The sequence below is a fragment of the Streptococcus acidominimus genome, from assembly GCF_001921825.1.
Classification (GTDB): domain Bacteria; phylum Bacillota; class Bacilli; order Lactobacillales; family Streptococcaceae; genus Streptococcus; species Streptococcus acidominimus.
In genome coordinates this window covers 1-57,671 of sequence record NZ_MSJL01000001.1, presented here as the reverse complement: position 1 = coordinate 57,671, position 57,671 = coordinate 1, and the positions used below count along the sequence as shown (strand labels likewise).

Below are 57,671 nucleotides of genomic sequence, written 5' to 3'. Positions count from 1 at the left end.
CATCTGCAAGTAACTAAAGTTACAACAGTTGCGTCTCTTTTTTCCGAGCTTTTAGTCCGAGTTCAGTTACACAAGATACAAGAGCGTTTGACACGAGTTTCACTCGTTCTATTTCCAACCTTCCACAATCTATTCCTAGACTGTTTGACACGAGCACTGCTCGTTCTATCTCCCACCTTCCACAGTCTATTCCTAGACTGTGGAAGCAACTCCTAGACAAAATAGGCGGCCGAACAGAAGCGGTTCGCTTCGTAGTGAGACCCCCACAAAGGCAACTAGATTGGCGTGTTAGCGACAATCAGATGCCTACTGTGTCTTAATCTAGAGTTGCTCAACTTTTCGATTACGCTTTGTCAGTGAGTTGTAGCTCGAGTTCAATTATAAGATGTGAAGCCGTTAAGAAACCGAATGAAAAATAGGAAATCGAAGCAGGTTGCTTTGCAACCAATGAGATTTATCTTTTTTCCGAGGTTTTAGGCTGAACTCAATTAAACAAGATACAAACCTCGTTCAAAACTCAAAGCGCATTCACAAAGGACAAGTCAGATTATAGAAAAACGAACAAAAATTGGCGATAAACTCCAAACTTTTGTTCGTTTTTATAGTCTATGGCTAATATCCAAGGAAAATCAAAAGTAGTCGAAAGAGACGGTAGAACTGGTGTTCAGCGATTTCCTTGCCTCCTTGGGTTTTGATAGTAATAGCTTAGAGCTAGCTTTTACTCTTCGATCGTTTGTCGTAAGGCTTGTGCGGTAGTGACAGGCAGGATACGGACGCGGTTGAGGGTGAGCAGTCCATTAGCAGCAGAAGCAAGTCCCTCGTTAGTGGTTACTCCGAGTTTATAGTGGGCATCTTCGACTGTTTTTATGGTCTGTCCAGAATAGCGACCTGCAGGATAGGCAACAGCAATGGTATCCTGATGAAGATTGTGATCCAGATACTCCTTAGAGTTCTTTAGTTCAGCCTGTTGTGTTTCTGGTGTACTATATTCCAAATCGGGGTGGTTGACTGTATGGCTTTGGAAGGACATGCCATTTTCCTGCATTTCCTTGATTTGATCCAAAGTCAAGTGATCTGGCTGCGTATCAGTAGCGCCTGTGATGACATTATTGGTTGCTTTCATCTTGTATTGTTTGAGTAGCGGATACGCGATACTGTAAAAATCCCAGAGGCTGTCATCAAAAGTGAGCCAGACGACTTTTTTGTCTTTCGGCAGGACATTTTCTGTTAGGATTTTGTAGGCTTCTTCAGGTGTAAGAGTATAGTAGCCTGCTTCTTGGAATGCCTGGAGATGACTTTCAAACGTAGTCGGATCAACGATCAGATTGGCATTGGCGGCTTCTTCAGGAGCCATCACATGGATAGCATGATACATGAGAATCGGAATCTTGACAGGCTCTGCTTGTTTTTCCCAGATGATGTCCTCGCTACTTGTCTGATTAACTTGGCTCGGATCAGGGCTTACTTCTTGTGAAGTTGATGTCGAAGTGGTGGTGACTGTCTTGTCCTGCTGTGGGCTAGGATTGACAAGTTCTAGAATAGCATTACGATTGAGATAGATGATGGTAGCTACTAGGATGACCAGCAAGCTAGCCACCACGCTCCATAGGTGCTTGGTATGTTTCCGGTGTTTTCGATTGATTCGCTTAGAACGACTTCTTTGTTCGGGCATAAGAACCTCCTTTTTCTCTGTATCTATTATAGCAAAATTTTTGCCAACTGCTTCGATTATCTGCTATAATAATAAAAATAGTTTTTTTAAGGAGTAGGTATGACAGTGAAAATTGGTCTATTAGGATTTGGTACAGTAGCGAGTGGTATTCCATTCTTATTGAAAGAAAATGCAGAGAAGATTCAGCAAGCTGCTCAGGAAGAGATTGAAATCGCCAAGGTCTTGGTGCGTGATAATGCGGAAAAAGAGCGCCTAGAAGCAGCAGGACATACTTACCATTTTGTGACAAATGTTGATGAGATTTTAGCAGATGCTGAGATTCAGATTGTTGTCGAGCTAATGGGACGGATTGAGCCAGCAAAGACCTTCATTAGTCGTGCCTTGGAAGCTGGTAAACATGTTGTAACAGCCAACAAAGATTTATTGGCGGTGCATGGTAGTGAGTTGCGGGGGCTTGCGACAAAGCATGGGGTAGCTCTTTATTATGAAGCAGCGGTTGCGGGTGGCATTCCCATCTTACGAACCCTGTCCAACTCATTTGTATCTGACAAGGTAACCCGTGTCCTTGGGGTCTTGAATGGGACTTCTAACTTCATGATGACCAAGATGGTAGATGAGGGCTGGACCTATGAAGAAGCCTTAAAAACAGCTCAAGAATTGGGTTATGCCGAATCTGATCCGACCAACGACGTAGAGGGGATTGATGCGGCTTATAAGGCTGTTATTCTTAGCCAATTTGCGTTCGGTATGACTATTGACTTTGACAATGTTGAACACAAGGGGATTTCCAAGATTTCACCAGACGATGTAGCGGTGGCGCAGGAATTGGGCTATGTCATCAAATTGGTCGGTGATATTCGCGAGACAGCCTCTGGCTTGTCAGCAGAAGTTTCCCCGACTTTCTTACCGAAAGCTCATCCCTTAGCCAGTGTCAATGGTGTGATGAACGCTGTTTTTGTGGAGTCAATCGGTATTGGTCAATCAATGTATTATGGCCCGGGAGCTGGGCAAAAACCGACCGCAGCTAGTGTGACGGCAGATATTATCCGCATTGTCCGCCGTTTGCAAGATCAGACTGTCGGCAAGGCCTTTAACGAATTTTCTCGTCCACTTCAACTGGCGGCGCCGGGTGATGTGCGTAGTGAGTATTATTTCTCTATCGTGGCACCTGATAAAACTGGAACCTTGTTGCAGTTGGCTGAAATGTTCAATGCTGAGGAAATTTCCTTTAAGCAAATCCTTCAGCAGGCTTCTGATGGCAAGCAAGCACGTCTAGTCATTGTGACGCATAGTATGAGCAAGACCCAGCTGGAAAATGTGACGGCTAAGTTAGCAGCAGCTGGAGATTTCACGCTTCAAAACACCTTCAAAGTATTGGGGGAGTAAGATGAAAATAATTGTCCCAGCAACGAGTGCCAATATTGGACCGGGATTTGATTCTCTTGGGGTCGCCCTGTCCAAATACCTAACCATTGAAGTCGTACAGGCGCAGGATAAGTGGTTTGTCGAACATGATTTAGAGTTCGTTCCATCAGACGAGTACAATCTTCTGATTAAGACGGCTCTAAAGGTCTGTCCAGATTTACAACCACATCACGTCCGCATGATCAGTGATATTCCCCTAGCGCGCGGTCTTGGCTCATCAAGTTCTGTTATTGTAGCAGGAATTGAACTGGCTAACCAATTGGCTGATTTGCAGTTAAGTGCTGATGAAAAATTATGTTTGGCAACGGAAATCGAAGGACATCCTGACAATGTTGCGCCAGCGATTTTTGGCAACTTGGTCATCTCAAGTTATGTCAACAAAAAAGTAGCCAAGATTGTGACGGAGTTTCCAGAGGCTAGCTTTATCGCCTTTATTCCCAATTATCCTTTGCGGACCAGTGAGAGCCGCGGGGTATTACCGACGCAATTCTCATCCAAAAAGGCTGTTGCGGCAAGTGCCATTGCCAACGTAGCTATCGCAGCCTTGCTGACGGGAGATCTAGCGGAGGCTGGCAAAGCGATTGAAGCAGACTTGTTCCACGAGCCTTTCCGCCAAAAACTGGTTCAGGAATTTTACCCGATTCGTCACTTAGGGTCTGAATTGGGAGCGTATGCGACCTATTTATCAGGAGCTGGACCAACGGTTATGGTCTTGGCAGAAAAAGCTAAAGAAGAGGCTGTCAAAGAAGCAATTGACGCCTTACAATTAGACGGAGAGTGCTTTATTTTAAACGTTGACAAACAGGGTGTCCGTGTAGAAGCATAAGGGATCTTGAACCTTCCTTGTGGTCTTGACGGAGTCGGTCAACAGTCCATAGATAAAAGAAACAGGGAATCGCTTCTTTTGTTTCTTTTTTATCGTTTTCTATTAGGAATTTTGGTATAATAAACTGAATGTACTTTGGGAGTAAGAAAAGATGAAAGAGAAAATCAAACAAACGTTAGTAGAAATCGATATTCGTTTCGATGAGCCTCTAAAAGACTATACCTATACCAAGGTTGGGGGTAAAGTGGACTATTTAGCCTTTCCCCGCAATCGCTACGAATTGGTACGGATTGTGGAATTTGCAAATCGGGAAAATGTTCCCTGGATGGTGCTTGGTAATTCTAGTAATATTATCGTGCGCGATGGTGGGATCCGCGGTTTTGTCATTCGTATGGACAAGCTAAATAGCATTACCGTATCAGGATATACGATTGAGGCAGAAGCAGGTGCTAATCTGATCCAAACCACTCAGGTTGCTGCCCATCACTCTCTGTCGGGCTTTGAATTTGCCTGCGGTATTCCCGGAAGTATCGGTGGTGCAGTCTTTATGAATGCGGGTGCCTACGGTGGTGAGATTTCCCATATTCTGGTTTCAGCCCAGATTTTAACGCCAAAAGGCTATGTAGAAACGCTGGACGCTCGTGAGTTGACCTTTGGCTATCGTTCATCTATCTTACAAGAGAATGGCGCTATTGTTTTATCAGCAAAGTTTGCTTTAAAACCCGGGAACCATACAATGATTCAGCAAGAAATGCAGCGCTTGACCCATCTGCGTGAACTGAAGCAGCCCTTGGAATATCCCTCTTGTGGATCAGTCTTCAAGCGTCCGCTAGGTCATTTTGCAGGGCAATTGATTATGGAAGCAGGATTAAAAGGGCACCGTATCGGTGGTGTTGAGGTTTCTCAGAAACATGCAGGCTTCATGGTCAATGTCGCAGATGGAACTGCCCAAGATTACGAAGATTTAGTGGCATATGTCATTGAAGCTGTAAAAAAACATTCAGGAGTGACCCTAGAGCGTGAAGTACGGATTTTAGGAGATTCCTTAGACTAATATAGCAAAACAAGATACGAGGACGTCAAAAAAGAGACCGAAAATTAGGAAACATGACGAAGAAGTTAGAGAGGGGGTGCTTTGCAAACTTCTCTTCAAAGGTATCTCATAGCTTTGGGGCATAGTTCGTACTCAATGACATCAAGGCAAGCTAACAACATGTTGTTTTGATTTTGAAAGAGTAGAAACTTATTTCCACTAAGACACAAGTTGACAAAGTCTCTTTTTGATTTTAAAGAAATAGGAAGAGAGTAACCAATGGAAAGTCCATAGTAAGGGAGGTGAAGCCTATCGTAACCGGTAGTATAGAAGGTAGTGATCATACCTTAGAGTCAGAAAAGGCCTAACAGAGCCTTTAATCTGTAATCCATATAAAGAAGGAAATTATGAGAATTGAAGAAACCAATTATCGAATTTAAGAACGTTTCAAAAGTATTTGAAGATAGTGGGACAGTCGTTTTAAAGGATATCAATTTTGAGCTAGAAGAAGGGAAATTTTACACCCTCTTAGGTGCTTCTGGTTCAGGAAAATCCACCATTTTGAATATTATTGCAGGGCTGTTAGATGCTACTTCGGGTGATATTTATCTGGACGGTGAGCGAATCAATGATGTACCGACCAATCGGCGTGATGTCCACACGGTCTTCCAGTCTTATGCACTTTTTCCGCACATGACTGTTTTTGAAAACGTGGCCTTTCCCCTTAAATTACGAAAAATTCCCAAGGAAGAAGTTGAGCGGCGTGTGACAGAAGTTCTGAAAATGGTTCGACTAGCAGGCTATGAAAAACGTGCTATTCAAAAATTGTCAGGTGGTCAACGCCAGCGGGTAGCAATTGCACGTGCTATTATCAACGAGCCGCGAGTGGTCTTGCTTGATGAGCCTCTATCAGCCCTCGACTTGAAGCTACGGACTGATATGCAGTATGAACTGCGTGAATTGCAGCAGCGTTTAGGCATCACCTTCGTCTTTGTGACCCATGACCAAGAAGAGGCGCTTGCCATGAGTGACTGGATCTTTGTTATGAATGACGGTGAGATTGTTCAATCGGGGACACCGGTTGATATTTATGACGAGCCGATTAACCATTTTGTTGCCACCTTTATTGGCGAATCCAATATTATTTCTGGTCGAATGATTGAGGACTATCTGGTTGAGTTTAACGGTAAGCGTTTTGAAGCAGTTGACGGTGGGATGAAACCAAACGAACATGTTCAGGTTGTGATCCGTCCAGAAGATCTGCAAATTACCCTACCAGATGAGGGGAAGCTAAGGGTGAAAGTCGATACCCAGCTCTTTCGTGGTGTCCACTATGAAATTATTGCCTATGATGACTTGGGCAATGAGTGGATGATTCACTCGACCCGTAAGGCGATTGAGGGCGAGGTGATCGGACTAGACTTTGAGCCTGAAGATATTCATATCATGCGTCTCAATGAAACAGAAGAAGAGTTTGATGCTCGTATCGAAGAATATGTGGAGGTTGAAGAAGTCGAAGATGGTTTGATCAATGCCATCGAGGAGGAACGAAATGAAGAAAACCTCTAGATTATTTGCTCTTCCTTATGCTTTATGGATTTTCCTCTTTGTCCTAGCGCCTGTTGCTATGATTGTCTACAAATCCTTTTTTGATATTGATGGCAATCTTACGCTAGCCAACTACCAGACCTATTTTAATTCTCCTAATATGACTTATCTGCGGATGAGTATGAATTCAATTCTCTATGCAGGAATTATTACCCTTGTGACCCTACTGATTAGCTATCCGACTGCCTTTTTTCTCACGCAGTTAAAACATAAGCAGCTCTGGTTGATGTTAATTATCTTGCCGACCTGGGTCAATTTGCTCCTGAAAGCCTATGCCTTTATCGGTATCTTTGGTCAACACGGGTCTATCAATCAATTTTTAGAATTTCTAGGTTTGGGAACCCAGCAGCTTCTCTTTACTGATTTTTCATTCATTACGGTCGCGAGCTATATTGAAATTCCTTTTATGATTTTGCCGATCTTCAATGCCTTGGATGATTTGGATCAACATCTTATCCATGCTAGCCGTGACTTGGGAGCCAATTCTTGGCAAACCTTTACCAAGGTGATTTTTCCTCTTTCCATGAATGGGGTTAGAAGTGGGGTGCAGGCTGTCTTTATTCCAAGTTTGAGCTTGTTCATGCTGACGCGCCTCATTGGCGGTAACCGTGTGATTACGCTTGGTACAGCAATCGAGCAACACTTCCTTACCACGCAAAACTGGGGAATGGGCTCCACTATCGGTGTAGTCTTGATTCTAGCCATGCTCTTGACCATGTGGCTAACGAAAGAGAGGAAGAAATAATGAAAAAAATTGGCAAAGTTTACCTGACGATTACCTTCCTTGTCCTTTATCTTCCGATTTTTTACCTGATTGCCTATGCCTTTAATGAGGGCGGAGACATGAACGGCTTTACAGGCTTTACCACGGAATATTTTTCATCCATGCTGGGTGATAGTCGCTTGATGCTCATCTTGGCGCAAACCTTTCTTTTAGCCTTCCTTAGCTCCTTGATTGCCACGATTATCGGAACCTTTGGAGCCATTTATATCTACCAAGGCAAGCAAAAATGGCAGAATATGCTGCTTTCTATCAACAATATCCTCATGGTAGCGCCAGATGTCATGATTGGAGCGAGTTTTTTGATTCTCTTCACTGTGATCGGCTTCCAACTTGGTTTTGTTTCGGTTCTCTTGAGCCACGTAGCATTTTCAATCCCGATTGTGGTCTTGATGGTTCTGCCACGTCTCAAGGAAATGAATGCTGACATGGTGCTTGCAGCCTATGACTTGGGTGCAAGCCAATTCCAGATGCTCAAGGAAATCATGTTGCCCTACTTGACACCAGCCATCATTGCGGGCTACTTTATGGCCTTTACCTATTCCCTAGATGATTTTGCGGTGACCTTCTTTGTCACAGGAAATGGTTATTCCAATCTTTCGGTTGAGATTTATTCCCGTGCCCGCCAAGGAATTTCCCTTGAAATCAACGCCCTTTCAACCCTTGTCTTTCTCTTTAGTATCTTATTAGTGGTGGGTTATTATTTCATCTCTCGTGAAAAGGAGGTCAACGAATGAAACGTCTATATTCCTTTTTAATCGGGATTACCGTAATTGTCCTTGCCCTCTTTGCTATTAGCCACAAGCTAGAAAGCCAGTCCAATGAGGGGACAAAGGAAAAATTGGTCATCTATAACTGGGGAGACTACATTGACCCTGCTCTCTTAGAGAAGTTTACAGAAGAAACAGGGATCAAGGTGGACTACCAGACCTTTGATTCTAATGAAGCCATGTATACCAAGATCCAGCAGGGTGGAACGACCTATGATTTGACCATTCCGTCTGAATATATGATTTCCAAGATGATGGATGAAGATCTTCTTGTGAAGCTAGATAAGAAAAAAATCAAGGGACTTGAACATATCAATCCTAAGTTTCTCGGCCTAAGTTTTGATGAGAACAATGATTACTCTATTCCTTATTTCTGGGGAACTCTGGGCATTGTTTACAACGAAGCTATGGTGAACAATCCTCCACGTGAATGGGAAGATTTATGGTCAGAAGAATACCGGGATAACATCATGCTGGTAGACGGTGCCCGTGAGGGGATGGGAATCGGTCTTCAAGCCCTCGGTTACAGCTTAAACTCTCGTGATAAGGCAGAACTAGAGGCAGCTGCGGATTATCTCTACGAATTGACGCCCAACATCAAGGCTATCGTCTCTGATGAAATTAAGGGCTACATGATCCAAGATGCCGCTGCGATTGCAGTGAGTTTCTCGGGTGAGGCGAGTGAAATGCTTGATGGGAATGAACAGTTGCGGTATGTCGTACCTTCAAAAGGTTCAAATCTCTGGTTTGACAATATGGTCATTCCAAAGACAGCCAAAAACATTGACGGAGCCTATGCCTTTATCAACTTTATGCTACGTCCGGAAAATGCCTACCAAAATGCCTTATATATCGGCTATGCAACGCCGAATACCAAGGCTAAGGAAATGCTGCCAGATGATGTGAAAAATGATGAGGCTTTTTACCCTTCAGAAGAAACATTGAAAAAACTAGAAGTATACGATAATCTTGGTCGCAAACTCCTAGGCGATTACAACGATTTCTACCTACAATTTAAGATGTATCGTAAATAAAGAAAAACACATTGAGCCTACCATTCAGAACGGCTCAATGTGTTTTTGGTGCATATAGCCATGTAATGTCTCGAAATGATGTAAATATAAGGATATTTTGTTGACTTGTGTCTTAAATTTCATTCGGTTTCTTAACGGCTTCACATCTTAGAGCGGGAGATAGAAGTTTGCGAAGCAAACTCTCGTTTAAATGTTCTGCGTCAAAACTCCTATTTTTGCTTTGCTCGCTTCAATAGTCTAGGAATAGACTGTTGAAGGTTGGAAATAGAACGAGTAGCACTCGTGTCAAACAGTCTAGGAATAGACTGTTGAAGGTTGGAAATAAAACGAGTGCAACTCGTGTCAAATAGTCTAGGAATAGACTGTTGAAGGTTGGAAATAGAACGAGTGCAACTCGTGTCAAATAGTCTAGGAATAGACTGTTGAAGGTTGGAAATAGAACGAGTGCAACTCGTGTCAAACAGTCTAGGAATAGACTGTTGAAGGTTGGAGATAAAACGAGTGCAACTCGTGTCAAACAGTCTAGGAATAGACTGTGGAAGGTCGGAAATAGAACGAGTGCAACTCGTGTCAAATAGTCTAGGAATAGACTGTGGAAGGTCGGAAATAGAACGAGTGCAACTCGTGTCAAACGCTCTTGTATCTTGTTTAATTGAGTTCAGCCTAAAACCTCGGAAAAAAGATAAATCTCATTGGTTGTAAAGCAACCTGCTTCGATTTCCTATTTTTCATTCGGTTTCTTAACGGCTTCACATCTTATAATTGAACTCGGGCTACGAGCTGTGCAAAAAAGAGACGTAGCTGTTCCAGTTTTAACTGGTTACAGATATGGCTCCCTTTAGGGATAGTTTTTCCTAGCTCTAAAGGTATAGTATACCTTTAGAGGCGGGTAATAGAAGTTTGCGAAGCAAACTCTCGTTTAAATGTTCTGCGTCAAAACTCCTATTTTTGCTTTGCTCGCTTCTACAGTCTAGGAATAGACTGTTGAAGGTCGGAAATAAAACGAGTGCAACTCGTGTCAAACGCCCTCGTATCTTAATTTTACAAAAACTTTACAGAAAGAAGGGAAAAGATTTGATAGTCAACCTGTAAAATAGGGGTATAAATATTAAGGAGTTGATGATTATATGTCAAATCGTTTTACAAAAATTGCAGCTATTGGTTTTGCTTGTCTAGGTCTTTTAGCGGCCTGCGGTCAGAAAGAAGCGAATACAGCAGATCAGCCGATTACTGTTGTGTCTCGTGAGGAAGGTTCAGGAACTCGTGGAGCCTTTATTGAGCTATTTGGTATCGAAACCAAGGATGCAGAAGGCAAGAAAGTAGACAATACTACTACGCAGGCTATTGTGACCAACTCAACTGCGGTTATGTTGACGACAGTTGCTGGTGATAGCAGTGCTATCGGTTATGCCTCACTAGGAGCATTGGATGGAACGACTAAAACACTAGAGATTGATGGTGTAACACCTAGCGTGGAAACGATTATATCAGGAGAATATAAAATTGCGCGTCCGTTCAATATTGTCACTCAAAAGTCAGTCAGCGATGCTGCACAAGATTTCATATCCTTTATTCTAAGTCCAGATGGACAGGCTATTGTTGAAAAAACAGGCTACATTCCTGTGGAAGCAGGAGCAGCTTATCAGTCAAAAGTTCAGTCTGGAAAGGTTGTTGTTGCAGGGTCAAGTTCTGTCAATCCTGTTATGGAGAAATTGAAAGAAGCCTATCAAACAGCTAACGCTGGAGTAACAGTAGAAATTCAGCAAAGTGACTCTTCAACAGGGGTAACGAGTGCTATTGAAGGAAGCGCCGATATTGGGATGGCATCACGTGAGTTGAAAGACTCTGAAACATCAAAAGGTGTGTCTGCAACAGCCATTGCAATGGACGGTATTGTGCTGATTGTTCATAAAGATAATCCATTAGCTGGACTAACAGTTCAAGAAGTACAGGATATTTATACTGGTAAAGAAGGGCAATGGTCAGCCTACATTTCAAAATAAGGGGAGTGTCATGCGCCAATTCAGAGAATCCGGAATGCAAGCAGTCTTTTTTATGACTGCCTGCCTCTCCGTTTTATCCGTTATTTTTATTTGTATTTTTCTCTTTTCAGCAGGTTTACCTGCCATTCAGGAAATCGGTTGGAAAAACTTCCTCCTAGGACTGGACTGGAAACCTTCAAATCATCTATTTGGGATTTTGCCAATGATTGTTGGCTCCCTTTATGTGACGCTGGGTGCCTTGCTCATCGGTGTTCCGATCGGGCTTTTGACCTCCCTCTACTTGGCATTTTTTTGCAACGAAAAATGGTACCCTTACTTTAAAAAGGCTGTGAGCCTGATGGCGGGTATTCCGTCTGTCGTGTATGGCTTCTTCGGCTTGGTTGTGCTCGTACCGTTCGTACGGAATAATATCGGCGGTCACGGGATGGGAGTTTTAACCGCTTCTATCTTACTTGGTATTATGATTTTACCGACTATTATTAGTGTGTCAGAAGCGAGCTTGCGTGCAGTTCCAGAGAGCTATTATCAAGGTGGTTTGGCACTAGGGGCTTCTCATGAGCGTAGCATCTTTTTCATCCTCCTGCCAGCAGCAAGACGGGGAATCTTGGCGAGTGTCATTTTAGGATTAGGAAGAGCGATGGGGGAGACGATGGCTGTCATCATGGTCGCTGGTAATCAGGCGTTGATACCTAGCTCATTGACCTCTGGCGTGCGAACTCTTACAACCAATATTGTAATGGAGATGGGGTATTCAACAGATTTGCACCGGGAAGCACTGATAGGAACGGCAGTTGTTCTCTTTATCTTCATACTAATCATCAATACGACTTTCTATATGATGTATAAAAAGGAGTAGTCATCGTGTCATTTTTAAAAAAAGAATCGAATCAGGACCATTTGTCTTTCTTTTTGAGGTGGATCGTCTATCTATCAGCGGGTCTAGCTGGATTAGCAACCAGTTTTATTGTCTTGTACATTTTATTTAAAGGTTTGCCTTATCTCAATTTAGACCTGTTTTCATGGACATATTCTAGTGCCAATGTCTCCATGCTACCGGCTTTATTAAATACCATTTTGATGGCGGTCTTGTCCCTATCAATAGCACTTCCTATTGGAATCGGTGCCTCTATTTATTTAACAGAATATGCCAATGTAGACAATCCATTGATAACCGTTGTACGTCTGGCAACAGAAACCTTGTCGGGCATTCCCTCTATTGTCTACGGCTTATTTGGAGCCTTGTTCTTTGTAAAATTTCTCCACATGGGACTGTCAATGATGGCAGGAGCAGCAACGCTTAGTATCATGATACTCCCCTTGATTATGCGGACGACAGAAGAGGCCCTACTATCTGTTAAAGAGGGCTATCGTGAGGGGAGCTTTGCCCTCGGTGCTGGAAAACTACGGACGATTTTTCGAGTGGTACTCCCGTCAGCCTTACCGGGTATCTTTTCTGGAGTTGTTCTTGCTCTGGGACGTGTAATCGGGGAGTCAGCAGCCCTTATCTTTACAGCAGGTACTGTGGCAGAAGTAGCAAGCGGTTTGACCAGCTCGGGGAGAACCTTGGCAGTACACATGTATTTGATTTCGGGAGAAGGGATTTATGTCAATCAGACCTATGCAACAGCAGTTATTCTCCTGCTTCTGGTTATTGTCATGAATCTTTTATCCGAATGGATTGCATTAAAATTAGGAAGAAATTAACATGAGTAAATTTAGCATTCAGAATTTGAATCTGCACTATGGAGATTTTCATGCCTTGAAAGAGGTCAATTTGGAAATCCCAAGTAATAATATCACCGCTTTTATCGGACCTTCGGGTTGTGGAAAATCCACTCTCTTAAAAAGTTTGAATCGGATGAATGATCTGGTCAAGGATTGCCGTATCAGCGGACAGATTCTATTGGATCAAGAAGATATCTATAAAGATATGAAGACGACTGTTCTTCGAAAAAAGGTCGGAATGGTCTTTCAAAAGCCCAATCCTTTCCCTATGAGTATTTATGATAATATTGCCTATGGTCCACGTACGCATGGGGTTCATAAAAAGTTAGAGTTGGATCGATTAGTGGAACGTTCCCTAAGGCAGGCAGCGATTTGGGATGAGGTCAAGGACCGCCTGAACAAATCAGCGCTTGGTCTATCAGGAGGACAGCAACAGCGTCTCTGCATTGCCAGAGCCTTGGCGATTGAACCTGAAATCCTGTTAATGGATGAGCCAACCTCTGCCTTAGATCCGATTTCAACAGCGAAAATTGAAGAATTGGTCTTGGAGTTAAAGCAGGATTACACGATTATTATGGTAACCCATAATATGCAGCAGGCTTTACGGGTATCAGACAAGACTGCTTTCTTCTTACTGGGAGAAGTGGTTGAGTATGATAAGACTAGCCAGCTCTTTAGTATGCCTAAAGATCCACGTACGGAAGACTATATTACAGGGAGGTTCGGTTAATGCGCACACGTTTTGAAAGTCAGCTAGAAGCCTTGCAGAAAGATATGATGTTTATGGGGGGCTTGTGTGAAGAAATGATTGCCTATTCTGCTGAAAGGCTCACTGGAGCAGGCAATTTAGATGAGGAAGTGATCCAGCAGACCTACCAGCAGATAGAAGAGTTAGAGCGAGATATTGAAGCTCGCTGTCTCAAATTGCTCTTACGCCAGCAACCGGTTGCCCGTGACTTACGGACGATTTCTTCAGCCTTGAAAATGGTCTATGACATGAAGAGGATCGGCGCCCAGTCATCAGAAGTAGCAGATTTAATCAGCCATAATACGATTCATCTAGTAGATGAAATTCCCTTGGTGAAGAAAATGGCAGAGCAGGTCAGCCAGATGGTGGTTGGAAGTTTGGATGCTTTTGTGAAAGAAAGTGATGCTCTAGCCCAGGAAGTTATAGCCAAAGACGATACAGTTGACCAATATTTTGGTACAATAAAAGAAAAACTGGCCAGTTATTTGGGAAAACAGTCTGTTAATGGAGATCAAGCCATTGACTTGCTGATGATTGCCAAGTATTTGGAGAGGATTGGAGATCATGCGGTGAACATCGCCAAGTGGGTTCAATTCGCGATTACAGGCCAATTGGAAGGGTGAAGAGAATGATCTACTGTGTAGAAGATGATGATGCCATTCGAGAACTAATGCTGTATAGCCTTAAAACCGCCGGTTTTGAGGCTAAAGGCTTTTCAGAAGCAACTGGTTTTTGGAAAGAGCTGAAAGAAAAACTTCCAGACCTGATTATCCTAGACGTGATGATGCCCGGTCAGGATGGCGTATCCATCCTCGAAGAGTTACAGAAAAATGCTGCAACTCGCCATGTACCAGTGATGATGGCAACAGCTAAAGGAACAGAATTTGACAAGGTACAAAGTCTGGATCTAGGAGCAGATGACTATCTGGTCAAGCCTTTTGGAATGATGGAAATGATTTCCCGGATCAAGGCTGTTCTCCGCCGTGTCAAAAAAACGGAACAGGAAGAACAGTTGCAATACGGGGTCATTGAGCTGGATCTGGCACGACATCGGGTAGTCGTGGAAGAAAAGAAATTAGAGTTGACTTTGAAAGAGTTTGAACTACTAAAACTACTTATTCGGGCACCTCAACGAGTGTTTACCAGGCAGGAATTGCTGGACAAGGTCTGGGGGCAGGATTTTCTAGGAGAGACTCGGACAGTAGATGTTCATATTGGAACCCTGCGCCAGAAACTAGGCTCTGCAGCAGCCTATATAAAAACAGTCAGGGGTGTCGGTTATCTCTTGGAGGTCGGGAATGACTAAGAAAATCTTTCGCGCCATTTTTCTATCGACGATGGGAATTTTTCTTGGGACTGTTCTGCTCATCTTGGGCTATCTCTTCCACTATTTTTCCGAGCTACAATTGGAGCAATTAGAAACCCAGACGAGTTTGATTGCGCAGGCGGTAGAACAAGAGGGATTTCGCTACTTAGAGCAACTCGATAGCAAGGAACTCCGCATCACTTGGATTGCACCTGATGGTGGTGTGCTCTATGATTCGGAGAAAGTAGCCAAACAGCTCGACAACCATGGTGACCGCGAGGAGGTCAGAGAGGCACAGGAGCTAGGGAGTGGTCGAAGCATCCGCCAATCAGACACCCTTACCCAACGCTTGCTCTATTCAGCTCAACGTCTGGCGGATGGGACAGTCCTGCGCTTGTCCTTGTCCCAACATACGATCTGGGTTCTACTAGGGCAGCTGACTCCTTGGATGGGCTTGCTTTTTATTTTATCCAGTTTGGGTTCCCTGTTTATCGCCAGGAGAATTTCGCGAAAGTTATTGGAGCCACTTGAAAAATTGGATCTGGAAAAACCGTTTGAAAATGATGTCTATGTCGAACTTTCTCCCTTGTTAAAGCGCTTGGAGCAGCATCAGACCCAGCTGGCAGAAAAAGAACGTTTACTCCGACAAAAAAGGGAAGAATTTGACACCATTATTTCAAAAATGAAAGAGGGGATGATCATTGTAGATAAAAGAGGTCACTTGGTCTCCTACAATGGGGCGGCAGGACAACTTCTAGGGTTGGAGCGCTCAAGCATTGGTCAAATCATTCCTGCCTTTTCGCGCCATATAGGGTTGAAAGAAATCTTGGAAGAGGGGCTGAATGGTCAAAAGGCAGAGAGAGTTTTTGAGCTTGGAGAGAGGCAGAGCAAGGTGCTTATTCGACCTATTTGGGCAGAAGCAGAGCAGACGGGTGCTGTTATCCTCTTCTTTGATGTGACAGAGCAATACTATCTCGACAAGCTCCGAAGAGAATTTACAGCGACAGTCTCCCATGAATTACGAACCCCGTTGCATATTTTATTCGGCTACTCTGAAATGCTTCAATCAGGTCTAGCTTCTCCAGAAAACGTTCAATTATTCTCTGAGAAGATTTACCAAGAGAGCAAGCGGATGATCCAATTAGTAGAAGATATTTTACAATTAGCCCAGTTGGATGAGGGAGGAAAAATTCACAAAGAAGTAGTGGACATGGCAAGCCTTATCGAGCAAGTATTGACTGGATTACAAGAAAAAATGAAACAAAAGGAGCTTTCCGTTACCCTAAAAGCTGACAGTGTTTACTATAAGGGAAATCCAACCCTCTTACAATCCATTATCTACAATCTTTGTGATAATGCTATCAAATACAATAAAGAGAAGGGGCAGGTGACGATCGAATTGTCGCAACATCAGGACACGATTGCCCTGCAAGTAGTAGATACAGGCTTGGGCATTGCCGCTGCTGATAAGGAGCGCATTTTTGAACGCTTTTATCGGGCAGACAAAAGCCGCTCCAAGCAGGTGGGGGGAACAGGCTTAGGTCTATCCATTGTCAAGTATGCCTTACAGGTTCACGGTGCAACGATTGAGGTGGACAGTCACTTAGGTCAAGGTACGACTATGACTGTCAGCTTTCCTATCAATCGCTAAGCCTCACGGCGTATCACCTATGGATCTTCTGATTTGATGTGTAGAATTGTTGAGACTTATAAAAATAGAGTTGGGAACATTCTAGTTAGCGCATACTCCTAGCTAGGAGCATGCTAGATTTTCCTTAGGAAAACATCAATCTTGCGAGTTCATAATGAGGTAGCCCCTTTATTTGGCGACTATTTTATCTAGGAAAGTTGTTTCAACCTCCGAAAGCTTCCTATCTGGGGTCATTGGACATTTCTAATCTCCCGGTCTCTTTTTGGAAAGTTTAGCCTGAAATAAAGAGTAAAAGCCGCTACTAGCACTGTGGAGCAAGGAAAAGATTGGAGCTTGCGTTTATTCTCCCAAACGACTTTTTTCCATTTGTCCTAGCACTATGCTATAATAATAGACAGTGAAAAACGGAAAGAAGTGACCCTATATGGTATTATCAAAAAAACGTGCACGAAAAGTGATTGAAGAAATTATTGCCCTCTATCCGGATGCCAAACCTAGTCTGGATTTTCGCAACCATTTTGAATTATTGGTAGCAGTCATGCTATCTGCTCAAACGACCGATGCAGCAGTTAATAAGGTAACCCCTGCCCTCTTTGAGAAGCTACCGACCCCAGAGAAGATGGCAGCGGCTAGTGAGTCTGAAATTGCGGGCTATATTTCAAGGCTGGGCTTGTATCGCAACAAGGCCAAGTTTCTCAAAGAGTGTGCCCAGCAATTGCTCGATCAACATGATGGGGTAGTGCCGCAGACTAGAGAAGAGTTGGAAGCCTTATCAGGAGTTGGGCGCAAGACGGCGAATGTGGTCATGAGTGTGGGCTTTGGGATCTCTGCTTTTGCGGTGGACACCCATGTCGGTCGTATCTGTAAGCATCATGATATTGTTAAAAAATCAGCAACACCATTAGAGACGGAAAAGTGTGTCATGGAGGTGCTGCCTAAAGAACTGTGGCTTAAAGCCCATCAAGCCATGATTTATTTTGGTCGTGAGGTTTGCCATCCCAAGAATCCCGAGTGCAGTAGCTATCCTCAACTCTATGAATTTGATTGATTCCTTTTATCGCAGTCGCTAGGTTGCGATTTTTATATCAGAAAAGAGGAAAAAACGAACGAAAGTTATTCTTGAATATCTTTTTATATAAAAATAACGAACGTTAAAAAATAACAGAGTTTTGAAATTGACAAAAACCAAACATTCCTGTATAATAAATAAAGGAAACGCACGAAAGGCGTAGCGATGCAAAAGAGCATAGGTAGGTCATTATTTTAAAGGAGAGCTGAAATGCTAAACGAATTCCCTATTTTTGACTATGAAGACATTCAATTGATTCCAAATAAATGTATCATCAAGAGCCGTACAGAGGCAGATACGCAAGTGACCTTGGGGAGCCATAGCTTCAAATTACCTGTTGTACCTGCCAATATGCAGACCATTATCGACGAAAACGTTGCGGAGCAACTAGCCAAAGATGGTTACTTCTATATCATGCACCGTTTTGACGAAGCGGGTCGGATTCCTTTTATCAAACGCATGCACGAACAAGGTTTAATCGCCTCCATTTCAGTTGGGGTGAAAGACTACGAATATGATTTTGTGACCCAGTTAAAAGAGGACGCACCTGAATATATCACCATTGATATTGCTCATGGTCATGCAGACAGTGTTATTCAAATGATTCGGCATATCAAGAAAGAATTGCCTGAAACCTTTGTTATCGCTGGAAATGTTGGTACGCCAGAAGCAGTTCGTGAATTAGAAAATGCTGGAGCAGATGCGACCAAGGTGGGTATCGGACCTGGTAAAGTCTGCATTACCAAGGTAAAAACTGGTTTTGGTACTGGTGGTTGGCAGTTGGCTGCCTTGCGTTGGTGTGCCAAAGCTGCGCGCAAACCGATTATCGCAGACGGTGGCATTCGTACCCACGGTGACATTGCGAAATCCATTCGTTTTGGAGCGAGCATGGTCATGATTGGTTCGCTCTTTGCAGGACACATTGAAAGCCCAGGGAAAACGGTTGAAATTGATGGCGAACAATTCAAGGAATACTACGGTTCTGCCTCCGAATACCAAAAAGGTGCTTATAAAAATGTTGAAGGAAAGAAAATTCTTCTACCAGCCAAAGGGCACTTGAAAGATACCTTAATTGAAATGGAGCAAGACCTACAAAGTTCTATTTCCTACGCAGGCGGAAAGGACATTTCGAGCTTGAAGCACGTAGACTATGTGATCGTGAAAAACTCTATCTGGAATGGCGATGCCCACTAATCATGCACAGACACTGCTGGATATACTTATTCAGCAGTTTTATTTTTAGAGAAAACCGATAGATAGTCAGGAGTCTTGGAGCGATTAGTATAGTCATTTAGTTTATCTTTTATTACTTCGTTAACTCGTCTTGCTGTATTTCAGTACTACCTGCGACTTTTAACGAAAACTTCGTTTTCTTCATTTCCCACCTCCAACAGTCTCTCCCCAGACTGTTGGAGCTAGTACTAAAAGTAAACTAAACAACTATAACTATAGAAAATAGCTCTCATACTGATGCTTTTTATTTAAAATTCCTTGAAAAGCTAGGGTGGAATGACCCCTTACGACAACCTTCTTCCAATAGAAGCAAGGTCATCTTATTGTTTTGATAGCTCTCCCTTTAGGAAAAAGGATTCATCTGGATGATAGTTAGGTCATCATGAAGTTAGTTTTACCTCTCTTGTCCACCCTTTATTTGGGGCAGATTGTCAAGAGTTTCCTAAAATACCAAAGATACTTTCTGGGATTGGAGGCTCTCTCCTGTGTCCATAGGTTCTTAGTTGACTTTTTACTCTTTCTTCCTTAAAATGAAGACTTAGCACCTCTTATAGGTGAACATTTCACTTAGAAAACAGGTAGTATCATGCATCAAACGACAACTTGGAAAGAAAAAGTTTCCTTATTTTTAACGATTTTTATCCCCCTTTTAGTCTATCAATTTGCTAATTTTTCAGCCAGCTTTATCGATACCATGATGACGGGGCAGTATAGCACGGTAGATCTGGCAGGTGTGTCAATGGCGACCAGTTTATGGAATCCTTTCTTTGCCCTTTTAACGGGAATTGTATCAGCCCTTGTCCCGATTATTGGTCAACATCTGGGACGAGGAAATCAGGAACGGATTCGACAGGAATTGCACCATTTTATCTACTTGGCACTCGGTCTAGCTCTCCTTTTATTCATTCTCGTCTTCTGGGGAGCAGTTCCAATCTTGCGCCTCCTCGATCTCGAAAGTGCCGTCTTTCAGGTGGCAGAGCAGTACCTGCTCTATATTGCGATTGGTATTTTACCGCTTTTATTGTTTAGCGTGTTCCGTTCCTTTTTTGACTCACTGGGCTTGACGAGATTGTCCATGTATTTGATGCTCTTAATCGTTCCTTTTAATTCTTTCTTTAACTATCTCTTAATTTATGGAAAATGGGGTCTTCCAAGATTAGGAGGAGCAGGGACAGGTCTAGGAACAGCTCTGGCTTATTGGGCTGTTCTAGGGGTTGTCATCTGGGTCATGCGCCGTCATCCGAAAATGAAAGACTATCAGATTTGGAAAAAGACTTCCTTTGACCTTTCTTTTATCAAGGAAGACTTACGTTTAGGACTACCGATTGGTCTTCAAATATTTGCGGAAGTTGCGATTTTCGCAGTCGTAGGACTGTACATGTCTCAATTCTCTTCGCAAGTGATTGCCTCACATCAGGCTGCCATGAATTTTGCGACGCTTCTTTATGCCTTTCCTTTAAGTATCTCTGCAGCCTTGCCGATAGTGATTTCTTATGAAGTCGGAGCTGGTCGTCGGCAAGATGTTAAGGAATACAGCCGTTTGGGGCGTTGGATCGCTATGGGATTTGCCTCTATCAACCTATCCTTTCTGTATTTCTTTCGCCCAATGGTCGCAAGTCTTTATGGACAGGATCCAGCCTTTATTCAATTGACTTCCCAGTTTCTGATCTACGCCCTCTTTTTCCAACTAGCAGATGCCTTCACAGCACCAATACAGGGCATCTTACGGGGGTATAAGGATACGACAATGCCCTTTATCATCGGTCTCGTTTCTTTTTGGAGCTTGACCTTCCCAATCGCTTTTTTCCTCGATAGCCGAACCTCGCTAGGCCCATTCGCCTATTGGATTGGACTGGTCGTCGGTATTTTCGTTTGCGGCATATCCTTGAACCTACGCTTGAAGATAGTTGCCAAAAGAGCCATAAAACAGAAATCATCACCCTAAAATGTCTTGGAAAATCCAAGGCATTTTTTCTATTCTGATTTTAAAAAATATGAAAGTTTTTTCTCTTTTCACCGTGTGCTTTTAAGGCTCTCACACCTTGTTAAATTGAGTTTATCCTAAAAATTCGGATAAAAAAGACATAGCTGTTGCAGATTATACCTGCGGTACAGAAATGAGAGTAAAAGAAGCTGATTTGCCAGGAATATGAGGAAAAGATAGAAGTTGGAGATAATTTTACGAGAAGGTATTGACGAACATTCAATTGAATGTTAAAATAAGTTTGAAAAAAATATCACAAACTAAGGAGGAAGAAAATGTCTAAGAAATATATCGTTGTCGGTGGTGTTGCAGGAGGAGCCTCGGTCGCTGCTAGACTACGCCGGATCGATGAACATGTTCCCATTCAAATCTACGATAAGGGATATGATGTTTCTTTTTCAAATTGTTGCCTGCCTAACTATTTTAGTGGAGAAGTTGCAGCTATTGACGATTTGATTTTTTATGATGCGGCTAGTTTAAAACAGACCTATAACCTAGATGTTAAGGTTCGCCATGAGGTAATCAGTATCCTCCCAGACCAGCATAAGGTAGTTGTTAAAAATCTGGAAACGGGTGAGGAGTTTGAAGATGGTTATGATGCCTTGATTTTATCCCCTGGGGCAAAAGCTATCTTACCACGATCCATTAAAGGAATTGACAGTTCGCATGTCTTTAGTCTGAAAAATGTATCTGATGTGCGGGCTATTGCGCATCATTTGACAGTGGAAGCAGCAGAAGAGCTGGTTGTAGTTGGAGGTGGCTTTATTGGTGTAGAAATGGCGGAATGCTTGAAAAAAGCTGGCAAAACCGTTCATTTAGTTGAAGCAAGTCCGCAAATTATGACACCTTTTGATGAGGATATGGTTCAAATGTTGCACAAAGAACTTCTGGATAATGGTGTGAACCTCATTTTGGAAGATGCGGTTGAGGAGATTACAGGAGACAGCGTACGCCTGTCTAGCGGAAAAATCTTGCCTGCTCAAGCGGTGATTATGGCAATTGGTGTGACACCTGATGTGGAGTTTGCGGTTGCATCTGGGATTCAACTAGGAGAAACGGGAGCGATTGCGGTAGATGCGACCTACCAGACCAATTTGCCAGATGTCTATGCAATTGGGGATGCGATTGAGGTGACCCATCGTCAGACAGGTAAAAAAATACGTTTGCCTCTAGCTGGTCCTGCCCAGAAGCAGGCTAGAAATCTAGCAGATGCCTTATCTGGCAAACCCCAGCCAAACCGTGGCGTAATTGGTTCCTCTTGTATCCGAGTTTTTGCTCTGAATGCAGCGGCAACTGGTCTCAATGAAAAGAGTTGTCAGGCTCAAGGGATAGATTACCGTGTTGCTCTAGTGATTCCCAATGACCGTGTGGGCTTAATGCCAGAAGCTTCTCCCATGCATTTTAAACTCATCTATGAATATCCGACTGGTAAGGTTCTTGGCGCTCAAGCAATCAGCAAGGGAAATCCTGTTAAGAATATCAATGTCATTGCAACGGTTATCAGCATGGGTGGCTATTTAGAAGATCTGAAAGAGTTGGAATTGTGTTATGCCCCAGCCTTTTCTACGGCTAAGGATGTCGTGAATTTTGCAGGGATTGTTGGTTTGAACTACTTACATGGTGTTTATGAACAGGTACCAGTTACAAGTGTGCGGAGCTTGGTTCAAAATGGAGAATACATTCTAGATGTTCGCGGGAAAGATGCCTTTGAAGCAGCTCATATCAAGGGAGCTGTGAATATTCCTCTGGATGAAATTCGGGATCGCCTAGATGAAATTCCAAAGGATAGACACGTTTACATTCATTGTCGGACATCTTGGAACAGCTACTATGCAATCTGTGCCTTGAAAGGATATGGCTATGACAATATCATCAATATCCAAGGTTCTTTCTTGATGCTCAGCTATTATGAGTATTTCAAAGATCAAACAACTGGACGTGAGCCGATAGTGACAGGCTATAATTTTGATTAGTTATGTCAAAGGGCTTATCGAAATTAGATGTTGTTGCTCTCGTGATCGGTGCCGTCATCGGTTGGGGGTCTTTCTATCTGCCGGGGAATAAATTTCTACCGGAAGCAGGGGTTATCAATACCGCTATTGGCTTTGTAGTAGGTGGTGTGCTAATCTATGCCATTCAGGTTGCCTACCATACGATGATGGCTCATCATCAGGAGCAAGGAGGAGAGTTTTCCTATACGCTGGTTCATCTAGGAAAAAAACATGGATTTGTCGTTGGGTGGGCACTTAGTTTTTGCTACCTAACGCTGATTTCTTTAAATGCGACAGCGGTAGTCTTGGTTTTAAAGGAGGTTGTTGGTAATTTTTCCTACGGCTATCTCTATACGGTTGCAGGCTATCCTGTCTATCTGTCAGAGATTGGTATCGGAGTAGGGATTATCTATCTCTTTTACTGGATTAACAAGCATGGCTTGGTCCTATCCATGACCTTTCAAAAAATCTTGATGGTCTGTCTTGTTGCGACTGTCTTTCTCTTGAGTATCTGGATGTTTTGCTACGGGGATCGGGAGCAGTTCTACACTGCCTATCTACGCTCTTATCGTGTTGATCTGACGGAAATCATCAGAGTAGTAGCCATTATCCCCTTCTTGTTTGTCGGCTTTGATATTGTACCTCAAGTAATGACAGACTTGGGTTTCTCCATCAAGACAGCAAGCAAGATTACCTTGCTTGCAACAGTAGTCGGTGTATTGATTTATAACTTGTTGAATCTCATGACGGCTCTAGCCTATTCACCTGATCAGGCAAAGAATGTAGCTTGGGCAAGTGGCAGTGCCGTCTTGACCTATGCAGGTTGGTTTGGTTTTGTTGCCCTCTGCCTAGCCTTGTTTGCAGCGGTTGTGGGTGGAATCAATGGTTTTCTGATTGCCAGTAGCCGAGTTGTTTCATCCCTTGCTCTTTATAAGTTGCTACCGAGCCATTATGCGCAAAAAAATCAGCACCGAGTAGCAGAGAAAGCCTTGAAATTTGTGTCCCTGATTGCAGCTATGCTACTATTGTTAGGGCGTGAGGTCATCTTGTATATTGTCGACTTATCAAGTCTAATGGCGGCTGTCACCTATGCCTATGTGTGCTTCATTAGTGGTAGGCTGGCAAAGAAGCCAATGGATAAAAGAATCAGTCAAATAGGTGTTGCCATTAGTTTCTTCTTTATCGGATTACTTTTGGTTCCAGGTTCTCCCAGTCGGTTAGGGACGATCTCGACAGGGATTTTAGTAGGTTGGATATTGCTGGGACTCTTGTACTTTAGAGTGACTGGCAATCGGAAATAAAAGAAAAGTTAGGAGAATGAAAATGAAAAATCTTGAACGTACGATAGGAATCGTAGGACTTGTTGCACTGTTGCTCTTTGGACATTATTACTTGTCTTCAGATATGCTGTTTTTCAGATTGTTGATCGGAGCTGGTTTGGGATATACCTTAAGTAGGGGGTATACAGGGTTTGCAGGCAGTGTCAATCGTGCCTATCGAACAGGCTCTACCCGTCTCATGCGTACCATGATGCTGATGTTCTTTATCACTTGTCTGCTTAGTACAGCCTTCTTATTCAATGCGGATGCGTCCACCTATGATTTATGGGTCAACCCAATTAACGGGGGCTTGCTGCTCGGAGGACTTCTCTTTGGATTTGGGATGACTTTCTCGGCTTGCTGTGCATCTGGTGTATTGACAGACTTGGTTACGGCTCTTCCTAGAGGTTTGCTGACTCTCATTTTCTTCTGTCTGGGTGTATTTATTGGCTTTCCTATTCAAAATAGTGCCTCTTGGGTTCAAACATCTTGGCTGACCAGTGAAACGGGTGCCAAACTCTATGGTGGAGTGTACCTACCTGACCTATTTAAGTTTGATGGCTTAGATGGTTATCTGGGAGCCCTTGTGTTGACAGGAATCTTGTGCTTGCTTGTTAGTTGGATGGCTTATCGTTATGAAGCGCATCGCAAACAAGCGGGGACTTACTCGGGTCATCTTGGTGAAAAAATCCAAGATATGGAAGTAGAGGAAATGGCAGTGGCGCCTGTAACAGCAGGGGATTGGTATGACCGCCTCTTTGTAAAAGCCTGGTCTTTACGCACAGCAGCAGTGGTGCTAGCCATTCTTTTTACCTTATTGATGGGGGTTACCAAGGCTGGTTGGGGTGCAAGTACACCTTACGGTCTATGGTTTGGACAGATCTTGCTCCTATTTGGTGTAGATGCAGCTAGTCTTTCAAACTTTAGCCTAATGCCAGAAGAGGCCTTTACGACACCATTCTTACAACATCCAATCAGCGTTCAAAACCTTGGAATTGTCCTTGGAACAGTCGTATTTTTATTGACTTCAGGAACCTTTACAACAGTCTACAAATCTGAATTACGGATTACCGGCAAACAATCCTTGTTCTATATTTTAGGAGGATTCTTGATGGGATTTGGAACACGTTTGTCAAATGGTTGTAATGTCGGCGCTCTCTTTACACCGATTGCAAACTTCTCTTTATCTGGATGGGTCTTTCTTATCTTTTTAGTGAGTGGTGGGATTCTTGGAAATATCGCTGCTAAGAAATTTGATGTTTAAAATCAATTGCTCTTGCTTCCAAAAAGGAAGGAGGGGCTTTTTTTATTCAGATAGAACGAGATGTGGTATAATCAATACTGGATAATGAATGGAAAAGAGGAATATCAAAGAATTTGGTAGATAGTAGACAGTATATGGATCAGATATTCAAGGAATATGTGCGCATTGGAAAGGCGCTATCCAGTGAAAAACGATTAGAAATATTACATCGGCTCATTCATGGTCCTAAATCAGTAGAGCAACTAGCTAGAATGACGGATATGTCTATTGCAAATACCTCTAGGCATCTACAAGTTTTAAAAGAGGCTAGTCTGGTGTCCTTGAAAAAAGAAGGCAAGTATGTTTGGTATCGTGTTTCATCAGAAATGGTGGAGCATTTGTTACGGGACATCCATCAGATTAGCGAGGAGCAGTCACCGATGCTAGGCTTTATTGAGCAGCAATTCATTGCGACTGATGACCAGATGAAGACCATTGATTTGGCAGAGGCTAAAAATAAGGTCTTTGCCCGTCAGGCACAGTTGGTGGATTTGCGTTCGGAAGCAGAGTTTCATATCGATCATGTGGAGGGAGCAGTCAATATTCCTTATGCCGTATTGAAAGAGAATTTAGAAAAATTGGACAAGGATAAGATTATTATTTTATATTGTCGAGGTCTCTTTTGCACTTATGCCAGTCAGGCAGCAGCCATTTTGAACCGCAGCGGTTTTGAGGCTTATAGTGTCAATGGAACGCATTTTGACTGGAACCGAAAAACGAGCTAGCGGGAGAAGGGATGCTAAGTTGGATATTTTTTGATGTCGGATCTACCTTGGTGGATGAGACTTTGACCTACCAGCGATTTGCGAATGAGTGCTCAATGACTTTGCGAGAGTATGGAAAAAAGGTGACGGCAGCAGATTTTTTTGCAAAAATGCAGGAGTTGGCGGCGCTGGGAGAGCCTCCTATTAGAAATGCGTGGGCTTGGTATGGTTTGCCATCCAATATACGTCCTCATTGGAACTACGAAGGTGAGACTTTATATCCTGATGTTGATAGGGTTTTGGATTATTTGGCTCAATCATATCGATTAGGGATTATTGCCAATCAAAATAGGGGATTGGAACAACGGTTAGAATCCTTTGGAATTCGCCATTTTTTTAATCTAATTGTCTGTTCAGAAGAAGTAGGCTATCAAAAGCCTAATCGAGCGCTATTTGACTATACGTTAAGGCAAGTTAAGAGCCCTGCGGGAGATTGTCTCTATATTGGAGATCGTATGGATAATGACATTCTTCCTGCTAAAAGAGTAGGAATGCGGACGGTGCATGTGCTACAAGGGATTGGTCCCCATCATTGTCAACAGGCAGGCATAACAGCTGACTTTACTGTTCAGTGTTTGAGTGACTTGATGAAATTATTCTAATATTTACTAAAAAACAAAGAGCGAGCCACGAGCTGTACTGATGTGTGGCAAGACGACGCTGATGTCGTTTAAATAAAGAAAAACCTAAAGTCAGCACTTTAGGTTTTTCTTTATGCAAATGTGACGCAGACGGCTTCGGGGACGATAAAGTCAGAAGACAGATTGGTGAGCTTCCCTGTTTCTGTATCGCGGCTAAAGACGCTAACATTGTCTGAATCTTGATGTGCCACGATCAAGAAGCGATCATCAGGACTGAGAATGAAATCGCGCGGGGTATTCCCCATACTTGGAACGATTTCAACCAGCTCCAGACTGGCATCTCTTAGGATCTTGTAGACTACAATTGAATCATGTCCGCGGTTTGAGCCATAGAGGAATCTTCCATCTTTAGAGAGACGAATCGCAGCGGTAGCATTAAAGGCGGTGTAGTCGTCTGGCAGGGTGGAGATGGTCTGCATGAGTTCAAATTCTCCCAAGCCATCGTAGATGAGGACTTCAATGGTCGAGTTCAGCTCGCAGATGAGATAGGCAATTTTAGCGGTTGGATGAAAGAGGATATGACGTGGACCAGCACCGGGTGTTGCGTGATAGCGGGCAAGCGGTGCTAGTTTGCCTTGGTCGGACACGTTATAAGTGACGACCTCGTCAGTTCCTAAATCGCAGGTGACTAGGTATTTATCGGGTGTCAGATCTGCGAAATGCACATGTGGACTGGATTGATTTTCATGAGGACCAGAACCTTCATGTTGATGAGTATCGACCAGCTCTATGCCTCCATTTTCCAAGCGTTGATAGACCAAGACTTGTCCCTTGTGGTAGTTGGCTCCGTAAACTAGGCCCCGCTCCTCGTCAACAGATACATAACAGTGGGGGGCACCGTCAGCTACGGCGTGGTTAATGAGCTTCAATTCTGGAGAAAAGGCGGCGAGCCCTCCTTGCTTGTCCCTAGCTCCCACAGAATAAAGAAAGAGGTCGTCTGAAAAGGCAAGATAGGTGGGATTCGGCTCAGCAGCGATGAGGCGGCACTTGCTCAACTCTCCTGTTTCTACATTGAAATCTGCGGCATAGATGCCTTCAGAAGCCCTACGAGTATAGGTTCCAAAATAAAGTATCATCATCAATTCCTCACATTGTCTTATTTAGAAAATTATATCATATTTTAAGGGGAAAGTCCGTCCTCTACCGATTTCTATCGCCCGAAAATCAAGGATACATGGTATAATAGAAAAAATACAGTTATTCAGTTTAGGTTGAAGTTGTCAATGATTGAGGAAACAGGATTTCCGATTTCCCACTATTGGAGTAGGATTCATAAAAACTGAAAGATGATATAGGAAGAGGTTTTACATGGACGATAAAAAACAAAAATTTTACCTGTCTTGGTTTTTTAAATGGTTTGTGAACAATCAAGCGGTCACGTTTTTTCTCGTGACGCTCTTGGTCTTGTTGACTATCTTAGTCTTAACCAAGATTAGCTTTATTTTTAGCCCGATTGCCAGTTTCTTGGAGATTATTCTCCTCCCTATGCTTCTAACAGGCTTGCTCTATTATTTGACAAATCCTATCGTTGATCTGCTGGAAAAATACAAGGTCTCACGAACAGTTGCGATTGCTATCTTATTTGTCGTGATTGCCTTTCTTTTAGTTTGGGGCTTGGCAGTTGCCATTCCAAGTATTCAAAAGCAGGTGGTTAGCTTTGCCCGCAATCTTCCTACTTATATTCAGGAAATCGAGTGGCAGGTGACCTCTCTCTTACAGGATGATCGATTTGAGCAATTTCGGCCAACAGCTTTAGAGCTACTAGACAATGTCAATAATCATATCATTTCCTTTGCCCAAAAATTATCTTCAAGCGCAGTTGATTGGGCAAAAGAGTTGATTAGTGCGACCTCTCAGGTAGTGGTAGCCGTCTTGATTATGCCATTTATCCTCTTTTATCTCTTGCGCGACGGACAGTATTTGAAAGCGCATGTCACTAAATACCTACCGACCAAGTGGCGGGCTTCAATCGGTGATGTCTTGACCGATGTCAATAGCCAATTGTCCAACTATGTCCGCGGTCAGGTAACGGTAGCCGTTATCGTTGCCTTGATGTTTTCGATCATGTTTTCAGTGATTGGGCTTAGTTACCCGATTACCTTAGGGATTGTAGCTGGTTTCTTGAACTTGATTCCTTATCTAGGATCTTTTCTTGCCATGATTCCTGCCCTTATTCTAGGTGCTATTGCGGGACCATTCATGCTGCTTAAGGTGGTCGTCGTCTTTGCGGTGGAGCAGACGATTGAGGGACGGTTTGTGACACCGTTGATTATCGGTAGTTCCTTGAATATTCACCCTATTACCATTCTCTTTGTCCTTTTGACTGCTGGACAGATGTTTGGCGTGATAGGAGTGCTCCTTGGGATTCCGATTTATGCTTCTATTAAGGTGGTCTTAAAAGCCATTTTTGAATGGTACAAGGAGTATAGCGGCTTGTATGAGCCAGAAACTGAACTGATTGAGGGTGTAGATGAATAATAGTGAAAAGATGTTGGTCTGCTTGGAGCAACAAGATTTACAAAAGGCTATGAACTATTTTCAGCGAGCCTTGGACAATGATTCGGATGAAATCTTGCTGGAATTGGCAACTTATCTGGAAAGTATCGGCTTTTTACCGCAGGCAAAAGAGATTTACCTGCGTCTGCAGGCTACCTATCCGGATCTGGCGATTCAACTTGCCCAGATCGCCAATGAGGACGGTTTGATAGAAGAGGCTTTTTCTTATCTAGAGATGATTGGTTCAGATAGTCCAGCCTATGTGGAGGCCTTGGTGGTCAAGGCTGATTTATATCAGTCAGAGGGATTGGCAGATGTAGCAAGAGAAAAACTGTTAGAAGCTAGTCAGCTAACGGATGATCCGGTGATTTTATTTGGTCTAGCCGAGCTAGACATGGAGTTGCAAGACTACAAGGAAGCCATTCAATATTATGCCCAGCTGGACAATCGACAATTTTATGAATGGACAGGCGTATCCACTTATCAACGGATTGGTCTTGCCTATGCCAGCCTTGGAAAATTTGAAGCAGCTATTGAATTTTTAGAAAAGGCAGTTGAGTTGGCCTATGATGACCAGACTGTCTTTGAACTAGCAACCTTGTTGTTAGATCTGGAAGACTATCAAAAATCAGCCCTATATTTCAAGCAGTTGGACACGATGAATCAAGAATTTGAAGGCTATGAATACGCCTATGCCCAAGCGCTTCATGGAGAGCATAAGTTGGCAGAAGCGCGGGAGATGCTAGCAAAAGGTCTTGCCAAAAACGAATACGATCCTGTCTTATTGTTACTCGCCTCGCAATATGCTTATGAGGACCATGATGTAAAGGCAGCAGAAGCATATCTCTTGCAAGCTAAGGCGAATGTCGAGGATGAAAACGAGGTTGTTTTGCGCTTGACCAATCTCTATTTGGAGCAGGAACGCTATGAGGATACCGTCCGTCTTTATTCGGAGGAATTGGACAATGTCCTAGCTGTTTGGAATATTGCCAAAGCCTATCAAGCCTTGGAAAGAGATCAGGAAGCACTTGCTCTCTTTGAGCGCTTGCAGCAGGACTTGGCTGAAAATCCTGAATTTTTGGCAGATTTCATTGAGCTTTTACGACAGTTGGGAAGACTAGGAGAGGCCAAGAATTTAGCGAGTCGCTACTTGCAATTAGTACCGGACGATCTGACTATGCAAGAATTTTATAATCAAGGATAAAAAATGGAAGTAAATAAATTATTTCAGTATAATACACTGGGTGCCTTGATGGCTGGTTTATACGGTGGTTCTTTGACAGTTGGTGAATTATTAGAGCATGGTGATCTGGGGCTTGGAACGCTTGACTCAATTGATGGAGAATTGATTGTGCTAGACGGGAAAGCCTATCAAGCCAAGGGGTCAGGTGACAGGCCAGAGGTAGTGGAAGTGTCGCCTGATGTCAAGGTGCCCTATGCAGCCGTAATCTTTCATCAGGCAGAGGTGATTTTTAAACAGCGCTTTGAAATGACAGACAAGGAATTGCAGGCGCGAATTGAATCTTACTATGATGGCGAAAATCTTTTTCGCTCTATTAAAATCCGGGGTCATTTTTCAAACATGCACGTTCGGATGATTCCAAAATCCACCTCGGATATAAAGTTTGCAGAGGTCGCAACCCATCAGCCCGAATATACGGCAGAAGACATTTCAGGTACCATTGTCGGCATCTGGACACCAGAGATTTTTCATGGAGTGAGTGTTGCGGGCTATCATCTGCATTTTATTTCAGATGACCATAGCTTCGGTGGGCATGTCATGGATTACGTCATTAACCAAGGTTTTGTTGAAGTCGGAGCTGTTGACCAGCTGGACCAACGTTTTCCAGTTCAGGATCGGCAGTTTCTTTTCGCCAAGTTCAACGCTAAAGAAGTACGTGACGATATTGACAAGGTGGAGTAATAAAATAGCACAGTGTGCTATTTTATCCCGAGCTTGAAAATAGGAAAGCGAGGCAGTCACAGTGTGCTATTTTATCCCGAGCTTGAAAATAGGAAAGCGAGGCAGTCACAGTGTGCTATTTTATCCCGAGCTTGAAAATAGGAAAGCGAGGCAGTCACAGTGTGCTATTTTATCCCGAGCCTGAAAATAGGAAAGCGAGAGCACGGTGTACTATTTATTTAAAAATCTTCAAATATAAAACTGGCAGTTCATCCTTGGACTGCCAGTTTTAGAGTATTAATCATATAAACTTTCTTCCGTATGATAGACGCAACGGTTTTCCTCATCCCAGTAGTGGATACGTTCAAAGGAACCCTTACGCCAGTAAAGAGGTAGTCGACTTCGAATATCCTCCTGCATCTCAAGCTGGTCGAGTTGGTCAATCGACCACCATTTTGGAGTGCCTTCAGGCGATGTGGTCAAGATTTCACCTTCAAAATCCTCGCAGAGGAAGTCGTAGTAGACATGGCGTTCCTTTCCAATGGGGTTGGTAAAGCCGGAAATGCCTTTTAGTTGCAAGTTACGAACGGTCAGTCCGGTTTCCTCCTTGACTTCGCGTACAGCTGCTTGAAAGAAAGATTCAGGAAAATCGACCTTACCACCGGGCTGAATCCAGCCCTTGAAATCATCATGCTGGCGATCTAATAGTAGGATTTGATTGCCCTTTTTGATACAAATATTGACATAGTTTTTAATCGTTTCACTCATGTTTTCTTCCTATTGCTTCATAGCTTTAATCTTCGACTCATCTGGAGTAACCCGTAGCGTTTTTTGCCCTCGGTAGGTGACAAATCCTGGTTTAGCACCGCTTGGTTTATGCAATTTCTTGGCTTCAATCATGTCCACTTGCACCAGATTGGAGTAGCGAGCCTTGGAGAAATAGGCTGCTAGTTCTGCTGCATCCGTCTTGACTTCGTCGCTCGGTTCAAGATTATCTGTGATGATGACATGGCTTCCTGGAATGTCTTTTGCATGGAACCACCATTCGCCTTTTTTTGCTATCTTAAAGGTCAATTCATCATTTTGGAGATTGTTTTTTCCAACAAGAATAATCGTTTTTCCATCTGTTGCCAAGTAGCGTTCTGGCTTTTGGCGCTTGGCTATTTTTTCCCGATGACGCCGCTTGAGATACCCTGTCTCAATCAATTCTTCTCTGATTGCTTCAACTTCAGAAAGACTGGCTTGCGCAAGCATAGTATCGACACTTTCAAGGTAGTGAATCGTTGCTTTCGTTTCTTCGATTAGAGAATTGAGGTGCTTGACAGCTTCCTTTAATTTTTGGTATTTCTTGAAATAACGTTGGGCATTTTGGCTCGGAGTGAGTGCGACATCTAGTTCAATAGTCAGTGGTTCACCAGTATAATAATTGTCCAGAGTGACACTGGCTTGGTCGTTAGGCACCTGATGGAGATAGGTCGTCAGTAGCTCCCCCTTTTGGCGGAAGAGTTCAGCCGTTTCAGTGTCGAGGAGTTCTTGTTCCTGCTTGACAATCTTCTTACGATTTTTATCCAGTTCACTAGCCACCCGCTTGATCAGTTCCTGCGCTTGCTGGGCAACTCGGTCACGCTCCGCCTTATCCTGATAGTAGTAGTCAAGGAGTTGAGAAAGGCTCGCAAATACTTCTTGACTATCGGCAAAAGGCACGGCAGTATAAAATTTTTCTGTTAGATTGGGTTGGCAGGTTTGGTCAAAAAAAGCCCGGAAATTCTTGAGTTTATCCGTTGTCAAACGCTGCGCTAATTCTGTTGCGGTATCGCGACCCAGTCCTTGGAAAAGGCTTTGAAGCCGCTTGGCTGTAAGCTCTTCTGTATTCAAGAGTTCAAATAATTTTTCATCGCCAATCGTAAAGGGATTGAAACGATTGGTTTCAGGAGGCCGCACATAGCTCGCCCCCGGTAGAATTGTCCGATAGGAATTTTGCGAAAAGCCAACATGTTTAATCGCTTCGATAATTCGTTCTTCAGTCTTATCAACTAGGAGAATGTTGCTATGCTTGCCCATGATTTCAATGATGAGACTTACCTTGAGGTGGTCTCCGATCTCGTCCTTATTTGAGACGACAAATTCTAAAATACGGTCATTGTCCCACTGTTGGATTGACTCAATAATAGCTCCCTGCAAGTATTTCCGTAAGATCATGGTAAAGGTGTTTGGAACCTTGGGATTGGTAAATTCGGTCTGGGTCAGTTGGACGCGACCAAAGACTGGATGGGCGGAAAGAAGCAGTTTCTGGCTAGTCCGATTGCTGCGGATATGGAGGACAATCTCCTGTTCAAAAGGCTGGTTGATTTTTTGAATCCGACCGCCCTCTAGTGCCTCTTGCAATTCAGCCGTCAGATGATGTAAAAAGAATCCGTCAAAAGACATGTCTATTCCTCATATTTCTAGTTCCTGTAAGTCAAGTATAATCTGCTTTTTATTCCAATTATAACATTTTTTAAAAATTTTACAAAAAACTATTGACAAAGCAAAGAGGAAGTTCTATAATGTTTACTAATCAGAAGAAGTAATAGATGATTCGTTTTCAGGGAGCTTGTGGGTATTGTGAACAAGTAGCGGACGTTTATGAAATGGGCTGATTTTATGTATTGAATTCAAAACAATGAGAATTCGGTTGGCACCCCTTACCGTGCAACTCCTTGATAGAGGAGATGGAGATATGGAACAATTCTAGGTAGTTTCCATAAGTGAGGTGGCACCGTGTCATTGACGCCCTCGCATGCAGTTTTGTATGCGGGGGCTTTTTCTATGGTGTTCGGTTATATGGCACCGTATGAGGAGGATGAGAGATGAAAAAGCGATGGCGAATTTGGTTTTTATAGTCATTTAGTTTATATTTTTATTACTTCGTTAACTCGTCTTGCTGTACCCTAGTACTATCTGCGACTCGTTGCCTAGTACTAAAAATAAACTAAACGGCTATATCAGTGTGAAACAAAAACAATGGAAATAGTGTGTGACAAAAGGAGATGAAATCATGAAAAACAAGAATTTATTGATGACCATTCTGGCTTTGATAGCTGTTGTTGTTGGAGGAATTTTCCTAAATAATAAAAAGGAAGGACAGGAAGCGCAGACTGCGGATGAGACAGTCAAGGTGGGGGTGCTTCAGTTTGTAACCCATGAAGCTCTGGATGAAATCTATCGCGGGATTCAAGATGGTCTGGCAGAAGAGGGCTATAAGGATGCTAAAATCAAGATAGACTTTATGAATGCTGAAGGAGACCAAGGAAAAATCGCGACTATGAGTAAGCAGCTTGTGGCAAATGGCAATCAGGTTCTGGTAGGGATTGCGACACCGGCAGCCCAAGGTCTTGCCAATGCAACCAGTGATCTACCTGTTGTTATGGGTGCCATTACTGATCCGGTCGGTGCTAAATTGGTTGAAAGTCTTGAAAAACCAGGTGCAAATGTGACAGGTGTTGCCTGCCCACAACCGATTGGTCAACAGCTCGACTTGATCAAGAAAATCACCCCCAAGGCCAAAACAATCGGTGTTCTTTACTCAAGCAATGAAGATAATTCAAAATTGAATGTAGAAAAGTTTACAGAATTAGCAGAAAAAGAGGGCTATACGGTACTTGCTTATCCTGTACCGTCCAGCAATGAGATTGCTTCAACGATGGCAGTCATGACCAGCAAGGTTGATGCTATCTGGGTACCACAAGATAACACGATTGCTTCAGCCTTTAAGACCGTTGTTGCGAGCAACAAGGAAGCAAAAATCCCAATCTTCCCAAGCGCTGATACGATGGTCAAAGAAGGTGGCTTGGCATCTGTTGTTGTCAGTCAGTACGGTTTAGGTGTATCCACTGGAAAAATGACAGCTAAGATGTTGAAAGGTGCAAAACCAGCAGAGACACCAGTTGATGTGGTGGATCAGGGAGCCCCAATCATTAACAAAAAAGTAGCGGCAGAACTAGGCATCACGATTCCAGAAGAAGTTGAAAAAGCTGCTGGTGAAATTGTAGAATAAAGGAAATAAAAGAGAAAAGAGGGTAGCTGTTATCCAATAATGGCTTGTTCTTTTCTTATAATAAATAGGAAGAAAGTATGATTGTATCAATAGTATCACAAGGTCTGGTCTGGTCTATCTTGGGACTTGGCATTTATATGACCTTCCGGATTTTAAATTTTCCAGATATGACAGCAGAGGGGAGCTTTCCTTTGGGAGGGGCAGTAGCTGTCACCCTGATTAGCGGTGGGGTGAACCCCTTTCTTGCGACCCTCGTGGCTGTCCTCGCAGGTTGCCTAGCGGGTCTTGTAACAGGCTTGCTTTATACCAAGGGCAAGATCCCAACACTTCTTTCAGGAATTTTGGTCATGACTTCCTGTCATTCCATTATGTTGATGATTATGGGACGGGCGAATTTGGGTCTTTTAGGCACGAAGCAGATTCAAGACTATTTACCTTTTAGTACCTCTGTCAATAATTTGGTTGCAGCCTTGGTTTTTGTAGTATTAGTGATTGTAGCCCTGCTTTTTTTCCTTGATACGAAACTGGGGCAGGCCTATATCGCAACAGGGGATAATCCAGATATGGCACGGAGTTTCGGCATTCATACAGATAGTATGGAGTTGATGGGCTTGGTCTTGTCAAATGGCGTGATTGCCCTAGCAGGAGCTCTCATTGCCCAGCAAGAGGGCTATGCGGACGTCTCGCGTGGAATTGGGGTCATCGTTGTGGGGCTTGCTAGTCTGATTATTGGAGAGGTCCTCTTTAAGAGTTTGACCTTGGCAGAGCGGTTGATGACCATTGTTGTAGGGGCGATTGCCTATCAGTTCCTGATATGGGCGGTGATTGCACTTGGTTTTAATACCAGCTACCTCCGCATTTACAGCGCTGTGATTTTAGCCATCTGCCTTATGATTCCGACCCTAAAAGCAAAATTCTTCAAAGGAGTGACCCTTAGCAAATGACAGCAATTGTAGAATTAGAAAATGCCACAAAGGTGGTCAATAACGGCTTTGATGAAGAAAAAGTCATCTTACGTGAGGTTTCGCTGACCATTCATGAGCATGATTTTATTACGATTTTAGGGGGAAATGGTGCAGGTAAGTCAACTCTTTTCAATGTGATTGCGGGTACTCTGCCCCTTACGAGTGGAACCATTCGTATCATGGGAGAGGATGTGACCAATCTGTCGCCTGAAAAGCGAGCCAAGTATCTAGCGCGCGTCTTTCAAGATCCTAAAATGGGAACAGCTCCTCGGATGACGGTTGCAGAAAATCTTTTGATTGCCAAGTTTCGCGGAGAAAGCCGCGGTCTTGTTCCACGAAAATTGAGCAACTATAAGGGAGAATTTCAAGCGACGATTGACCAGATTGGGAATGGGCTTGAACGGCATCTGGATACGCCGATTGAATTTCTATCAGGGGGGCAACGTCAGGCTCTAAGTCTTCTGATGGCAACCTTGAAGCGCCCAGAATTGTTGCTCTTAGATGAACACACAGCTGCCCTTGATCCCAAAACCAGTCTAGCTCTGATGGAGTTAACAGACCGCTTTGTGACCAAGGATCGGTTGACAGCCCTTATGATTACGCACCAGATGGAGGATGCCCTCAAATATGGGAATCGTCTCTTGGTCATGAAAGATGGACACATCATCAAGGACTTGAACAAGGCAGAAAAAGAAGAGATGACCTTGGAAGATTATTATCGTTTCTTTGAATAGACAGCAATCCCTAGTCAAAAGACTAGGGATTTTTGGCTGAATATAGTTCACATTCTTTTCGGACATCAATTGGAAAAAGAGACACAGCAGTTGCAACTCGTGTTGATCAGTCTAGGAATAGACTGTTGAAAGTTGGGGATAGAACGAGTGCAACTTGTATCAAATGCCCTATGTATCTTGGAATTGAGTTCGGACTATGCACTTTGTGAAAAAGAGACATAACTGTTTCAGTTTTAGCTAGTTACAGAGACGGCTATCTTTAGGAAGTGGGCTGAAAACCTCCACTGGAGTTTTTCACTCGTCAGATTTCCTAGTTTGCCGTAACTGTTGCAGGCTATGCCTGCTTTACAGGTACAGTAATAACAGTCAGGGAAGTGACTGTTATAGTCATTTAGTTTATATTTTTATTACTTCGTTAGTACCCCAGTACTACCTGCGACTCGTTGCCTAGTACTAAAAATAAACTAAACGGCTATATTACATGAAGAAGTGCGCTCTGAGTTCTTAACGGGCTTTGTATCTTGTATAATTGAGTTCAGCCTAAAACCTCGGAAAAAAGATAAATACTCCTAGAAGCAGAGACTTCTGCGTCGTATTTCCTATTTTTCAGTCGGTTTTTTAACGGCTTCACATCTTATAATTGAACTCGGGCTACAACTCGCTGACAAACCGTAGTCAAAAATTGAGTAAACTCAAAAAACATCACAGTAGGCATCTGATTGTCGCTAACACGCCAATCTAGTTGCCTTTGTGGGGGTCTCACGACGAAGCGAATCGCTTCTGTTCGGCCACCTATTTTGTCTAGGAGTTGCTTCAACAGTCTAGGAATAGACTGTTGAAGGTTGGAAATAAAACGAGTGAACTCGTGTCAAACGCCCTCATATCTTGTGTAATTGAACTCGAGCTACGAGCTGTGTAAAAAAGATAGATTTCCTCGTGTTCATGGAACACCACGTCAATCTCCTATTTTTACTTAGCTCTTCGCGTCCTCTGTATCTTAATTAAACACGCTCTAAACTCTGTGCGAAAAAGACAAATCTTCCTAGAGTTTGATAACTCTTCGTCAGATTTCCTATTTTCGCTTTGAGTTCTTAACGGGCTTTGTATCTTGTTTAACGCTCTCGTATCTTGTGTAATTGAACTCGGGCTACAACTCGCTGACAAAAAGACCAAACTCATTGATTGCAAGACAATCTGCTTCGTTTGCCTATTTTGTCTAGGAGTTGTTTAACGCCCTCATATCTTGTGTAAGCTATATTTTGAAAAAATGTTGAAAAAAGGGTATAATAGTATGGATATGCAAGAAATTGCAAGACTGTAATTCGACTTGGAACTCCAAGGACCGTTAGTAAAAATTATAAATAAAGGAGTTATCATGACTGACATAAAAATAATGGCTCTAGGCGGTGTCCGTGAGAATGGGAAAAATCTCTATATCGCTGAAGTCAATGACACGATTTTCGTCTTGGATGCTGGGCTAAAATATCCAGAAAATGAACAGCTTGGTGTAGATGTTATCGTTCCAAATTTTGAATACTTGGTGGAAAATAAGAAGCGGGTGGCAGGTGTATTCTTGACCCATGGGCATGCGGATGCGATTGGTGCCTTGCCCTATTTGCTAGAAAATGTACGGGTACCTGTTTTTGGCTCTCATTTGACCATTGAATTGGCAAAATTAGTCGTTAAACATTACAATGCGACCAAGAAGTTCAAGGATTTTCATGTCATTAACGCAGAGACAGAAATTGATTTTGGAACCTCTGTTATATCTTTCTTTAAAACGACCCACTCCATTCCGGAAAGTTTAGGGATTGTTATTAAGACGGACGAAGGAAATATCGTCTATACCGGTGATTTCAAATTCGATCAGGCTGCCGATCCTTTCTACAAGACAGATTTTAGCCGCCTAGCAGAAATAGGAAACGAAGGCGTACTAGCGCTCTTGTCCGATTCAGCCAATGCAGATAGCAACATTCAGGTTGCCAGCATGCATGAAGAAGCAGAAGAGATTTATAATACCATTGCGGATTGGGAGGGACGCGTCATAGTGGCTGCGGTTGCTAGCAATATTGTCCGTATCCAGCAAATCTTTGATGCGGCTGAAGCAACGGGTCGTCGTGTAGTGTTGACAGGCTACGATGTGGAAAATATCGTTCGCACTGCTATTCAGTTAAAAAAATTGCGTTTGGTTAGCGAACGCTTGCTGATTAAGCCGAAAGATATGCATAAGTTTGCGGATAATGAGTTGATTATCTTGGAAACGGGACGTATGGGTGAACCCCTAAACGGCTTGCGTAAGATGTCGATTGGTCGCCATCGCTATGTTGAAATCAAGGACGGAGACTTGGTCTACATTGTTACAACGCCAACGATTTCAAAAGAGGCAGTTGTGGCACGGGTGGAAAATATGATCTACCAAGCAGGTGGTGTGGTCAAATCAATCACCAAGAACCTGCGGGTGTCAGGGCATGGGAATGCGCGTGATTTGCAATTGATGTTAAATATCTTACGCCCTAAGTATCTGTTCCCAGTGCAGGGTGAATACCGCCAGCTTGATGCCCATGCACGAGCAGCGCTTGAGATTGGCGTATATCCAGAGAATATCTTTATCGTGAAACGTGGTGATGTCATGAGCTACGAACAGGGTGAATTTGTCCACAGTGGATCTGTTGTTGCAGGTGATGTCATGATTGATGGAAATGCGATTGGAGATGTCGGCAATATCGTTCTTCGTGACCGTAAGATCTTGTCAGAAGACGGCATCTTCATTGTAGCGATTACGGTCAATCGTCGTGAAAAGCGGATTATTTCAAAAGCTAAGGTCAATACGCGCGGATTTATCTATGTCAAAAAGAGCCGTGATATTTTACGCGAGGCTTCTGATTTGGCTAATAAAACGGTGGAAAATTACTTTACAAAGGATAGTTTTGACTGGACAGAGCTTAAGTCGTCTGTCCGTGATGAATTAGCAAAATACCTCTTTGATCAAACTAAGAGACGTCCAGCTATTCTACCCGTTATCATGGAAGTCAAATAGCGTCAGTATAAGCAGAAAAAGGTGGTAGCTAGTAACGAGCAAAGTAGCACCTTTTTCTATTGAAAAGGAGAAAAAACGATGGCCCTAATGAGTATTACCTATTATTCTTCTGTTATGGATCTGGATTTGTCGGTGCAGGTCTTGTACCCAGATAAGGGGCGGGTGGATAATCCTGATGATACAGATATTCCTGTCCTGTATCTTCTGCATGGAATGGGCGGACGAGATACGACTTGGTTGCGTTTGACAGCCTTGGAACGTTTGGTGCGTAAGACTAATCTGATCGTAGTCATGCCAGATACCCACAATGGCTGGTACGTTAATACCCAGTACGGCTATCCCTATTTTGATGCCTTGGCAATTGAGCTACCAGATGTCTTGAAGCGCTTCTTCCCAAACATGACAGATAAGCGAGACAAGACCTTTATTGCAGGCTTGTCTATGGGAGGCTATGGAGCCATGCATTTGGCCTTAGCCACCAACCGTTTTTCTCATGTTGCCAGCCTATCGGGAGCTCTTAGTTTTAAGGACTTTGACCCAAGAAAGGAAAGTTTGGGAAATCTCGCCTATTGGACAGGCACTTTCGGTGAGATGACAGACTGGGAAAGTCCTGAAAATCCTTATTCCCTCATCAATCTGGCTCAAAAAGCAGATAAAAAGACCAAGATGTATATCTGGTGTGGCGAGCAAGACTTTCTACTAGCTGCCAATCACTTTGCAGCTCAATCCTTTAAAGATTTAGGCTATGAGGTAGATTATCAGACAGCTCCGGGCAAACATGAATGGTACTACTGGGATAAACAGTTGGAGGTGCTTCTATCTTGGCTTCCGATCGATTTTCAACTAGAAGAACGCCTGTCTTAATAGAAGATGTGATATAGAATGCTATGATTATACTACAAGGAAATAAGATTGAGCGCGCCTTTGCAGGAGAAGTGCTCTTTGAAAATATCAACTTGCAGGTAGATGAACGAGATCGAATTGCCCTCGTAGGCAAAAATGGTGCTGGTAAGTCGACCTTGCTTAAAATTCTGGTCGGTGAAGAAGCTCCGACCAGTGGAGGAGTCAATCGGAAGAAAGACTTGTCCCTATCCTACTTAGCGCAAAATAGCCGTTTTCAATCGGAAAACACTATTTATGAGGAGATGCTGCAGGTTTTTGCTGAACTTCGCCAGACTGAAAAACGTTTGCGGGATATGGAGATGCAAATGGGCGAATTGGCAGGTCTAGAACTGAACCAGTTGATTCAGACCTATGATCAGCTATCTGAAGAATTTCGTCTAGCAGGTGGTTTCACTTATGAAGCGGATATTCGGGCGATTTTAAACGGTTTCAAGTTTGATGAGTCCATGTGGCAGATGAAGATTTCAGCCCTATCAGGTGGACAAAATACGCGTCTAGCCTTGGCTAAGATGCTACTCGAAAAGCCGGAATTATTGGTTCTTGACGAGCCGACAAACCATCTAGACATTGAAACGATTGCTTGGTTGGAAAACTATCTTGTCCATTATAAGGGAGCGCTCATCATTGTCAGCCATGACCGCTATTTCCTAGACAAGGTTGCTACCATTACGCTTGATTTGACAGCGACTTCCTTGGATCGCTATATCGGGAATTATTCGACCTTTGTCGCCTTAAAAGAGCAGAAGTTGCTAACCGAATTGCAAAACTACGAAAAGCAGCAAAAAGAAATTGCGAAGTTGGAGGACTTTGTTCAGAAAAATATTGTCCGAGCTTCAACCACTAAGCGGGCACAAGCAAGACGTAAACAATTGGAAAAAATGAACCGGTTAGACAAGCCAACCCTTGGCGAAAAATCTGCCTATATGGCCTTTCATTCAGATAAGGCTTCTGGCAATATTGTCTTGACAGTCGAGCAGGCTGCGGTGGGCTACAATGGTGAAATCCTCTCTGAACCGATTCATATTGACCAGAGAAAGCTCGACGCGATTGCGATTGTAGGGCCTAACGGTATTGGAAAAACGACCCTTTTGAAATCAATCATCGGGCAGATTCCCTTTATCAAAGGAGAAGCGAAGTTCGGTGCCAATGTTGAGGTTGGCTACTATGACCAGACCCAGTCTGCCTTGACCCCATCCAATTCTGTCTTGGAAGAAGTATGGTCTGCATTTCCGACAACCCCTGAAGTGGACATCCGCAACCGTCTGGGAGCATTTCTTTTCTCGGGTGATGACGTTAAAAAATCGATTGCCATGCTATCTGGCGGAGAAAAAGCACGGGTTTTGCTAGCAAAATTATCTATGGAAAACAATAATTTTCTGATTCTGGATGAGCCGACCAACCACTTGGATATTGATAGCAAGGAAGTCTTGGAAGACGCCTTGATACGGTATGATGGTACCCTGCTCTTTGTCAGTCATGATCGCTATTTCATCAACCGGGTCGCAACCAAGGTTCTCGAATTATCCGAAACAGGTAGCACCCTTTACTTGGGGGACTACGATTATTATCTGGAGAAAAAAGCAGAGCAGTCAGTAGGTGTCGAGGCGCTAGCGGAGCGAGTAAGAACAAGGAATCCGAGCGGGGCGAGCGACTACCAAGCGCAGAAAGAAACCCAAAAAGAGCAGCGTAAAATGGCTCGGCGAATGGAACAAATCGAAGCTGATATTGACGAGCTAGAAAATAGCTCCTCCCAGCTTCAAGAAGCGATGCTAGCGACCAATGATGTCGGAGAATTGACCGATCTCCAAAAGGAAATTGACAATCTATTGCAGCAACAGGACAAGCTCCTGCAGGAGTGGGAGGAACTGACCGAAAAGCTCGAGGCACTAGACCCTAACCCCTAACCCCTAAACTCCCCCTGTAAGTAACTAATACTTGTCAAAAATCAAATTCTGACGTCGTTCATTCACCTTGCTGAGTAAAAAGCTCCAGTGGAGGTTTTTAGCCTGTTCTCTTAAAACAAGAAAGAACGAGTGGAGCTCGTGTCGCCCAGTCTAGGAATAGACTGTTGAAGGTTGGAAATAAAACGAGTGAACTCGTGTCAAGTGTGCTCCCTTTGGGGGACATAACTGTTTCAGCTTTAGCCGGTTCTAGATTTTGGTTTTCATAGAGTACAACTAAGGGTGGAAGATATAAAAAAAATGCCTGAAACAACACTGTTTCAGGCATAATGTTTGTCTTGTCAGTTCTGTAAATATTGATACTCATTTCGTTAGCCGTAGTACTGGTGCACGGCAAGACGAGTTCACGAAGCAATAAAAGATAAAGGAAAGGCTAGATTGTTTGGTTTTTGGTTCAAACTAGACTTGTTGTAGTGTTGCTTCTAGCTTTTGTTTTTGAAGTTCCAATTCTTTCCTAGCTTCTTTCAATTCGTTCTTGATGGCAAGATGCTTGCCCATACCAATCAGGCTTGCAACAATAGCACCGAGTAAGACGGAAATCAGAATGAGAATAATCAAGGGCAGTTTGAAATATCCAAAGAGATAGCTAATCTTGACGGTTTCCATATTGGCAAGAGACAGTCCTGCAATCAGTAAAATTAAGAGCAGAACAGCGATATAGTGCAGTTTTGTTTTCATGGTATTCTCCTATTCTTCAAAGCGGGCCTTACTTTTAATGTCGCCGTATTCTTCTGGAATTTCAATAGAAAGGACTTCTTCGTAGGAAGGAAGTAGGATATCCTGTCCGTATTTATTGCGTAAGGCTGTTGTGACCAGACGGTAGGCAAGATTGGCATTGCGGGAGAGGATTGGCCCATGGAAATAGCTAGCAAAGGTATTTTTGTAGTGCATGCCCTCGCCTCCGTCTTCATTATTGTTGCCATGTCCGTAAATGGTTTTTCCCAGTGGTTTTTGATTATCCGCTAAAAAAGTCCTTCCCTGATGGTTCTCAAAGCCATAGTAAGTTTCATTAAACTCTTCATTATGAATTTTTATATCACCGATAAAGCGGTTGTTGACTTGATTGAGCGTATAATGACCGAGAATTCCCAGTCCCTCGATTTTGCGTCCGCCTGCTTCGATATAGTATTGCCCTAGGAGTTGGAAGCCGCCGCAGATGGCTAGCATGACCCCCTTGTTTTCAATAAAGGCTGAGAGGTCTTCTTTTTTTGTTGGCAAATCTTTGGCGAGGATCGACTGCTCATAGTCTTGACCACCACCGAAAAAGGCAATATCATAGAAATCCTTGTCAAATTTATCTTCGAGAGACACAATGTCAACTTGGACACCTGCTCCCAGTTTTTCAGCGACATATTTGAGCATGAGGATGTTTCCATTATCTCCATAGGTGTTCATCAAATCGCCATAGAGGTGGGCAATGTGGAGCTGATAGTGATAGTCCTTAGCAGGACTTAAAAGTGAAGTATAGACCATCTTATTTCATCTCCCTTCCAACGATTTGGCGCTGTGCGAGAATATCACGCAACTCCAGCATGGCAGTATAGGTCGCAAGGATATAGGTATGCTTGGTATCATGCGCTTCGATCAAATCAAGGATCTTCGCGATAGATTGCTCTTGGGTCATGTCCTCCACAGGAGCGCCAGCTACCCGCAATCGGCGAGCAATTTCAGAAGCGCGAATCCCACCTGCAAAGACATGTGGAATCTGCATCTGGCTCATGCGCTCAAAATCGGCATCCCAAATCCAGCTGGTATCAATCCCGTCTGCATAGTTGGCATTGAGAAGAACAGCCAGATTAAATGCATGAGGGGCTAGTTGTATCATTTCGAGAGCCTGTGTAGCTCCGACAGGATTTTTGATTAAGATGAGGGTACAGTCCTTATCACCGAGTGTGAACGTTTCCTGACGACCGAAAACAGCCTTGCTCTTATCGAAACCAGCCTTGATAATCTCGGGAGAGACCCCTAAAAACTCGGCTACACTGACCGCTGCAAGCGCGTTGTAGATATTGTAGAGCCCGCCGATATTGATCTTATATTCTTGCCCATCAATGACAAAGGTTGAGGACAGGTGGGTGATCTCTTTGAGTGCAGATAGCTTGTAGTCTAACTCAGGACGTGCAAATCCGCAAGACAGGCAGATGTAGCTACCAAGATTGGCATAGGTATTCATCTTATAGCGCAAAATGTGGTGGCAATGCGGGCAGAGAACGCCTTCAGTATTGTAGTGTGTCAATTCTGGCGCATGTTCCATAGTCGCAAATCCATAGTAGCGAATGGGATTTACAAGCGTAGTTGAGTGAAAGAGCGGACTATCTCCATTGGCAAGGATGGTAGCCGTTGGCACCTTGGCTGCACCGTCAACAATCATCTGGTAGGTCGTATAAATTTCCCCATAACGATCCATCTGGTCGCGGAAGATATTGGTAAAGACAATCAGATTAGGCTTGATAAATTCAGTTACCTTGGCAAGGCTAGCCTCATCAATTTCTAGCACCGCAATTTTTTTGCCCTTTTTATTTTTTTTAGCCGATAAAAAGGTAGCTGTAATCCCCGTCAGCATATTCGCTCCGCTAGTGTTGGTCGTGACTGCTCCAAAGGCTTCTTCTAAAATTCCCACCGTCAAGGCAGTGGTCAATGTTTTACCATTCGTTCCTGTAATTACAATGATTTCGTAGTCTTTTGCGAGACTATCTAAAATATGTTTATCAAATTGTAGGGCAATTTTTCCTGGGAGGGTTGTTCCGCGGCCTAATGTTCCGAGAATGGCTTGAGAGGCCTTACCCGCCAGAAGCCCTAAGGCTGTATTTAGTTTCATCATAGGCCTATTTTATCATAAAGCTACCGCTTTTTCTAGAATCGAAAACCATTCCGATAGGAAAATCCATGTTGGAACCTAAGCCTTTTAACTGGTGAAAGGGAGAAAAATCCCTCTGGAGTAAGACCAATCAAGAGCGTCTTTTATCAGCTTTTGATTTTAAAGATGATGAATAGTCTTTTAGGAAAATTTGTATCAAGTATGGTATAATAGGAGCAGCAAGAAATAGAAAGTATGTGAAGTGGATGCTCAATTATAGTCAATTACTTGATGTGAATTACTGGTCCAGCTTGTCAGTCAGTCCTTGGACTGCTTTGATGCACCTGGTCGATATTACCCTAGTTAGCTATCTCATCTATCGTTTTAGTAAAGCTCTAGCAGGGACTAAAATCATGACCTTGGTCCGTGGGGTCTTCCTCTTTTTATTCTTTCAGCTAATTGCAAGTCTGCTGGGTTTGCAGACCATTTCCTGGTTGATGAATCAGGTCATTACTTACGGGGTGATCGCTGGTGTAGTGATCTTTGCACCAGAGATTCGAACCAGTTTAGAAAAGCTAGGGCGGACTACCCAACTCTTTGCGCGAATCGAACTAAGTTCCGAAGAAGCCTTGATCCAAGCCTTTATCAAGGCAGCTACCTACATGGCTCCCCGGAAAATTGGCGCCTTGGTCGCGGTTGAACGCACCCAGACCTTGCGGGAATACTGCTCGACAGGTATCCCACTTGATGCGGATATTTCAAGCGAGTTACTGATCAATATTTTTATTCCTAATACCCCACTTCATGATGGAGCAGTCATTATCCAAGAAGATAAGATTGCCGTATCCTGTGCCTATTTTCCATTGACAGAGAGTGCAGGGATTTCAAAGGAGTTTGGCACTAGGCATCGGGCTGCAATCGGCCTAGCAGAAGTATCAGATGCCTTTGTCTTTATTATTTCAGAAGAAACAGGGAGCATTTCAGTAGCTTATAATGGGCTTTTCAAGCACGATCTCAGCTTGGAAGAATTTGAAAGTGAGCTTCGAATCCTATTTACCCCTGACGATGTGAAAAAGAGAAGTTGGTTAGAACGCTTGGGAGGTAAAAAAGATGAACGATAAATTAAAAAAGACAGGGCATTTACTCCTATCAGCTTTTATTGCTCTTGTGTTGTTTTTTTATGCGACTACTACCAACTATAAAAATTCGATTACAACAGCCAATACAACCAAGAAGGTGACGGAGTCAGAAACCTATACCCATACGGTTACCAATGTACCGATTGATGTCAAATATGACAATGAGCATTACTTTATATCAGGTTTTTCACCTACCGTGACAGTCTCTCTGACCGCCTCAAACAGGGTGATTTTACAAAGAGAAACGGATGAAGCAACCCGGACATTTGAAGTGACAGCAGATTTGAATGGTGCAACAAGTGGCACCCATACAGTTGATCTGGTTGCGTCTAATCTACCGACAGGGGTCAAGGCTAAATTAGTTCCTGATACGGTAACCGTGAAAATTGGAAAGAAAGTTAGTAAGGCTTACGCTGTCCAAGGCGTTATCACCAATAATCAACTGGCAGAAGGTTACAGCTTAGGAAAAGTCACTGTCAATGTATCTGCGGTAAAAGTGACGACGGATCAGGATACCATGGCTCGTGTTGATCGTGTGGAAGCAGTGGTACCAGATGCTAGTAATTTAGACGAGAATTATAGTGGAACAGCTACCTTGCAAGCTGTTGATAATCAAGGAAATGTTCTGCCTGTCGTCTTGTCACAAGACGGAGCGACCTTGCAGGCAACGATTAGCAAAACCAAATAAGAAAGAGAGTTAGAAACAATGGGAAAATATTTTGGAACAGATGGGGTGCGTGGAGAAGCCAACATTGAGCTGACACCAGAATTAGCCTTTAAATTAGGACGTTTTGGGGGCTATGTCCTCAGTCAACATGAAACGGATACACCGCGCGTATTTGTCGGACGTGATACCCGGATTTCAGGTCAAATGCTCGAAGCTGCCTTGGTGGCTGGTCTTCTTTCTGCGGGAATCCATGTCTACAAATTGGGGGTGATTGCAACTCCCGGTGTGGCTTATCTTGTTCGGACTGAAAAAGCAAGTGCAGGTGTCATGATTTCAGCCAGCCACAATCCTGCTCAAGATAATGGGATTAAATTCTTTGCGGGAGACGGCTTTAAGCTAGATGATGAGCTAGAAGCGGAGATTGAAGCCTTGCTTGATGCTGAAGAAGACGTCCTACCTCGCCCGTCTGCAGCTGGTTTGGGAGATGTGGTCGATTATCCTGAGGGGCTTCGTAAATACCAACAGTTTCTCGTTTCCACTGGTTTTGACTTAGAGGGTATGAAGGTAGCATTGGATACAGCAAATGGTGCAGCCAGCACCTCAGCCCGCCAAGTTTTTGCGGACTTGGGTGCGCAATTAGCTGTCATGGCGGAAAATCCAGATGGTCTGAATATCAATGAAGAGGTAGGGTCTACTCATCCGGAAGCCTTACAAGAATTGGTTAAAGAAAGCAACAGCCAGATTGGGCTTGCCTTTGATGGCGATAGCGATCGTCTGATTGCTGTTGATGAAAAAGGTGACTTGGTTGACGGTGACCGGATCATGTATATCATTGGGAAATACTTGGCAGACCACGGACTGCTTGCCCACAATACGATTGTGACCACAGTCATGTCTAATCTTGGATTTCACAAGGCGCTGGAGCGCGAGAGCATTGACAAAGCAGTGACGGCTGTTGGCGATCGCTACGTGGTCGAGGAAATGCGTAAATCAGGCTACAATGTGGGCGGTGAGCAATCGGGTCATGTGATCCTGATGGACTATAATACCACAGGGGACGGGCAGTTGACTGCTGTTCAGTTGACTAAAATTATGAAAGAGACAGGGAAGACCTTATCTGAATTGGCTAGCGAAGTGACCATCTACCCGCAAAAATTAGTCAATATTCGCGTTGATAACAGCATGAAAGACAAGGCTATGGACGTTGAAGCGATTGCAGACATTATTGCAAAAATGGAGAAAGAGATGGCTGGAAATGGTCGGATTCTCGTTCGTCCAAGCGGGACAGAACCCCTCTTGCGTGTCATGGCAGAAGCACCGACTGACGCAGAGGTGGACTACTATGTAGATACCATTGCAGATGTTGTGAGAGCAGAGATTGGATTAGATTAGGAGGAAATCAATGTTTTTTCTTACTTTACAGAGTAAACGATTGAACGAGGAAGTGCGCAAACAATTAAAAGCGGGACAATTAGATGAAGAGTCAGTCATCCGTATTGCAGAGGAGCTAGTGAGAGAACATAAGGCAGGTCAGCAAGCAGAGGATTTACGGACCAAGCGCCTTAAAATGGGGTTGCCGATTCTCTTCATTCTCGTGTTACTGATGAAAGTAGCTAATTTCCTACAAACAGGTAGCTCTTCAGCTGGAACTCTAGTGATACTGATAGTTCTGGTCATCGGAGCAGTGGTACTTTTTAGATGGCTGGATAGGCTGTATCTAAGGGAGTTTGTCGCTGCAACACGTAGGCATTATCCAGAACTATCAGCTCGCTATGCTGAAGAGTTCTTTAATAAAAAACAGAAATAAGGAGACGGGCAACCGTCTTTTCTTACGAGGAGTCAGATGAGTATTTTAGAAGTAAGCAATTTAAGTCATGGCTTTGGCGACCGCGCGATTTTTGAAAATGTGTCTTTTCGCCTACTAAAGGGGGAGCATATTGGCTTAGTCGGGGCAAATGGTGAGGGAAAATCAACCTTTATGTCCATTGTGACAGGGCAAATGCTACCGGATGAGGGAAAAGTAGAGTGGTCGCGCTATGTTACGGCAGGTTATTTAGACCAGCACGCCAAATTAGAAAAGGGACAATCTGTCCGTGACGTCTTACGGACTGCTTTTGATGAACTGTTTAAGACCGAAGAGCGCATCAATGAGATTTATCTGTCAATGGCAGATGAGGGGGCTGATATGGATGCCCTCATGGAAGAAGTGGGGGAGCTTCAAGATCGCTTAGAGAGCCGGGATTTTTATACTCTGGATGCCAAAATTGATGAAGTAGCCCGTGCCTTAGGGGTCATGGATTTTGGGATGGATAGTGATGTGACCGAGTTGTCAGGTGGTCAGCGTACAAAGATTTTATTAGCCAAGCTCTTGCTGGAAAAGCCTGACATTTTGTTGCTGGATGAGCCAACCAACTATCTAGATGCGGAGCATATTGAGTGGCTCAAGCGTTATTTACAGAATTACGAAAATGCCTTTGTTCTGATTTCCCATGATATTCCCTTCTTGAATGATGTGATTAATATCGTCTATCATGTGGAAAATCAGCAATTGACCCGCTACACAGGCGATTATTATCAATTCCAAGAAGTCCATGCCATGAAGCGTGCCCAGCTAGAGGCAGCCTATGAGCGCCAGCAAAAGGAAATTGCGGATCTTAAAGATTTTGTCAATCGCAATAAGGCACGGGTGGCAACCCGTAATATGGCCATGTCTCGCCAGAAAAAACTAGATAAGATGGAAATCATTGAATTACAGGCTGAAAAACCAAAGCCCTCCTTTGATTTTAAAATGGCTAGAACCCCTAGTCGCTTTATCTTCCAAACCAAGGATTTAGAAATCGGCTATGACCGGATCCTCAATCGCAATCCTCTGAACCTTACCTTTGAACGCAATAAGAAAATTGCGATTATTGGGGCGAACGGGATTGGAAAGTCAACGCTGCTGAAAAGTCTACTAGGTCTAATTCCGTCTCTCGGTGGTCAAGTTGAGCAGGGGGAGTATTTGGAAATTGGCTATTTCGAGCAGGAAGCAGCAGGTGGCAATCGACAGACACCCCTTGAAGCGGTCTGGGATGCCTTTCCTGCTCTTAATCAGGCTGAAATCCGTGCAGCCTTGGCGCGCTGTGGTTTGACCTCAAAACATATCGAAAGCCAGATTCAGGTCTTGTCTGGAGGAGAGCAAGCCAAGGTACGGTTCTGCCTCTTGATGAACCGAGAGAATAATGTCTTGATCTTAGACGAGCCGACCAATCACTTGGATGTCGAAGCCAAGGATGAACTGAGGCGGGCGCTTCAAGCCTATAAAGGCTCTATCCTTATGGTCTGCCACGAGCCTGATTTCTACCAAGGCTGGGTGGATGATATCTGGGATTTCAATGAGATGTAATACTCGTCAAAAATCAAATTCTGACGCCGTTCATTCACTTTGTTGAGTAAAAAGCTCCAGTGGAGGTTTTTAGCCTGTTTCCTTAAAACAAGAAAGAACAGAGTTCTATTTGCTTCACCAGTCTAGGAATAGACTGGTGAAGGTTGGAAATAAAACGAGTGCAACTCGTATCGGACAGTCTAGGAATAGACTGGTGAAAGTTGGAAATAAAACGAGTGCAACTCGTGTCAAGTGCGGCTCCCTTTGGGACATACCTGTTTCAGTTTTAGCCAGTTCCAGATTTTGATTTTTATAGAGTATAAGCACTAAAAAGGAGGGGGATAATCGCGATTTCAAAATCCGAATATTCCCTCCTTTCTATCTAGTCTCCTAATAGTCGCGTCTTGCTAGAGGTTCTGCAATTGCCCATTCTTCGTCTGGGAATAGACTGGTGAAGGTTGGAAACGAAGAAAACGAAGTTTTCGCCAAAAGTCGCAGGTAGTACTGGAGTTCATCTGAACTTCTATTCTATTAGTAAATATATGAAATCTCTTTCATTTTGTGTTAGAATAGTATCAATTCATACTTGAAAAGGAGCAGAAAATGACGATTGATTTTAAGGCAGAAGTTGAAAAACGCCGTGAAGACTTACTTGCTGACTTGTTCAGCCTACTTGCTATCAACTCTGAACGAGACGATAACCTAGCAGATAAGGAACACCCATTTGGACCGGGACCTGTCAAGGCACTGCACAAATTTTTGGAGATTGCAGAGCGTGACGGCTATCCGACCAAGAATGTAGACAACTATGCAGGTCATTTTGAATACGGTGATGGTGAGGAAGTACTCGGGATTTTTGCTCACATGGATGTGGTACCAGCAGGAAGTGGCTGGGATACGGATCCTTACACTCCGACTATCAAAGACGGAAAACTCTATGCGCGTGGCTCAAGTGATGACAAGGGACCGACCGTGGCTTGCTACTACGGTCTCAAGATTATCAAGGAATTGGGCTTGCCGATTTCCAAGAAAGTCCGCTTTGTTGTGGGAACAGATGAAGAATCTGGCTGGGCAGATATGGACTACTACTTCGAGCATAGCGGTGTCAAAGAGCCTGATTTTGGCTTCTCACCAGACGCAGAATTTCCAATTATCAATGGAGAGAAAGGAAATATCACAGAATATCTGCATTTCGCTGGAGAAAATAGTGGTGCAGCACGCTTGCACAGCTTTACCGGTGGTTTGCGTGAAAATATGGTACCAGAATCTGCAACAGCTCTTGTATCAGGACTGTTACCAGATTTTGCAGACAGGCTAGCAGCTTTTGCAGAAGAGCAGAAAGTGACCTTTGAATTAGCAGAAGAAGATGGTAAATTCAAGGTGACCATTATCGGAAAATCAGCCCACGGGGCATCTCCGCAGTCGGGTGTCAATGGTGCGACCTATCTCGCTCGTTTCTTGAACCAATTTGACTTTGCAGGATCAGCCAAGGACTACCTTGCCATTGCAGGGGAAATCTTATTTGAAGACCATGCAGGACAGGCACTGGGTGTGGCGCATACAGATGAGAAAATGGGAGCCTTGTCTATGAATGCAGGTGTCTTCCGCTTTGAAGAAACAGCAGCAGATAATACGATTGCGCTTAATTTCCGTTATCCAAAAGGTACGACCCCAGAAGAGATTCAAGCAGCCTTGAAGAAGCTAGCGGTAGTAGATGTGACCTTGTCAGAACAAGGCCACACACCGCACTATGTACCAATGGAAGATCCGCTCGTTGCGACCCTGTTGGATGTCTATGAACGCCAGACAGGTTTGCGTGGTCATGAACAAGTCATCGGTGGCGGAACCTTTGGTCGTCTCTTGAAGCGCGGTGTTGCCTATGGAGCAATGTTCCCGGGCTATACAGACACCATGCACCAAGCCAATGAATTTGCAGATGTCGAAGATCTGATGAGAGCGGCAGCAATTTACGCAGAAGCGATTTACGAGTTAGTGAAATAGGCCTTTGGCGAAAATAGGCGATGGGAGCTGGGCTAGAGATCCAGTTCCCTTTATCTTTACTCACGTTTATGGTCATTAGTATTATAGCCGTTTAGTTTATTTTTAGTACTAGCTCAAACAGTCTGGGGAGAGACTGTTTGAGGTGGGAAATGAAGAAAAGGAAGTTTTCGTCAAAACAGTCTGGGGAGAGACTGTTTGAGGTGGGAAATGAAGAAAACGAAGTTTTCGTTAAAAGTCGCAGGTAGTTGAAATAGTTGATAACTATTTCAAGTGACAGATAATAAAAGTGTAACTTTTCTCAATGGTACAGCAAGACGAGTTAACGAAGTAATAAAAATATAAACTAAACGACTATAAAAGCAAACGAAATAACTATAAGAACCCATCTTGTCATTGCTATTGCGTTTGCTCACTCTGTTCTTGCTGGGTAGAATCGATCCTATTTCAAAGTGGAGCGATAGATAAAGGAGAATGTATGCTAAGTATAGAAGCTATTCGCAGAGCCATTATAGCAGATCCTGCCAATCAAGCCTATACAGAAAAGGGGATTTATCCCTTGTTTCAGGCAGCACCCAATGCTAAAATCCTGATTGTCGGTCAAGCTCCGGGATGGAAGGCGCAGGAAAAAGGGCGTTTATTTGCAGACCCTAGTGGTGATCATTTGCGAGCATGGTTGGGGATTGAGCCAGCTACCTTTTATGATGCCAATCAAATCGCAATCTTACCCATGGATTTTTACTATCTGGGAAAAGGCAAGTCGGGTGATTTACCACCACGAAAGGATTTTGCAGCCAAATGGCATCCGCAGATTCTAGCCAATCTCCCAAAACTTGAACTGATTATCTTGCTTGGGCAGTATGCGCAGGGTTATTATTTGAAAGACAAGAAAAAACGAACCTTGACAGAAACTGTTCGGGCTTATGAGGAATATTTATACCCAAGGAAAATCAAAAATGGACAAGAAGACATAGTTGAAGATAGAACTGGAGTTCATCAAGACCAGCTGACAAAGTATTCTTTGGATTTTCAAAGAGTATTGCCGCGCTATTTACCGCTCGTACATCCCTCTCCCCGTAATAATATCTGGCAGGCTAGAAATCCTATCTTTAAAGAAGAAATAGTGCCTGTTCTCCAGACAATGGTTCAGAATATTCTTTCGAAACGTGAAAACTCTTACAATTAGGAAGAAAAAATGGTATACTGAAGCTAGAAAAGCAGAAAGGAAAATTTGTTATGCCTATTACCTATATAATTATTGGTGTTGCTATCTTATTAGTGATTATCCTTTTTATTCTTGGCTATGTATCTGCTAAGCCTAACGAAGCGATTGTCATTACTGGTTTAGGAAAGCCGCGTACCCTAATCGGCCGTTCAGGATTTATGATTCCATTTTTGGAAAAGCGTTCCTATATTAGCATTGAGCAATTTTCTACGGACGTTCAAACGACTGATTTTGTACCGACTTTAGACTTTATAAATGTGAAGGCTGACGCGGTGGTAAAGGTAAAAGTTGGTGTGTCTGAACCCCTCTTAAATGCAGCAGCCCAAAACTTCTTGAACTGGAAAACATCGGATATTTCCTCCTCTATTCAAGATGTTCTGGAGGGAAATCTTCGTGAGATTATCGGTCAAATGGAGCTGCGTGATATGGTAAATAATCGCCAAGCATTTGCTGAAAAAGTCCAGTCCAATGCGGCGCCTGACCTAGCAAAGATGGGGCTTGAAATCATTGCCTTTACTGTTCAATCTTTTACAGATGATAATGATGTCATTAAAAATCTCGGAATTGATAATATCGTTACCATTCAAAAGGATGCTGCAAATGCGCGTGCCAAAGCAGAGCGTGAACAGGCAGAAGTCCGTGCCCGTGAAGACCAAGCAGCGAATGACGCGCGTGTGGCAGCAGACTTGGAAATTGCGAAGAAGAAAAATGAATTGGCGATTGAGCAAGCGAATCTGAAACGCCAATCAGATGTACAGCTAGCCCAAGCCAATGCCGCTTACGGAATCGAAGAACAAGCTCAAAGGAAGGAAATTGAGCGTGCTACTGCGGAAGCAAATATTGTCAAACAACAAAAAGAAGCAGAAGTCAAAGCTGAGGAAGTAAAAGTTCGTGAGCAAGAGTTGTCTGCAACCATTCGGAAACAAGCAGAAGCAGAAAAATATGCTCGTCAACAGGCGGCAGAAGCTGACTTGATTGAACGCCAGCGCAAGGCGGAAGCCGAGTTGTATGAAACGCAACGTGAGGCTGAAGCACAAAAAGCAAGAGCAGAAGCTGCAAAATATGCAGCCGAACAAGAAGCAGCAGGGATTGAAGCTAAGGGACGTGCTGAAGCGGAAGCCATTCGCTTGAAATTAGAAGCAGAAGCTGACGGTTTGAGCAAAAAGGCAGATGCGATGGCTAAGTTTAATGATGCAGCCGTTACAGAAATGGTCGTAAATGTCCTGCCAGAAATTGCCAAAAATATTGCTACACCGCTTGAAAAAGTGGATAAGATTACGATGTATGGTGAGGGGAACGCTTCTAAACTGGTGGGCGACCTCATGACGACCATGGATAAGACAACAGAGGGACTGGGGATCAATGTGCGTGATTTGATTACAGCAACATTGACAGGACGTGCCATCTCTAATGGATTGACCACCGCGCAGGAGCTAGGAGCGTCTGGTGCAAGCCAGCCTATCCCGACTGAAGCGGTTGAGGAGCCAAAAACAGAACCAGCTGAGAATGTGGCTGTACCGTCTGCTTTAAAAGAGAAGAAAGTCCTACAAAAGGTAGTTGAAACAGATCAAACGGTGGATGCTGGCGCAACAGAAGTAGCTGACACGACAGAAACAGATTTTACCTATCGCCTAAGTAGCGATGAGAAAGACAGGGAGCTTTAACGTAAGGCTCTACAAAGGTCGTCTTTTTGGCAGGAAACATTGCAAGGAGGTCATCTTATGAAGAAAGGTGTAATATGGCTTGTCGGACTTTTGTTGCTTCCTATGATATTGTTGATACCGACCTCTTCCGTAGTTGCCCAAGTTCCTGATAGACCGCAGGAATCAACAGTAGTTGATGAGACTAATTCCCTATCACAAGAGACGATTCAAGCTATCGATAGTGAGAATCGGGCATGGAAATCAACGAGCGAACAGCTCCAAGTAGGTATCTACATGACTAGCCAGCTATCGGGTGATATCGAATCTCTAGCCAATGAGCTATTTAGAAAGTGGCAGGTCGGCTTTGCAGGGACCAATAACGGGGTGTTAGTGGTCATTGCCTTAGAAGACCGTAAATTTCGGATTGAAACCTCGGACAATGCAGCAACTGTACTGACCGATGTCACCTCAAGGCGGATTTTGGAGGATGCACGCAGTTTTTTCCGAGAAGGTGATTATAACGGCGGTGTTCGCTATATTGTGGATGCGATTGGCGATCGCTTTTATGGCACCGAGCGTGCTCAGGCACGCATGGAAGACTTTGAGGAAGAAAGTGGTGAGGAGTCATTCCAAGCCGTCATCCCTTTCATCATTGCTCTGGTTATCGTGGTAGCCATCTTCAAAGATAGTGGACGCGGAGGCAGAGGAGGTCGTGGTGGTGGAAGAAATGCTCTCCTATGGCTGCTGCTCAATGGTTCGTCAGGAAACTCTAACGGAGGCTCTCATTCCTCAGGATCTTCAGGATTCGGTGGTGGAGGCTGGTCTGGAGGCGGCGGAGGCGGTGGAGGTGCCTCATCCGGTTGGTAGGAATAAAGAAAGGAAAAGATAATGAATAAAAAATTACTCTATATTTTAATCCCTATTTTAGCGATTGTTTTTATCGCGATGGGTGCTATTGGTCAATACAATGGCTTAGTTGATAGCTATGCTGAAGTTGAAAATGCTCAAGCAAATGTTGATACACAATTGCAACGTCGTTATGACTTGATTCCAAATGTCGTAGCTTCTGTTAAGGGAGCCATGGAACATGAGACAGAGGTCTTCACAGCCATTGCTGATGCGCGTGCGAAAATCGGTTCTAGCAAGCAAGGCTCTACCGCCTATAACGAGGGGCAAAGCGAACTTGATTCTGCTGTTTCTCGCCTCTTGGTCTTAACAGAAAATTATCCGCAGCTCAATTCCAACCAGCAAGTATCTGACTTGATTACAGAATTGGAAGGAACAGAAAATCGTCTCTTGGTTGCACGCAAGGATTATAATACTGTTGCGACAGCCTACAATAAAAAAATCAAACGATTCCCAACCAGCCTCTACGCTGGAATCTTTGGCTATGAAAAAGTGGACCTATTCCAAGCCACCTCTGATGCCGCAACAACTGTCCCAAGTGTCAATTTGGGAGATAAATAGAACAGCAGAACACCTTGAACGTCTATGATATGTTCCAGGTGTTTTTTGAGCCCAATTTGATAGGTATATTTCATAAGCTAGTACATTTCAGGACTAACATCTTTAACAGTCTATTCTTTGAACCTAGAAGTTCAGGAGTGAGGAAAAATCAAACTCTTTTTCAATTGAACTGCTCCCTGTCAAGTAGACAGTCAAATAATAAAAGATATTAAGCAACCTGATTCCTGAATTCCCAAGGGGTCAGGTTGTTTAATTTAGTTTGATAACGTTGTGTATTGTAAAACTGGATATAGCTTTCCACATCTGCGACTAGCTCCTCATAGGTCTTGTATTTCTTGAGATGATAAGACTCTGTCTTGAAATGCCCAAAGAAACTTTCAATTGGTGCATTGTCGATACATTTCCCAACTCGTGACATGGATAGAGTGATGCCAGCCTGTGTTGTAAAAT

The 57,671-nt window shown here is 43.5% G+C and carries 48 protein-coding genes and 1 pseudogene; 41 read left to right on the top strand and 8 right to left on the bottom strand.

All coding sequences use genetic code 11. The annotated features are described in order from the left end of the window. Positions 1 to 718 precede the first annotated feature (718 nt). The gene (locus BU200_RS00245) at positions 719 to 1,672 is read right to left on the bottom strand and encodes a polysaccharide deacetylase family protein (protein ID WP_075098236.1); all 954 of its coding nucleotides are present in this window, start codon (positions 1,670 to 1,672) and stop codon (positions 719 to 721) included. 99 nt (positions 1,673 to 1,771) lie between these two features. Here BU200_RS00245 and BU200_RS00240 point away from each other — a divergent pair, with 99 nt between their 5' ends. The 22 genes from BU200_RS00240 to BU200_RS00135 all read left to right on the top strand — a co-directional run bounded on the left by BU200_RS00240 (position 1,772) and on the right by BU200_RS00135 (position 26,847). Further along, positions 1,772 to 3,058 (top strand): homoserine dehydrogenase, encoded by a 1,287-nt coding sequence (locus tag BU200_RS00240; protein ID WP_075098235.1) that lies wholly within the window; start codon positions 1,772 to 1,774, stop codon positions 3,056 to 3,058. A 1-nt stretch (position 3,059) separates the two neighbouring features. Continuing rightward, entirely contained in the window at positions 3,060 to 3,923 is an 864-nt protein-coding gene (gene thrB, locus BU200_RS00235; protein ID WP_075098234.1) for a homoserine kinase, read from the top strand. A gap of 151 nt (positions 3,924 to 4,074) precedes the next feature. Further along, a complete protein-coding gene (gene murB, locus BU200_RS00230) occupies positions 4,075 to 4,977 on the top strand; it encodes a UDP-N-acetylmuramate dehydrogenase (protein ID WP_075098233.1) in 903 nt (300 codons plus the stop codon). Positions 4,978 to 5,370: 393 nt separating this feature from the next. Next, positions 5,371 to 6,525 (top strand): ABC transporter ATP-binding protein, encoded by a 1,155-nt coding sequence (locus BU200_RS00225; RefSeq protein ID WP_075098232.1) that lies wholly within the window; start codon positions 5,371 to 5,373, stop codon positions 6,523 to 6,525. Next, positions 6,509 to 7,309: an ABC transporter permease gene (locus BU200_RS00220; RefSeq protein WP_075098231.1), complete on the top strand. Its 801-nt coding sequence runs from the start codon at positions 6,509 to 6,511 to the stop codon at positions 7,307 to 7,309. The genes BU200_RS00225 and BU200_RS00220 overlap by 17 nt, the downstream gene beginning before the upstream one ends. After that, complete coding sequence (locus tag BU200_RS00215; RefSeq protein ID WP_075098230.1) at positions 7,309 to 8,082, top strand: ABC transporter permease; 774 nt, start codon at positions 7,309 to 7,311, stop codon at positions 8,080 to 8,082. Before BU200_RS00220 ends, BU200_RS00215 begins: the two co-directional genes overlap by 1 nt. Next, on the top strand, positions 8,079 to 9,149 hold the full coding sequence (locus BU200_RS00210) for an ABC transporter substrate-binding protein (RefSeq protein ID WP_075098229.1): 1,071 nt from the start codon (positions 8,079 to 8,081) through the stop codon (positions 9,147 to 9,149). The genes BU200_RS00215 and BU200_RS00210 overlap by 4 nt, the downstream gene beginning before the upstream one ends. Before the next feature lie 1,127 nt (positions 9,150 to 10,276). Further along, positions 10,277 to 11,152 (top strand): extracellular solute-binding protein, encoded by an 876-nt coding sequence (locus BU200_RS00205; RefSeq protein WP_075098228.1) that lies wholly within the window; start codon positions 10,277 to 10,279, stop codon positions 11,150 to 11,152. Between the two features lie 10 nt (positions 11,153 to 11,162). Beyond that, a complete protein-coding gene (gene pstC / locus BU200_RS00200; RefSeq protein ID WP_075098227.1) occupies positions 11,163 to 12,008 on the top strand; it encodes a phosphate ABC transporter permease subunit PstC in 846 nt (281 codons plus the stop codon). A gap of 5 nt (positions 12,009 to 12,013) precedes the next feature. Continuing rightward, positions 12,014 to 12,856, top strand: coding sequence for a phosphate ABC transporter permease PstA (pstA, locus tag BU200_RS00195; protein ID WP_209307153.1), 843 nt, complete (start codon positions 12,014 to 12,016; stop codon positions 12,854 to 12,856). 1 nt (position 12,857) lies between these two features. After that, a complete protein-coding gene (gene pstB / locus BU200_RS00190) occupies positions 12,858 to 13,607 on the top strand; it encodes a phosphate ABC transporter ATP-binding protein PstB (protein ID WP_075098225.1) in 750 nt (249 codons plus the stop codon). Further along, positions 13,607 to 14,248: a phosphate signaling complex protein PhoU gene (phoU, locus tag BU200_RS00185; RefSeq protein WP_075098224.1), complete on the top strand. Its 642-nt coding sequence runs from the start codon at positions 13,607 to 13,609 to the stop codon at positions 14,246 to 14,248. The genes pstB and phoU overlap by 1 nt, the downstream gene beginning before the upstream one ends. Positions 14,249 to 14,253: 5 nt before the next feature. Next, positions 14,254 to 14,931, top strand: coding sequence for a winged helix-turn-helix domain-containing protein (locus BU200_RS00180; protein WP_075098223.1), 678 nt, complete (start codon positions 14,254 to 14,256; stop codon positions 14,929 to 14,931). Further along, entirely contained in the window at positions 14,924 to 16,582 is a 1,659-nt protein-coding gene (locus BU200_RS00175) for a sensor histidine kinase (RefSeq protein ID WP_075098222.1), read from the top strand. Before BU200_RS00180 ends, BU200_RS00175 begins: the two co-directional genes overlap by 8 nt. 424 nt (positions 16,583 to 17,006) lie before the next feature. Beyond that, the gene (gene nth, locus BU200_RS00170) at positions 17,007 to 17,630 is read left to right on the top strand and encodes an endonuclease III (protein ID WP_075098221.1); all 624 of its coding nucleotides are present in this window, start codon (positions 17,007 to 17,009) and stop codon (positions 17,628 to 17,630) included. A gap of 231 nt (positions 17,631 to 17,861) precedes the next feature. Further along, positions 17,862 to 18,845 carry a GMP reductase gene (gene guaC / locus BU200_RS00165; protein ID WP_075098220.1) on the top strand — a complete coding sequence of 328 codons (984 nt, stop codon included), beginning with the start codon at positions 17,862 to 17,864 and terminating at the stop codon, positions 18,843 to 18,845. Between the two features lie 625 nt (positions 18,846 to 19,470). Beyond that, positions 19,471 to 20,829, top strand: coding sequence for an MATE family efflux transporter (locus BU200_RS00160; RefSeq protein ID WP_075098219.1), 1,359 nt, complete (start codon positions 19,471 to 19,473; stop codon positions 20,827 to 20,829). A 314-nt stretch (positions 20,830 to 21,143) separates the two neighbouring features. Then, positions 21,144 to 22,841 carry an FAD-dependent oxidoreductase gene (locus tag BU200_RS00155; RefSeq protein ID WP_075098218.1) on the top strand — a complete coding sequence of 566 codons (1,698 nt, stop codon included), beginning with the start codon at positions 21,144 to 21,146 and terminating at the stop codon, positions 22,839 to 22,841. 2 nt (positions 22,842 to 22,843) lie between these two features. Beyond that, complete coding sequence (locus BU200_RS00150; protein ID WP_075098217.1) at positions 22,844 to 24,160, top strand: APC family permease; 1,317 nt, start codon at positions 22,844 to 22,846, stop codon at positions 24,158 to 24,160. Positions 24,161 to 24,182: 22 nt separating this feature from the next. Next, positions 24,183 to 25,442, top strand: a complete 1,260-nt coding sequence (locus BU200_RS00145; RefSeq protein WP_075098216.1) for a YeeE/YedE family protein — start codon at positions 24,183 to 24,185, stop codon at positions 25,440 to 25,442. Between the two features lie 134 nt (positions 25,443 to 25,576). Further along, positions 25,577 to 26,206, top strand: coding sequence for an ArsR/SmtB family transcription factor (locus BU200_RS00140; RefSeq protein ID WP_075098215.1), 630 nt, complete (start codon positions 25,577 to 25,579; stop codon positions 26,204 to 26,206). Between the two features lie 11 nt (positions 26,207 to 26,217). Further along, positions 26,218 to 26,847, top strand: a complete 630-nt coding sequence (locus tag BU200_RS00135; RefSeq protein WP_075098214.1) for an HAD family hydrolase — start codon at positions 26,218 to 26,220, stop codon at positions 26,845 to 26,847. A 110-nt stretch (positions 26,848 to 26,957) separates the two neighbouring features. On the opposite strand, the gene BU200_RS00130 is transcribed toward BU200_RS00135, so the two are convergent. Further along, entirely contained in the window at positions 26,958 to 27,962 is a 1,005-nt protein-coding gene (locus BU200_RS00130) for a lactonase family protein (RefSeq protein ID WP_075098213.1), read from the bottom strand. 232 nt (positions 27,963 to 28,194) lie between these two features. Between BU200_RS00130 and BU200_RS00125 the strand changes: the two genes are divergently transcribed. The 3 genes from BU200_RS00125 to budA are packed head-to-tail and all read left to right on the top strand — an operon-like array spanning position 28,195 to position 31,306. After that, complete coding sequence (locus tag BU200_RS00125; protein WP_075098212.1) at positions 28,195 to 29,364, top strand: AI-2E family transporter; 1,170 nt, start codon at positions 28,195 to 28,197, stop codon at positions 29,362 to 29,364. Then, a complete protein-coding gene (locus tag BU200_RS00120) occupies positions 29,357 to 30,586 on the top strand; it encodes a tetratricopeptide repeat protein (RefSeq protein ID WP_075098211.1) in 1,230 nt (409 codons plus the stop codon). Before BU200_RS00125 ends, BU200_RS00120 begins: the two co-directional genes overlap by 8 nt. Before the next feature lie 3 nt (positions 30,587 to 30,589). Then, the gene (gene budA / locus BU200_RS00115; protein WP_075098210.1) at positions 30,590 to 31,306 is read left to right on the top strand and encodes an acetolactate decarboxylase; all 717 of its coding nucleotides are present in this window, start codon (positions 30,590 to 30,592) and stop codon (positions 31,304 to 31,306) included. 276 nt (positions 31,307 to 31,582) lie between these two features. Here budA and BU200_RS00110 read toward each other — a convergent pair whose 3' ends face one another. After that, the gene (locus tag BU200_RS00110; protein ID WP_075098209.1) at positions 31,583 to 32,053 is read right to left on the bottom strand and encodes an 8-oxo-dGTP diphosphatase; all 471 of its coding nucleotides are present in this window, start codon (positions 32,051 to 32,053) and stop codon (positions 31,583 to 31,585) included. Positions 32,054 to 32,062: 9 nt separating this feature from the next. Beyond that, entirely contained in the window at positions 32,063 to 33,712 is a 1,650-nt protein-coding gene (locus BU200_RS00105; protein ID WP_075098208.1) for an Rqc2 family fibronectin-binding protein, read from the bottom strand. A 610-nt stretch (positions 33,713 to 34,322) separates the two neighbouring features. On the opposite strand from BU200_RS00105, the gene trpX reads away from it, so the two are divergent. The 6 genes from trpX (at position 34,323) to BU200_RS00075 (ending at position 42,864) form a co-directional block, all read left to right on the top strand. Then, positions 34,323 to 35,321, top strand: coding sequence for a tryptophan ABC transporter substrate-binding protein (trpX, locus tag BU200_RS00100; RefSeq protein WP_075098207.1), 999 nt, complete (start codon positions 34,323 to 34,325; stop codon positions 35,319 to 35,321). A gap of 77 nt (positions 35,322 to 35,398) precedes the next feature. Then, the gene (locus BU200_RS00095; protein WP_075098206.1) at positions 35,399 to 36,265 is read left to right on the top strand and encodes an ABC transporter permease; all 867 of its coding nucleotides are present in this window, start codon (positions 35,399 to 35,401) and stop codon (positions 36,263 to 36,265) included. After that, complete coding sequence (locus BU200_RS00090) at positions 36,262 to 37,020, top strand: ABC transporter ATP-binding protein (protein WP_075098205.1); 759 nt, start codon at positions 36,262 to 36,264, stop codon at positions 37,018 to 37,020. The genes BU200_RS00095 and BU200_RS00090 overlap by 4 nt, the downstream gene beginning before the upstream one ends. A 1,375-nt stretch (positions 37,021 to 38,395) precedes the next feature. Next, positions 38,396 to 40,057: a ribonuclease J gene (locus tag BU200_RS00085; protein ID WP_075098204.1), complete on the top strand. Its 1,662-nt coding sequence runs from the start codon at positions 38,396 to 38,398 to the stop codon at positions 40,055 to 40,057. Positions 40,058 to 40,135: 78 nt separating this feature from the next. After that, positions 40,136 to 40,921: an alpha/beta hydrolase gene (locus BU200_RS00080; protein WP_075098203.1), complete on the top strand. Its 786-nt coding sequence runs from the start codon at positions 40,136 to 40,138 to the stop codon at positions 40,919 to 40,921. A gap of 23 nt (positions 40,922 to 40,944) precedes the next feature. Continuing rightward, entirely contained in the window at positions 40,945 to 42,864 is a 1,920-nt protein-coding gene (locus BU200_RS00075) for an ABC-F family ATP-binding cassette domain-containing protein (RefSeq protein ID WP_075098202.1), read from the top strand. Positions 42,865 to 43,320: 456 nt separating this feature from the next. Here BU200_RS00075 and BU200_RS00070 read toward each other — a convergent pair whose 3' ends face one another. Genes BU200_RS00070 through murT form a run of 3 tightly spaced genes read right to left on the bottom strand, consistent with a single transcriptional unit; the run spans position 43,321 to position 45,739 of the window. Further along, positions 43,321 to 43,599, bottom strand: coding sequence for a LapA family protein (locus BU200_RS00070; protein WP_075098201.1), 279 nt, complete (start codon positions 43,597 to 43,599; stop codon positions 43,321 to 43,323). 9 nt (positions 43,600 to 43,608) lie between these two features. Next, a complete protein-coding gene (gene gatD / locus BU200_RS00065; protein ID WP_075098200.1) occupies positions 43,609 to 44,394 on the bottom strand; it encodes a lipid II isoglutaminyl synthase subunit GatD in 786 nt (261 codons plus the stop codon). Position 44,395: 1 nt separating this feature from the next. Then, positions 44,396 to 45,739, bottom strand: coding sequence for a lipid II isoglutaminyl synthase subunit MurT (gene murT / locus BU200_RS00060; RefSeq protein WP_075098199.1), 1,344 nt, complete (start codon positions 45,737 to 45,739; stop codon positions 44,396 to 44,398). A gap of 245 nt (positions 45,740 to 45,984) precedes the next feature. Between murT and cdaA the strand changes: the two genes are divergently transcribed. The 10 genes and pseudogenes from cdaA (at position 45,985) to BU200_RS00010 (ending at position 57,221) form a co-directional block, all read left to right on the top strand. Further along, on the top strand, positions 45,985 to 46,839 hold the full coding sequence (gene cdaA / locus BU200_RS00055) for a diadenylate cyclase CdaA (protein ID WP_075098198.1): 855 nt from the start codon (positions 45,985 to 45,987) through the stop codon (positions 46,837 to 46,839). After that, complete coding sequence (locus BU200_RS00050) at positions 46,829 to 47,545, top strand: CdaR family protein (RefSeq protein WP_075098197.1); 717 nt, start codon at positions 46,829 to 46,831, stop codon at positions 47,543 to 47,545. Before cdaA ends, BU200_RS00050 begins: the two co-directional genes overlap by 11 nt. Positions 47,546 to 47,563: 18 nt before the next feature. Then, complete coding sequence (gene glmM, locus BU200_RS00045) at positions 47,564 to 48,916, top strand: phosphoglucosamine mutase (protein ID WP_075098196.1); 1,353 nt, start codon at positions 47,564 to 47,566, stop codon at positions 48,914 to 48,916. A gap of 10 nt (positions 48,917 to 48,926) precedes the next feature. Further along, positions 48,927 to 49,331, top strand: a complete 405-nt coding sequence (locus tag BU200_RS00040; RefSeq protein ID WP_075098195.1) for a hypothetical protein — start codon at positions 48,927 to 48,929, stop codon at positions 49,329 to 49,331. A 36-nt stretch (positions 49,332 to 49,367) separates the two neighbouring features. Further along, the gene (locus tag BU200_RS00035; protein WP_075098194.1) at positions 49,368 to 50,909 is read left to right on the top strand and encodes an ABC-F family ATP-binding cassette domain-containing protein; all 1,542 of its coding nucleotides are present in this window, start codon (positions 49,368 to 49,370) and stop codon (positions 50,907 to 50,909) included. A gap of 582 nt (positions 50,910 to 51,491) precedes the next feature. Beyond that, entirely contained in the window at positions 51,492 to 52,889 is a 1,398-nt protein-coding gene (pepV, locus tag BU200_RS00030) for a dipeptidase PepV (protein WP_075098193.1), read from the top strand. A 475-nt stretch (positions 52,890 to 53,364) separates the two neighbouring features. Beyond that, a complete protein-coding gene (locus tag BU200_RS00025) occupies positions 53,365 to 54,072 on the top strand; it encodes a uracil-DNA glycosylase family protein (RefSeq protein WP_075098192.1) in 708 nt (235 codons plus the stop codon). 50 nt (positions 54,073 to 54,122) lie between these two features. Then, positions 54,123 to 55,544: pseudogene (locus BU200_RS00020) on the top strand (flotillin family protein); the annotation flags it as partial. Between the two features lie 288 nt (positions 55,545 to 55,832). Further along, complete coding sequence (locus BU200_RS00015) at positions 55,833 to 56,621, top strand: TPM domain-containing protein (protein WP_075098191.1); 789 nt, start codon at positions 55,833 to 55,835, stop codon at positions 56,619 to 56,621. A gap of 21 nt (positions 56,622 to 56,642) precedes the next feature. Beyond that, entirely contained in the window at positions 56,643 to 57,221 is a 579-nt protein-coding gene (locus BU200_RS00010; protein WP_075098190.1) for a LemA family protein, read from the top strand. Positions 57,222 to 57,429: 208 nt separating this feature from the next. Here the strand turns inward: BU200_RS00010 and BU200_RS00005 are convergent. Next, positions 57,430 to 57,671 (bottom strand): IS3 family transposase (locus tag BU200_RS00005; protein WP_142237004.1); only part of this gene is annotated, 242 nt, incomplete at its 5' end.

What these genes read in the sequence shown, in the direction of transcription:
- BU200_RS00245 (WP_075098236.1), bottom strand. Translation starts at nt 1,672, where the DNA reads ATGCCCGAACAAAGAAGTCGTTCTAAGCGAATCAATCGAAAACACCGG.
- BU200_RS00240 (WP_075098235.1), top strand. Translation starts at nt 1,772, where the DNA reads ATGACAGTGAAAATTGGTCTATTAGGATTTGGTACAGTAGCGAGTGGT.
- thrB (WP_075098234.1), top strand. Translation starts at nt 3,060, where the DNA reads ATGAAAATAATTGTCCCAGCAACGAGTGCCAATATTGGACCGGGATTT.
- murB (WP_075098233.1), top strand. Translation starts at nt 4,075, where the DNA reads ATGAAAGAGAAAATCAAACAAACGTTAGTAGAAATCGATATTCGTTTC.
- BU200_RS00220 (WP_075098231.1), top strand. Translation starts at nt 6,509, where the DNA reads ATGAAGAAAACCTCTAGATTATTTGCTCTTCCTTATGCTTTATGGATT.
- BU200_RS00215 (WP_075098230.1), top strand. Translation starts at nt 7,309, where the DNA reads ATGAAAAAAATTGGCAAAGTTTACCTGACGATTACCTTCCTTGTCCTT.
- BU200_RS00210 (WP_075098229.1), top strand. Translation starts at nt 8,079, where the DNA reads ATGAAACGTCTATATTCCTTTTTAATCGGGATTACCGTAATTGTCCTT.
- BU200_RS00205 (WP_075098228.1), top strand. Translation starts at nt 10,277, where the DNA reads ATGTCAAATCGTTTTACAAAAATTGCAGCTATTGGTTTTGCTTGTCTA.
- pstC (WP_075098227.1), top strand. Translation starts at nt 11,163, where the DNA reads ATGCGCCAATTCAGAGAATCCGGAATGCAAGCAGTCTTTTTTATGACT.
- pstB (WP_075098225.1), top strand. Translation starts at nt 12,858, where the DNA reads ATGAGTAAATTTAGCATTCAGAATTTGAATCTGCACTATGGAGATTTT.
- phoU (WP_075098224.1), top strand. Translation starts at nt 13,607, where the DNA reads ATGCGCACACGTTTTGAAAGTCAGCTAGAAGCCTTGCAGAAAGATATG.
- BU200_RS00180 (WP_075098223.1), top strand. Translation starts at nt 14,254, where the DNA reads ATGATCTACTGTGTAGAAGATGATGATGCCATTCGAGAACTAATGCTG.
- BU200_RS00175 (WP_075098222.1), top strand. Translation starts at nt 14,924, where the DNA reads ATGACTAAGAAAATCTTTCGCGCCATTTTTCTATCGACGATGGGAATT.
- nth (WP_075098221.1), top strand. Translation starts at nt 17,007, where the DNA reads ATGGTATTATCAAAAAAACGTGCACGAAAAGTGATTGAAGAAATTATT.
- guaC (WP_075098220.1), top strand. Translation starts at nt 17,862, where the DNA reads ATGCTAAACGAATTCCCTATTTTTGACTATGAAGACATTCAATTGATT.
- BU200_RS00160 (WP_075098219.1), top strand. Translation starts at nt 19,471, where the DNA reads ATGCATCAAACGACAACTTGGAAAGAAAAAGTTTCCTTATTTTTAACG.
- BU200_RS00155 (WP_075098218.1), top strand. Translation starts at nt 21,144, where the DNA reads ATGTCTAAGAAATATATCGTTGTCGGTGGTGTTGCAGGAGGAGCCTCG.
- BU200_RS00150 (WP_075098217.1), top strand. Translation starts at nt 22,844, where the DNA reads ATGTCAAAGGGCTTATCGAAATTAGATGTTGTTGCTCTCGTGATCGGT.
- BU200_RS00145 (WP_075098216.1), top strand. Translation starts at nt 24,183, where the DNA reads ATGAAAAATCTTGAACGTACGATAGGAATCGTAGGACTTGTTGCACTG.
- BU200_RS00140 (WP_075098215.1), top strand. Translation starts at nt 25,577, where the DNA reads ATGGATCAGATATTCAAGGAATATGTGCGCATTGGAAAGGCGCTATCC.
- BU200_RS00135 (WP_075098214.1), top strand. Translation starts at nt 26,218, where the DNA reads ATGCTAAGTTGGATATTTTTTGATGTCGGATCTACCTTGGTGGATGAG.
- BU200_RS00130 (WP_075098213.1), bottom strand. Translation starts at nt 27,962, where the DNA reads ATGATACTTTATTTTGGAACCTATACTCGTAGGGCTTCTGAAGGCATC.
- BU200_RS00125 (WP_075098212.1), top strand. Translation starts at nt 28,195, where the DNA reads ATGGACGATAAAAAACAAAAATTTTACCTGTCTTGGTTTTTTAAATGG.
- BU200_RS00120 (WP_075098211.1), top strand. Translation starts at nt 29,357, where the DNA reads ATGAATAATAGTGAAAAGATGTTGGTCTGCTTGGAGCAACAAGATTTA.
- budA (WP_075098210.1), top strand. Translation starts at nt 30,590, where the DNA reads ATGGAAGTAAATAAATTATTTCAGTATAATACACTGGGTGCCTTGATG.
- BU200_RS00110 (WP_075098209.1), bottom strand. Translation starts at nt 32,053, where the DNA reads ATGAGTGAAACGATTAAAAACTATGTCAATATTTGTATCAAAAAGGGC.
- BU200_RS00105 (WP_075098208.1), bottom strand. Translation starts at nt 33,712, where the DNA reads ATGTCTTTTGACGGATTCTTTTTACATCATCTGACGGCTGAATTGCAA.
- trpX (WP_075098207.1), top strand. Translation starts at nt 34,323, where the DNA reads ATGAAAAACAAGAATTTATTGATGACCATTCTGGCTTTGATAGCTGTT.
- BU200_RS00095 (WP_075098206.1), top strand. Translation starts at nt 35,399, where the DNA reads ATGATTGTATCAATAGTATCACAAGGTCTGGTCTGGTCTATCTTGGGA.
- BU200_RS00090 (WP_075098205.1), top strand. Translation starts at nt 36,262, where the DNA reads ATGACAGCAATTGTAGAATTAGAAAATGCCACAAAGGTGGTCAATAAC.
- BU200_RS00085 (WP_075098204.1), top strand. Translation starts at nt 38,396, where the DNA reads ATGACTGACATAAAAATAATGGCTCTAGGCGGTGTCCGTGAGAATGGG.
- BU200_RS00080 (WP_075098203.1), top strand. Translation starts at nt 40,136, where the DNA reads ATGGCCCTAATGAGTATTACCTATTATTCTTCTGTTATGGATCTGGAT.
- BU200_RS00075 (WP_075098202.1), top strand. Translation starts at nt 40,945, where the DNA reads ATGATTATACTACAAGGAAATAAGATTGAGCGCGCCTTTGCAGGAGAA.
- BU200_RS00070 (WP_075098201.1), bottom strand. Translation starts at nt 43,599, where the DNA reads ATGAAAACAAAACTGCACTATATCGCTGTTCTGCTCTTAATTTTACTG.
- gatD (WP_075098200.1), bottom strand. Translation starts at nt 44,394, where the DNA reads ATGGTCTATACTTCACTTTTAAGTCCTGCTAAGGACTATCACTATCAG.
- murT (WP_075098199.1), bottom strand. Translation starts at nt 45,739, where the DNA reads ATGAAACTAAATACAGCCTTAGGGCTTCTGGCGGGTAAGGCCTCTCAA.
- cdaA (WP_075098198.1), top strand. Translation starts at nt 45,985, where the DNA reads ATGCTCAATTATAGTCAATTACTTGATGTGAATTACTGGTCCAGCTTG.
- BU200_RS00050 (WP_075098197.1), top strand. Translation starts at nt 46,829, where the DNA reads ATGAACGATAAATTAAAAAAGACAGGGCATTTACTCCTATCAGCTTTT.
- glmM (WP_075098196.1), top strand. Translation starts at nt 47,564, where the DNA reads ATGGGAAAATATTTTGGAACAGATGGGGTGCGTGGAGAAGCCAACATT.
- BU200_RS00040 (WP_075098195.1), top strand. Translation starts at nt 48,927, where the DNA reads ATGTTTTTTCTTACTTTACAGAGTAAACGATTGAACGAGGAAGTGCGC.
- BU200_RS00035 (WP_075098194.1), top strand. Translation starts at nt 49,368, where the DNA reads ATGAGTATTTTAGAAGTAAGCAATTTAAGTCATGGCTTTGGCGACCGC.
- pepV (WP_075098193.1), top strand. Translation starts at nt 51,492, where the DNA reads ATGACGATTGATTTTAAGGCAGAAGTTGAAAAACGCCGTGAAGACTTA.
- BU200_RS00025 (WP_075098192.1), top strand. Translation starts at nt 53,365, where the DNA reads ATGCTAAGTATAGAAGCTATTCGCAGAGCCATTATAGCAGATCCTGCC.
- BU200_RS00015 (WP_075098191.1), top strand. Translation starts at nt 55,833, where the DNA reads ATGAAGAAAGGTGTAATATGGCTTGTCGGACTTTTGTTGCTTCCTATG.
- BU200_RS00010 (WP_075098190.1), top strand. Translation starts at nt 56,643, where the DNA reads ATGAATAAAAAATTACTCTATATTTTAATCCCTATTTTAGCGATTGTT.